The sequence below is a fragment of the Serratia sp. CY52157 genome, from assembly GCF_052168495.1.
GTDB classification, from domain to species: domain Bacteria; phylum Pseudomonadota; class Gammaproteobacteria; order Enterobacterales; family Enterobacteriaceae; genus Serratia; species Serratia ureilytica.
Genome location: NZ_JBJNMO010000010.1, coordinates 1 through 55729, shown reverse-complemented (window position 1 = coordinate 55729; position 55729 = coordinate 1). Strand labels below are relative to the sequence as shown.

Here is a 55729-nt window from a genome sequence, read left to right as displayed (position 1 = left end):
AAATCAGCACTCGCTGATTTCGCCGGAAAAAAGCATGGCGACAATCGACGCCGATACGGCATGGCAGGCGTTGCAAAAGGTTATAGCATGAAAAAACTGCACATTATCAACCTGGGTAAAATGGGCGGCGTCGAGCGCCTGTTCCTGCAGTACATCAACGATACCACCGACGGCAGCAACCAGGTCCTGTGCATCAGCGGCGACATCGGCGAGGAGATCCGCCGCCAGTTGCCGGCGCACCAGCCCGTCACCTTCGCCAACCGCCTGATCAATGCGCTGCCGCTGCGCTGCCCGCAGTTCCTGCGAAAATTTCTGTTGAAGTGGAAAATCGAGCGGGCCAACGCCGACGTGGTGATCGTCTGGGACCTGGTGCCGGGGCTGGCGGCCAAACCCAAGCGCGGCAAGCTGGTTTACTACGATCACGGCTGCTCCTGGCGCTACCCGAAAAATCAAAAGACGCTGCGTTTCTTCGCCATGCTGGACGGCGTGATTTCCGCCTCACACGCCTCGAAACGGGTGATGGAGCTGCGCTTTAATCTGCCTTGCCCAAACCACGTGGTGATCAACCGCATCAAGACGCCGGCGGGGATCGACAACACGCCGAAAACGCTGTCACAGCCGATCAGAATCGGCACCGCCTCGCGTCTGGTCAGCCTGAAAGGCATCAGCGTTTCATTATTGATGATGCAGGAACTGCTGCGACGCGGGCATGACGTCACGCTGGAAGTGGCCGGCAAAGGGCCGGATCGCGCGGCGTTCGAGACGCTGGCGGCCCGGCTCCAGCTCGGCGATCGCGTCACCTTCAGCGGTTACCAGGATGACGTCGCCGGCTTCTTCAATCGCACGCACATCTACATGAGCACGCCGATCACCGAGCCGTTCGGCTTGTCCTGCATGGAATCGCTCTATTTCGGCGTGCCGGTCATCTTCCCGCAGGTTGACGGCCAGCCGGAAGCGGTGAAAGACGGCATCTGCGGCATTGGCCTGGTTCCGTCGGTCACCATCGAACAACACCGGCAGCTCACCGATATCGAGGTCGACTTCCCGCATGAAGTCTACGATCCGTTAACCGACAGCCTGGTGTCGCCCAAGCTGTTGTCGCATATCGACTGCGCGGATGCCGTTGAGACATTGCTGGCGGGCGAAACCTACCAGACGTTGAGCCGAAACGCGCAGCGCTATCCTGCTGAACATTTCAACTATGCTCAGTTCAAAGCTGAGTTTGACGACACGCTGCGATCCTTCATCGTTTAATCAACACGTGAGCCGGAAAACACGCCCGATGCTAAAACAAAAAACGCCGCACCCTGCCTTCAGTTATCTGATTTATCTGGGATGTGCCATCGCTTTTTGCACCATTCCTTTCGGTTCCGCGACCGGACGCAATCTGTTTTACGTTTCCAGCTACATCGCCTTTATCGCCGTTTGCCTGTATCCGCGCTACTACTTCAGCAACGTTAAAAATCTGCTGTTGCCCGCGCTGATGTTCTGCGTCGGCATGGGCACCATCCTGTGGATGCATCATTTCAAACAGCCGGGCGAATATATCAATGTTTATCGTTCCTATATGTCGACCGGCAAACTGCAGCTCGCGACCGCTTTCATTTTGCTGATTGCGCTCAATGAACGGCTGTGCGTGCAGCGCCTGCTGATCGTCGTGGCCCTCGTTACCGGTTTGGCGGTCAACGGCTATTCCCTCTATCAAGGATTGCGGCTGGATATTCCTCGTGTGGAGCTCAACTTCGATCGCGCCACGGTCGTTGCCTACCTGATGACGGCCATCGATCTGGTGATGATGCAAGCCATCCTGATGCTGCGCACCCGCTACCGTCTGATGCTGTACATTGCGGCGTTCCTGCTTTCCTTCTCCGCGCTGGTGCTGACCGGCACGCGTGCGGCGATGCTGGTTTACCCGGTGGCGGTTTGTCTGTCGCTGCTGGCGACCAAACATCTGGTATCCAGAAAACACAAGTTTGTGCTGGTCTCCTCGGTACCGTTGTTGCTGCTCATCTGCGGATTCGTCTTTAAGACGCAGATTGAACAACGCATTGCCGACTTCAAAACCAACATGCAACTGATCGATAAACCCGAGATAGATAACTCCATCATTTCCCGTCTATCGATGCAGGTGATTGCATGGCGTACAGGAACGGATGCCCCATGGGGTCAATCCGCCGAGCAGCGCGGTGAAGAGATCCGCGCCATCGTTGCGCAGCAACCGCACCTGTCTGGCGTCATGCCTTACATCAACGTGCATCTGCATAACGAGCTGCTGGAGACCTATTCGCTCAAGGGGGTCTGGGGGGCGTTGCTGTTGCTGGCGCTGTATATCGGCCTGTTCTTCTCTTCATTCCGGCCGCAGCGCAACGCGCTGCTGCTGAGCGTGAGCGCCAGCCTCTTCGTTTACGGTCTTAGCGACGTCATCTTCTTCAGCACGGAAGGCACCGTCATATTCTGTCTGGCGCTGATCGCCGCCGTGCTCTCCGTGGCGAAACCGCCTTTCGCCCAGGAGCAGACCGCGTGAAAACTCATCAGCCACCGCTGCTCAGCGTTATCGTGCCGTTTTACAATAACGAAGCGTTTGTCATCGCTGCGCTGGATTCGTTATTTACGCAGATTTCTGATGAGATTGAGGTGGTCATCATCGACGATGGCTCTACCGATGCGTCAGGGGCGCTGGTCAGCCGGTATCTGGCGCAGCGGCAGCATCCGCACGTGGCTTTTATTTCACAGGCCAACGGCGGCATTGCGCACGCCCGCAATGTCGGCCTGCAGCTAGCCACCGGGCGCTACGTCACCTTTCTCGACGGCGACGATCTGCTGAGCGACGACTATCTGGCGATCCTGCGGCCCCTGCTGATCGCCGATGAATATGACCTGATCGATTTTAATTATCAGAAGTTCACCGAACAACCGCCGAAACCCGAGAACCGCGCGACACAGCCCGCAGCCTACGACTTTTCCTCGTTGGGGCTGGGCAGCCTGCAACCGCTGTTCGCACGCTCGATGTGGCATCTCTGGAGCCGGGTATATAAGCGCACGCTGCTGGCAGGGGAAACGTTCGAAGACGGCAGGCGTTATGAAGACGTGATTTTCACGCCTTTTCAGTATTTCAAAACTCGCCGCATCGCCCATCTTGACTGCGAACTCTATTTCTACCGGGATAACAGCCAGGGCATCACCCGCAATATCAAACCCAAAGATATTGAAGATTTGCTGTTCGCCATGGAGAAGATGCTGCGCTTTGTGGCGCAGCATCTTGGGGATGAGCCGCTGCGCCGGTTGGCCGCCCTGATGCTGGCCAACTGCTTTTCCGAGGTGAAAAGCATGTCGAAGGCGGTGTACGGTTATTATCATTACGCGCCGGCAACGCTGCAAATTCTGCGCCGCGCCGCCGCTGTCTGCCGCAACAGCGACGTGCCGGGCAAAAAAGTCCGCCAGATGCGCTATGCGCGAGTGGATACCTTTCTTTCGAAGCTGCGCGGGCGCAAACCACGCTAACCGCATCGGCCTGGCGGCCGATGCGTCGCCGCACCTCTAGCGCGCTAAAGGCACGTGCGCGACCAGTTCGTCATAAATCCGCTGCGGCTGAATGACCCCCATCGGGCTTTCCGCCTCCAGCGGCATCGTATAGCCGGTGCGCGACACCTGAATGATGCGGTGCAGTTCAGGATCCTGAATCGGCCCGGTGGAGCGTGAATCGGCGGTCACGAACAGGCTGATGGTTTTCACCTTCAACGCCACCGCCAGATGCAGCGGCCCGGTGTCGCCGGTGACCAGAACATGGAAACTGTCGAGCAACGTCAGCAAGCCTTGCAGCCCCGTTTTACCGATCTGATTATCCACGCAGGGCTGCGTTTGCGGGCCGATCAGGCTCATAAACTGCTGGGCCTTGCCGTCGTCAAGCGGTGCGCCAATCAGCACGATGCGCACATTGGGGTGCTTCGCCACCAGCTCATCGGCCAGGCGCGCATAGTGCGACACCGGCCAGCAACGCGACTCCGTCGATGCCCCCAGTTGAAAACCGATGGTGGGATGGTCGCTGCTTTTGACGCCGCGCTGATAGTCCACGGGAATTTCCATCGTCGGATCGTCGCTGCGGCAGCCCAAAATGGAAATCAGCTCCAGTTTGCGGCGCACGAAATGGCCGTAATAATGGAAGATATAGTTGGTTAACCAAGGTTCCAGCCCGCAAATGCCCGAGCTGTAGTTATCCCTGATGATGTACTTTGCCCCCGCCATGATGGCGCTGATGATGTCATAAGGCAGGTGAGAGTGCAGGATCAGCGCCAAATCCGGCTGATGTTCGCGCAGCGATTTCAGCAATGGGCGTATCGTCTTGATCTTGCTGTCCCAATACACCACGCGATCGTAATAGCGGCCGTTTTCCACCAGTTCGCGGTTTTTCTTGTGCACCACCAGCGTGATGTGCGCGTTGGGATAGCGTTCCCTCATCGCCCTCAATGCCGGCGTGTTGAACATGAAGTCGCCCAACGCCGTGGTGGAATAGATGACGATATTGTCAAACTGCTGGGCGCCGTCGAACGTCGCCTTGTCCTGAAAACGGCCGTACTTCGCCGTATAGCGCCGCAAGAACCAGTCGGCAACCTTAATTTTCCATTTCTTCGACATGTGCGTGCTTAGTTCGCTTTAAGTTGATAATACTCGGCCAGCGTCATGCCCACCGTGCGCTGCTGCAGCCAGTCAAACAGCTGCTCCAGATCGCGGTACAGCACTTCGATATCCTGCTCGGTTTTGAACGTCGGGCTGCCGCCCGGCATAAACTCGGAGGAGTGCAGCATAAACTCGACGTAGTCATGCCCCTGCGCCAACGACGTCTCGGCCACGCTTATCATCTTGGCCACGTTGCCGCCACTCGGCCGCAGCCAGTTGACGGACGGCGAACGCCGCTTGCCGCGCAGCCGATCATAGCCCTGCTTGAACGCATTCATCAGCGCCGAATGCTTGTACTGGATGCTCATCGGCACTTCCAGCAGCGACGAAGCGCCCGGCTTGGCGATGTTCTGCGGATCGATGAAATAGGCGTGCGACGGGAACCGGCTGTAATCGGTACCGCCGTTGCCCTGCGGGTTGCCCGGCGAAAACTGCCAGTTGACCCGCGGCGTAACCGAACAATCCACCTGATAGCCGTATTCCAGCAGCAGTGAGGCATAGTATTCGTTGAACGCCCAACGGCCGGCGCGATGGCTGAGCATTTTGGTCTGGAAGGCGTCCTCCAGCAGTTTGGTCATGTGGTCGACTTTGGCGCGTATCTGATCGGCGGGATACTCGATCAAATAAGGCTTGTGGCGCCAGTCGTCATCGGTGAGCGGCGTCAGCGGCGGGCTGTTCCAGGCGTGCAGATGCATGCCGACTTCACCGGCGCCGCGGGCGATCACGTCACGCGCGAACTCGACGTAAGCCGGATCCATCGCCATTTCATAGTTGGTGAGATAAACCGGCTTGAAGGCATATTTCTCGCACAGCGCCTGAAAGCGCGGCAAGAAACGCGTGTTTTCGGTCGCGATGCGATCGTGGTTTTGCCACAGATTATCGCCTTCGGTATCAATGGTGATGAGAAACGCCGGTTTAGTCATGAATATCGAACCTGATATCAACAGAATACGCTATGTTACGCAGGCCGTTTCGCCAGGGCAAACGACTTTGCTGCCTGGTTTGGACAACGTTGAAGCGCATTCGTCCCTGCTCCGGCGATTTTTTTGCGGCTCGGCAAGAAAACCGAGCAACAGTAGCCACATGCGATCGGGTCATTTAGAATCAAAGATTGGTTTCCCAGAAAGCGACTCATGATGAACGACGCGCCAACCCTAACTTCCGCCCCATCCGTACAGCGTATTCTGATCATAAAACTGCGCCACCACGGCGATATGCTGCTGGTCACGCCGGTCATCAGCAGCCTGCGGCAAAACTACCCGCAGGCCCGGATCGATGTGCTGCTGTATCAGGAAACGCAGGAGATGCTGGCCAGTAATCCGGAACTGTCGACCCTGTTCGCCATCGATCGCCAATGGAAAAAACAGGGCGCCCGCGCTCACCTCGGACATGAGCTGGCGCTGCTGCGCCGCCTGAAGGCGCAGCGCTACGATCTGGTGGTCAATCTGGCCGATCAGTGGCGCAGCGCCATCATCACACGCCTGACCGGCGCGCGCATCCGTTTGGGCTTCGATTTCCCCAAACGCCGCGGCTTCCTGTGGCGCCACTGCCACACGCAGCTGGTGCCGGTAGACAATCACGCCCACTTGCATACCGTCGAACAAAATCTCTCGTTGCTGGCGCCGCTGAACCTGCCCGCGCTCAATGAGCATGTCACCATGAGTTATGATCCGCAGGATTGGCAGACCTGTGAGCAACTGTTGCAGAAACAGGGCGTCGCCGGCAGTTATATTGTGGTGCAGCCCACCTCGCGCTGGTTCTTCAAATGCTGGAGCGAAGAGAAAATGGCCGCCACCCTCACCGCCTTGCAGGCCGACGGCCACCAGTTGGTGATCACCTCCGGCCCCGACGCCAGAGAAAAAGCCATGGTCGAGCGCATTTTGGCGCTCTGCCCGCCGCAGGGCGTAATCTCGCTGGCCGGCCAGCTGACGCTGCGCCAACTGGCCGCCCTGATTGACCACGCCAAGCTGTTTATCGGCGTGGACTCGGTGCCGATGCATATGGCCGCCGCGCTGCAAACGCCGTGCGTGGCGTTATTCGGCCCTTCCAAGCTGACTTTCTGGCGGCCATGGCAGGCTACCGGCGCCGTGATCTGGGCCGGCGACTTTGGCGAACTGCCCGACCCGGACGCCATCGATACCGGCACCGATGAACGATATCTCGACCTCATTCCTACAGACGCGGTGATTGCAGCCGCGCGGAGCACGCTGGCATGAAAGCATTTCGTTTGGCGATCGTTCGCCAAAAATACCGCCCGGACGGCGGAGCCGAACGTTTCGTTTCCCGCGCCCTGGAGGCGCTGGAGCAACAGGATCTCGATCTGAACGTCATCACTCGCGAATGGCAGGGTGACGCCAATCCAAACTGGCATATTCACCTGTGTAACCCGTTGAAACTCGGCCGCATCAGCCGCGAACGGGGCTTCGCCGTGGCGGCCAGGGCGCTGTGGCAGAAAGAGCGCTTCGATCTGGTGCAAAGCCATGAGCGCATTCCCGGCTGCGATATCTACCGCGCCGGCGACGGCGTACACCGCCGCTGGCTGCTGCAACGCGCGCGGCTGCTGCCGGAGTGGCGCCGCAAATGGCTGTTTTCCAACCGTTATCATCGCTATGTGATGTGCGCTGAGCGCGCCATGTACGCCGCACCGGAGTTGAAAGCCGTCATCTGCAACGCCGAGATGATCAAACGGGAAATCATCGCCGACTTTGGCGTGCCCGCCGACAAAATCACGGTGATCTATAACGCCATCGACAATCAAAAGTTCCCGCCCGCCGACGAGGCCCAGCGCCGACGCCTGCGTGAACAATATCAGATCCCGCAACAGGCGCACTGCCTGATCTTCGTCGGCTCCGGTTTCGAGCGCAAAGGGCTGGCCGCCGCCATCCGCGCCGTGGCGGCGACCGACAGCCACCTCTTGGTGATCGGTAAAGACAAAGCCGAAAAGCGTTACCGGGCGCTGGCGCAGTCGCTGGGCTGCGGCGATCGCATTCACTTTATGGGCGTGCAGAAGCAGACTCTGCCGTTCTATCAGGCCGCGGATGCGCTGCTGCTGCCGACGCTGTACGATCCGTTCCCGAATGTGATTCTGGAAGCGATGTCCTGCGGCCTGCCGGTTGTCACCAGCACCACCTGCGGCGGCGCCGAGTTTATCACCCCGGGCCAGAACGGCTTTGTGACCGACGCGCTCGACGTGCCGGCCATCACAGAAGCCATTCGGGCGCTGCCGCGCCAGGCGCTGGGATCCTCCATGGGCGAAGCGGCAAGATTGCGCATTATGACGGCTACGCCGGCGCATCTCTCCGAACAGCTCATTTCCCTCTATAACCGGTTACTGGATTAGCTATGCGTATTCTGATGATCATCGATGGCCTGCCGGGAGGCGGCGCGGAAAAAGTGGTGCTGACCCTGTGTCAGGGCATGCAGCAACAGGGGCATGACGTCAGTCTGATCTCGCTGCGTGACGTCTGCAATTACCCTATCCCGTCAGGCATTGATTATCAGGTGGTGGCCGATCGCAGCCGTGCCCCCTGGCGCAAGCTGACCGAGCTGTCGCGCCGCGCCGCCGCGCTGGATCGGGCGATAGCCGAACACGAGCGCCAACACGGCGCGTTCGATCTGGTGTTCTCCAACCTGCACAAAACCGATCGCATCGTCAGCCGCAGTAAGCGGCTGGCTTCGGATCGCCTGTGGTTCTGCATTCACGGCATTCTCTCCACCTCCTACCTCGGCCACCGCAAAGGCCTGGATCGCTGGCTCAAGCAACGTAAAATCGCCAACGTTTACCAGGGGAGAAATATCGTCGCCGTTTCACAGGCGGTCGGTGGCGATCTGCAGCAGAATTTGCCGATCCGCCCGCGTCGGCTGGCGGTCATCAATAACCCGTTCGACATCGACGCCATCCGGCAACAGGCAGCGGCGCCTTGCGAACTGGCCGGTCAGGACTATCTGGTGCACGTCGGCCGCTTTCACGCCACCAAGCGGCATGACCGCCTGCTGAAAGCCTATGCGCAATCCGGCATTCAGGCGCCGCTGGCTTTGATCGGCACCGGGGATGACGCCCGCGTCGCCGAGGTCAAGCGTCTGGCGGCAGACTTGGGTATCGCAGAGCGCGTGCTGTTCCTCGGCTTCCAGGCCAATCCCTATCCGTTTATCCGTCATGCCTCGCTGTTGGTGCTCAGCTCCGATAGCGAAGGGTTTGGCAATGTGCTGGTAGAATCGCTGTTGTGCGGCACGCCGGTGGTCAGCACCCGCTGTCCGGGCGGCCCTGCGGAAATTCTGGAAAAAGCCGGCATGGCTAACGCGTTGGCGGAATTAAACGAAGCGTCGCTGGCAGAAAAAATGGCGGAAATTTACGCCAATCCGCCGCAGATAAATCAACAGCAATTGCTGAGCTATGGGCTGGAGCCTATTTGCCGTCAATATATTGAGCTAAAAGAAAAATAATAAAGTAATAAATAAGGCAGGTGATACCTGCCTTATTTTCTTCGCTAGCTTAGCGCCTGCATTTTCTGCCAAACCTCATCGACAGAAACATCTTCACAGTGCCCCGACTCACTCTGCAAAATATGATGACGGCCGGTCCATGGATGCCAGGACGTTTTATCGGTATCGCCAAAGAACACCACCATATCCTTATTCAGCGCGGCGGCAAGATGCATCTGCCCGCCGTCGCTGCACAGCACCCGGTCGCATAAATCGAACCCGCCTAACAGCTCGCGCACCGAGGCCGTCGGATAAAGCGCGACGCGTTCGTTTTGGCACAGCGCCAACAGCTGTTCTGCGCGCTGCTGATCGCCGATGTCGTCCGGCGCCAGCGTGCCCTGCGGCGACCAGAAGATCAGCACGCCGGTGCGGGGATCGGCGGTCAGGCGGTTGATGATTTCGGCATAGCGTTCAACCGGCCAGCGCCTTTTCGGGCTGCGGCTGCTGATATGCACGGCGCAAACCCGTTCGACCGACGGCAGGCGTTCCTGCAGCCGCTGCGCCGCCAGCTGCCGCTCTTCCGGCGTCAGGAATACCCGCACCGGCGGGATCGGAATGGCTTGATCGGTTATCGCCGATAAATAGCTGTAGGTGTGTTCGACCTGATGTAGACCGCGGAAATCGTCCTTGCGGAACGGGCGCTGAATATCTTTCGTGCCCAAATCGGCGCCGATGATATGGGTGGCGCCAGCCATTTTCGCTAAACGCAGGCTGTATTTGCAAGGCACCGGGTTGGCCAGAATGACCGCATCGAACTTTATTTTGCGCAGCTTCAGGAAGATCATCAGACGTTCGAAATAAACGCCCAACGTCGTTTCATTTTTCGCCTTGTGCTTGGCCTTTTTATAGACAAAGACTTTCTCGAGATGAGGGTTGTTTTTAACAACGTCCTGGCTGACTTTATTGATCAGCAGATAAACTTTTGCGTCTGGATAGGCAATTTTCACCCCTTCAATCAGAGGCGTGGTGCAAACAAGATCGCCGATGTTGTCGCGGCGAATAATTAAAATATTCTTCATTCCGAGCCTATCGGCGAAATCGCTCGCCGGTTGTCTGAAACTGACACCCAAGGTTACCAAATTAGCGCCTTTCCCTTCCAGTTATGGTACTATTCCGAATAACCCATATAAATGAAATTGATAGAATGTTGCTGCGTTTATATCAGGTACTACTCTACCTCATCCAACCCCTGATCTGGCTCCGCTTACTGCTGCGCAGCCGCAAAGCTCCAGCCTACCGTAAACGCTGGGCGGAACGCTATGGCTTCTGCGCCGGGAAAGTCGTGCCGGGCGGCATTATGCTGCATTCCGTCTCCGTCGGCGAAACGCTGGCGGCCATCCCGCTGGTGCGGGCGCTGCGCCATCGTTACCCCGCTTTGCCGATAACTGTGACCACAATGACCCCGACAGGTTCAGAACGCGTCCAGTCCGCTTTCGGCAAAGACGTGCATCATGTCTATCTGCCCTACGATCTGCCCGGTTCCATGAACCGCTTCCTCGACCAGGTGAATCCCAAGCTGGTGATCATCATGGAAACCGAGCTATGGCCTAACCTGATCAACGCACTGCATCAGCGGCAAATCCCCCTGGTGATCGCCAATGCGCGCCTGTCGGCGCGATCCGCCGCCGGCTATAAGAAAATTGGCGGATTCATGCGCGATATGCTGCGCCGCATTACGCTGATCGCCGCACAGAACCAGGAAGACGGCGATCGTTTTATCGAACTGGGCCTGAAACGCTCGCAGCTGGCCGTTACCGGCAGCCTGAAATTCGATATCTCCGTCACCCCGGAACTGGCCGCCCGCGCCGTTACGCTGCGCCGCCAATGGGCGCCGCGTCGCCCGGTGTGGATCGCCACCAGCACCCATGAAGGCGAAGAAACCATCCTGCTCGAAGCGCACCGCAAGCTGCTGGAAAAACACCCCGACCTGCTGCTGATCCTGGTGCCGCGTCACCCGGAACGCTTCCCGACCGCCAAGGAACTGGTACAGAAGGCCGGTTTCAGCTACACCCTGCGCAGCAGCGGCGAAATCCCGTCCGGCAGCACCCAGGTGGTGATCGGCGATACCATGGGCGAACTCATGCTGCTGTACGGCATCGCCGATCTGGCCTTTGTCGGCGGCAGCCTGGTGGAACGTGGCGGCCATAACCCGCTGGAAGCCGCCGCCCACGCCATCCCGGTGCTGATGGGCCCGCACACCTTCAACTTTAAAGACATCTGCGCCAAGCTTTCGCAGGCCGAAGGCCTGATCACCGTGACCGACGTGGATTCGCTGGTAAAGGAAGTGGAAACCCTGTTGACCGACGAAGACTACCGCCGTTACTACGGCCGCCATGCGGTGGAAGTGTTGTATCAGAATCAGGGAGCGTTGCAGCGCCTGCTGCAGCTGCTGGAACCGCACCTGCCGCCCCGGAGTCACTGAATGAGCAGCCGCAAAAGCCTGTCGGTGGTGATGATCGCCAAAAACGAAGCCGGGCTGTTGCCGGACTGCCTGCGCTCGGTCGCCTGGGCCGATGAAATCATCGTGCTGGACTCCGGCAGCGAGGACGACAGCGTCGCCGTCGCCGAAAGTCTGGGCGCCAAAGTCTTCACGCACACCGACTGGCAAGGATTCGGCAAGCAGCGCCAGCTGGCGCAAAGCTACGCCAGCCATGACTACGTATTGATGATCGACGCCGACGAACGCGTCACCCCCGAACTGCGGCAATCCATCGAGCGGGTGTTGAACGCGCCGGACGACGGCGCCGTTTACAGCTGCGCGCGGCGCAACCTGTTCCTTGGCCGCTTCATGCGCCACAGCGGCTGGTATCCCGACCGCGTCAACCGCCTGTACGCCAATTCACGCTATCGCTATAACGACGATCTGGTGCACGAGTCGCTGAACATCGGCGACGCCAAAGTGATCCCCCTCAGCGGCGATATGCTGCACCTGACCTGCCGCGACTTCTTCGCCTTTCAGCGCAAACAGCTGCGCTATGCCGAAGAGTGGGCCACACAGCGCCACCGGGCCGGCAAGCGTTGCGGCTATCTGTCCATCCTGACCCACACGCTCGGCGCCTTCGTCAAAACCTGGCTGCTGCGGGCCGGCTTCCTCGACGGTAAACAGGGGTTGCTGTTAGCGGTGGTCAACGCGCAATATACCTTCAATAAATATGCCGCATTATGGGCATTGGGCCGCAACTACTCAGAGAAGTGAATCATGACCAGCAAAGCCATCTATCCCGGGACGTTCGATCCCATGACCAACGGCCACCTGGATTTAGTGACGCGCGCGTCGCTGATGTTCGATCACGTGATTCTGGCCATCGCCGCCAGCCCGAGCAAAAAGCCGCTGTTCAGCCTGGATGAGCGTGTGGCGCTGGCGACGCAGGTCACCTCGCATCTGGACAATGTGGAGGTACTGGGCTTCAGCGAGCTGATGGCGCATTTCGCCGCTCACCAGAATGCCAATATCCTGGTGCGCGGCCTGCGGGCGGTGTCTGACTTTGAGTACGAACTGCAGCTGGCGAACATGAACCGCCATTTGATGCCGACGCTGGAAAGCGTGTTCCTGATGCCTTCCGAAGAGTGGTCGTTCATCTCCTCATCACTGGTGAAGGAGGTCGCCCGCCACGGCGGCGATATCGCGCCTTTCCTGCCCGATGTGGTCACTCAGGCGCTGATGGCGAAGCTCGCCGCCGCGTGATGCTCAGCGCTGGCAGCGTCGGCAAAAGAAGGTGCTGCGCTGCCCGTGCTTGGCGGATTCAATCGGCGTGCCGCATGTGCGGCACGGTTCTCCCGCCCGTCCGTAAACCTGCAGCTCCTGCGCGAAGTACCCCGGTTTCCCGTCCGACTGCAAAAAGTCGCGCAATGTGGTGCCGCCCTGCTCGATGGAGCGTTGCAACACCGCCTTGATGGTCTTCGCCAACAGCGCCGCTTCGGCTTTGGTCAAGGATCCCGCCGGACGATCGGGCAGGATCCCGGCGCTGAACAGCGATTCACTGGCGTAAATGTTACCGACCCCGACCACCAGCTTATTATCCATCAGCCACGGTTTGATCAGCGTGCGCTTATTACGTGATTTTTCATACAGGTAGTCGCCGTTGAACGCCTCACTCAGCGGTTCCGGCCCCAGATGCGCCAACACGCTGCTGGTCGCCAGGTCTTCGCACCACAGCCAGGCGCCGAAGCGGCGCGGATCGGTATAACGCAGGATCATACCGTTGTTGATCACCAGATCGACGTGGTCGTGTTTGCCGGCTTCGTCTTCGTTTTCCTCACGCAGCATGCGCAGGCTGCCCGACATGCCCAGATGCACGATAATCCAACCGCGCTCCAGCTCAATCAGCAGGTATTTGGCCCGACGCTGCACGCTGAGCACCGGCTGATCGCTCAGCGTCAGGATCTGCTCGGAAACCGGCCAGCGCAGGCGCGCGTTGCGCACCACCGCATACTGAATGCTGTGGCCGACAAGATAAGGCTCTATACCACGTCTGCTCGTCTCAACTTCCGGTAATTCAGGCATCTGGCTTCCCCTCCGATGTTTTCTACCCTTTATAAAACAAAAAACCCGGCCAAGGCCGGGTTTTTCATTAATCCACTAAAATTATTTAATTTTAGCTTCTTTGTATACTACGTGCTGACGGACAACTGGATCGAATTTCTTCAGTTCCAATTTTTCCGGCTTAGTACGCTTGTTCTTCGTGGTGGTATAGAAGTGACCAGTACCAGCAGAAGAAACCAGCTTGATCTTCTCGCGAACACCTTTAGCCATGATTCAGTTCCTTAATACTTCTCACCACGGGCACGCAGATCGGCCAGAACCGTCTCAATACCCTTCTTATCGATAACACGCATACCTTTAGCAGATACACGCAGAGTTACAAAGCGCTTCTCAGCCTCAACCCAAAAACGGTGTGAGTGCAGGTTAGGCAGAAAACGGCGTTTGGTCGCGTTCATTGCGTGGGAACGGTTGTTACCGCTCACCGGGCGCTTGCCAGTAACTTGGCAGACTCGGGACATGTCTATTCTCCAAAAATCAAATCAGCTCGAGCTTCGTATAGGGTATGGCCGCCTCGTCAGGCTTTTAGAGCCCATCTCAGCAAACTTCATACTGAGGAGACTCTCGTCATCAGGTAGAAACCACACATCAGGTCAGAAACCTGCTGAGATAGGCTCTTGCGCCAAACCCAAGATTCTCAAAGGTGGCGTAGTATACGCTCTGAAGCGTAAGTGCTCAAGTCCCGAACAGCTAAAGATCCCACAAGGATCGCGAAAAAATCGCTTAAAGCCATCCGCGCTCGGCAAAAGAGACGCATTCACCCCGACCGATCACCAAATGATCGAGCACTCGGATCTCCAATAACTGGCAGGCTTTCACTACCTGTTCAGTTATCAAACGGTCGGCATGACTGGGTTCAGCCTTACCCGAGGGGTGATTATGCGCGAGAATCAGCGCGGCGGCATTAGCCTTCAACGCTTCACGCACAATTTCTCTCGGGTAGACGACGACGCTGCTGATGGTACCAGCAAACATCTCCTGATGGCGAATAACCCGATGCTGATTGTCTAAAAACAATACCAAAAAGACCTCTCGCTCACGATGTGCCAGCAGGCTTTGCAGATAATGCTGGGTGACGCGCGGGTTAAGCATGGCGTTTTCCTGCGAGAGATGGCTGGAAAAGAAGCGAAGCGCCAGCTCGGCAATCGCCTGCAGCTGCGTATAGCTGGCGTCGCCCAAGCCTTTTTGACTGCAAAACGCCTGATGATCGGCCGACATCAGATGGTAAAGCGAGCCGAATCGGCGCAGTAGCTGCTCCGCCAGCTGCATTACGTGCACGCCGGGCAACCCGGTGCGCAAGAAAATGGCCAACAGCTCTGCGTCGGACAGCGCCGCGGCCCCCTGCATCAACAACTTTTCACGCGGCGCCAGCGCGCCCGGCCAGCACGCCACAGTCGGGTTGCTCATCGTGTTCCTCCCTGAAAGGGCTACAGCATGCCATGCGCCCCCCGGCGCGTTCGACAGGTGTTTGATAACATTGCGAAGTGTTTCGCAAAGCACAATGTAACGCCCTGCAGCCATTGCGGAATCGCTCACCTGAACGGCGGATATGCTAAAATGGCGCATCTTTCGGCTTTCAATCGGACAATGATGATGACGGGACTTTCCGGCAAACATATTGTGCTTGGCATCAGCGGCGGCATCGCCGCCTACAAATGCCCAGAGCTGGTGCGCCGCCTGCGCGACAGGGGCGCGGAAGTGCGCGTGGTGATGACCCACGCCGCCAAGGCGTTCATTACGCCGCTGACGCTGCAGGCCGTTTCCGGCCACCCGGTGTCCGACGATCTGTTGGATCCCGCCGCCGAAGCCGCCATGGGCCACATCGAACTCGGCAAATGGGCGGATCTGGTGATTCTGGCGCCGGCGACCGCCGATCTGCTGGCGCGCGTCGCCGCCGGCATGGCCAACGATCTGCTGACTACCGTCTGCCTGGCGACCGACGCCCCTATCGCCGCCGCCCCCGCCATGAACCAGCAGATGTATCGCGCCGCCGCCACGCAGGCCAACCTGCAAACGCTGCAGGCGCGCGGCATGCTGCTCTGGGGGCCGGACAGCGGCAGCCAGGCCTGCGGCGACGTCGGCCCGGGCCGCATGCTGGATCCGCTGGACATCGTCGAGCTGGCGAACGGTCATTTCTCCGCCCCGCAGGATCTGCAACATTTGCAGGTTATGATCACCGCCGGCCCGACGCGCGAAGCGCTGGATCCGGTACGCTTCATCAGCAATCACAGCTCCGGCAAAATGGGCTTCGCCATCGCCCGCGCCGCCGCCGCCCGCGGCGCGCAGGTGACGCTGATCGCCGGGCCGGTGAGCCTGCCGACGCCGCCGAAGGTCACACGCGTGGACGTCACCAGCGCGCTGGAGATGGAGCAGGCGGTGCAACAGCGCGCCGCTCAGCAGCAGATTTTCATCTCCTGCGCCGCCGTAGCCGACTACCGTCCCGAGCGGATCGCCGATGAAAAAATAAAAAAACAGGGTGATGAAATCGTCCTCAAGATGGTAAAAAACCCCGATATCGTCGCCGGCGTGGCGGCGATGACCAAAAATCGACCGTTTGTCGTGGGGTTTGCCGCCGAAACCCAGAATGTGGAAGAATACGCGCGGCAAAAACTGGCGCGTAAGAAGCTGGATTTGATTTGCGCTAACGATGTATCGCTTGCAGAGCACGGGTTCAACAGCGACACCAATGCCCTGCACCTTTTTTGGCAGGATGGAGAGAAACGCCTGGCGCTGAGCGACAAGGCACTCCTTGGCCAACGTTTAATAGACGAGATAGTCAGCCGTTATGATGAAAAAAATCGACGTTAAGATCCTCGACCCGCGCATCGGTCAGGATTTCCCGCTACCGACCTACGCCACTCCGGGCTCCGCCGGTCTCGACCTGCGCGCCTGCCTGGACAGCGCGGTGGAGCTGGCACCGGGTGAAACCACGCTGCTGCCTACCGGTCTCGCGATCCATATCGCCGACGCCGGCCTGGCGGCGGTGATCCTGCCGCGCTCAGGCCTGGGCCATAAGCACGGCGTCGTGCTGGGCAATCTGGTCGGCCTGATCGACTCCGATTATCAGGGCCAGCTGATGGTGTCCGTCTGGAACCGCGGCCAGAAGTCATTCACTATCGAACCGGGCGAACGCATCGCGCAGATGGTCTTCGTGCCGGTGGTGCAGGCCGAGTTCAACCTGGTGGAAGAGTTCGACAGCAGCGAGCGCGGCGAAGGCGGCTTCGGCCACTCGGGGCGCCACTAAGCGCCACTCAATGCACGATGGCCGGCAGGGAAACGTCGCCTGAACCTTGCCTTTCCGGGGAGAAGGATGTCTCTGCGGCAAGGTTTTACCGCGACAATTGCAGCGCACACCAGGCAGCGCGGAAAAAGGCCGTTAAGGCCGCTGACCCCAGCATCGTAAAAAAGCTATCACATAAGCCGCACAGAGCCTGCTCTGCAGCGGCCGGTGCCCGGGTTTCCGTCAGTTAAGTTTTAGCAAGGGTCTAATCAGACATGGCAGAAAAAGAAAATACGAAAAGGAATCGGCGCGAGGAAATATTGCAGGCGTTAGCCCAGATGCTGGAATCCAGCGACGGCAGCCAGCGCATTACCACCGCCAAGCTCGCCGCGAACGTGGGTGTTTCTGAAGCTGCGCTGTACCGGCATTTCCCCAGCAAGACACGGATGTTCGACAGTCTGATCGAGTTTATCGAAGACAGCCTGATCACCCGCATCAACCTGATCTTGCAGGACGAGAAAGAGACGTTTAATCGTCTGCGCCTGATTTTACTGCTGATTCTGGGCTTTGCGGAACGCAACCCGGGGCTGACGCGCATCATGACCGGCCACGCGCTGATGTTTGAACAGGATCGCCTGCAGGGCCGCATCAACCAGCTGTTCGAACGCATCGAGGCGCAGCTGCGTCAGGTGTTGAAAGAGCGCAAATTGCGCGAAGGCAAAGGCTTTATCGTCGATGAAACGCTGCTGGCCAGCCAGCTGCTGGCCTTCTGCGAAGGCATGTTGTCGCGCTATGTGCGTTCGGAATTCCGCTATCGCCCAACGCAGGAATTCGACGCCCGCTGGCCGCTGTTGGCGGCACAGCTGCAATAACGAAAACGCCGGGCATGCCCGGCGTTATTATTTATACCCCGTACTGCTCGCGGTAAGCGCGCACCGCCGCCAGGTGGTCCGCCATTTCCGGTTTCTCTTCCAGATAGGCGATCAGGTCCTTCAGCGTCACGATCGAGATCACCTTGCAGTGATAATCACGTTCCACTTCCTGAATGGCGGAGATATCCGCACGGCCGCGTTCCTGACGGTCGAGGGAGATCAGCACGCCCGCCAATGAAGCGCCGCTGGCGCCGATGATTTCCATCGACTCACGGATCGCCGTGCCGGCGGTGATCACATCATCCACCAGCATCACGCGCCCCTGCAGCGGGCTGCCCACCAGCGAACCGCCTTCGCCGTGGGTCTTGGCTTCCTTGCGGTTAAAGCAGTAAGGCACGTCGCGCTCATGATGTTCCGCCAGCGCCACCGCCGTGGTGGTGGCAATAGGAATGCCTTTATAGGCCGGGCCAAACAGCAAGTCGAAATCGATGCCGGAGTCCATCAGGGCTTCGGCGTAGAAGCGCCCCAACAGCGCAAGATCGCGCCCGGTATTAAACAGGCCGGCATTGAAGAAATACGGGCTGGTGCGGCCGGACTTCAGGGTGAACTCGCCGAATTTCAATACCTGCTTGTTAAGCGCGAACTCGATAAACTGGCGCTGATAGGCTTTCATTACTGCTTCTCCTCGTCTGAATCTGCTTGGGTCTTGTCATTACTGCCGCCCGATCGTCGGGCATAAAAAAGGCGACTTCTCAGTCGCCTTGAAAAATCAGTCCGCCAGCGCCGCTTTCTGCGCCTGGAAGATGGTTTCGATGCCCCCTCGGGCCAGCGCCAATAGCGCCAACAGCTCATCGTGGCTGAATGGCTCGCCTTCGGCGGTGCCCTGCACTTCAATCATGCGGCCGTCTTCCATCATCACCACGTTCATGTCGGTTTCCGCCGCGGAATCTTCCACATACTCCAGATCGCACAGCGCTTCGCCATTGACGATGCCGACGGAAACCGCCGCCACCATCCCCTTCATCGGGTTGGCTTTCAGCTTGCCGTTGGCCACCAGGGTGTTCAGCGCATCGGCCAGCGCCACGCAGGCGCCGGAGATGGAGGCGGTGCGGGTACCGCCGTCGGCCTGCAGTACGTCGCAGTCGAGAGTGATGGTGAATTCACCGAGCTTTTTCAGATCCACCGCGGCGCGCAACGAGCGGGCGATCAGGCGCTGGATCTCCAGCGTGCGGCCACCCTGTTTGCCTTTGGCGGCTTCACGGGCGTTGCGGCTGTGGGTCGAGCGCGGCAGCATGCCGTACTCGGCGGTGATCCAACCTTGCCCCTGGCCTTTCAGGAAGCGCGGAACGCCCTCTTCTACCGTGGCGGTGCACAAGACTTTGGTATCGCCAAACTCAACCAGCACTGAACCTTCAGCGTGTTTGGTATAGTGACGGGTCAGTGTCAGGGGGCGAACTTGCTGTGGTGCTCTGCCTGCAGGACGCATGGGCTCTCTCCGGCTTCAAATCAACTATTGGCTGCGCATTATACGGGCTTCGTGACGTAATGCCTATCCTGCCCGCGGTCGCGACGCTATAATCGCCCCATCTTTTCCTATTACGGGTACGCATCAATGATCCGCAGCATGACCGCCTACGCCCGGCGTGAAATCAAGGGTGAATGGGGCAGCGCAGCCTGGGAGCTGCGTTCCGTTAACCAGCGCTACTTAGAAACCTACATTCGCCTGCCGGAACAATTCCGCAGCCTGGAGCCGGTGATCCGTGAACGTATCCGTGGCCGCCTGACCCGCGGCAAAGTCGAATGCAACCTGCGTTTCGAACTGGATCCAAGCGCGCAAAGCTCGCTGATCCTGAACGAAAAACTGGCCAAACAGCTGGTCGAAGCCGCCAACTGGGTGAAAATGCAGAGCGACGAAGGGGAAATCAACCCGATCGACGTGCTGCGCTGGCCGGGCGTGATGTCCGCGCAGGAGCAGGATCTGGACGCCATCAGCGCCGAGCTGATGAAGGCGCTGGACGGCGCGCTGGATGACTTTATCGTCGCACGCGAAAGCGAAGGCGCCGCGCTGAAAACGCTGATCGAACAGCGCCTCGACGGCGTCAGCGCCGAAGTGGTCAAAGTGCGCGCCCAGATGCCGAACATCCTGCAATGGCAGCGCGAGCGCCTGGTCAGCAAGCTGGAAGAGGCGCAGGTGCAGCTGGAAAACACTCGCCTGGAGCAAGAGCTGGTGCTGATGGCGCAGCGCATCGATGTCGCCGAAGAGCTGGACCGCCTGGAAGCGCACGTGAAAGAGACGCACAACATCCTGAAGAAGAAAGAAGCCGTCGGCCGCCGCCTCGACTTTATGATGCAGGAATTCAACCGCGAATCGAACACCCTGGCCTCCAAGTCAATCAATGCCGACGTCACCGCCTCCGCCATCGAGCTGAAGGTGTTGATCGAGCAAATGCGCGAGCAGATCCAGAACATCGAGTGATCCGCTCCGCACGCCATCAAGCCCGCGCCACGCGGGCTTTTTTATGGCTATAGATCAGCGATAGGCGGCCGCCTGTTCCTCACCGATCAACCCCATTTTCTGCAGTTGCACCGCAATGCTCCAGGTTGAACGCTCGAACTCATCGCTCAGCGCCTCCAGCGTCGCCCCGGCCGCATGGCTCTCGCGCAGCCGCAGTTTTTCTTCTTCCGGCCAAGGGAAGTAGGCATTGGCCGGCCGGCCCTCGGCCAGATTCTTCTGCCGCTTTTCTTCCGGCGTCAGCCTGGATTTTTTCTGCAGTTCAGATTCACCGTCAAACTCGTCGGCCAACGCGAACAGCAGGCGGATAGCCTCCGGCGCGCAGGCCGCTGAAGCCGGTCTCAATAGCTCGCCGGTGTCGGGATTAACGCCGTTGGCCAGCGCCCTGAGCAACGTGCCGATATTCATCGTTCGCCTCCTTGTTCGATAAAATGCGCACCGATCGCGACCGGCGCCTTGTCCAAACATGTTTCTCTTCCTCAGCCAAGAAAGCCACACTTTGCGCCATGAAAAATCGCCCATTGCGAGCCAGATTCCAGGTGCCTGAACGTGCGGGACGGTGGTTGCATCAGGCTGCGAGCCGACAGGCATCATGGAAGACAGCCCACTAAGGAACGTCGGGGGCTTATGAAAAACTGCCGAGCAGCGCGTGCGGATGACAATCGGCAAGATATCCCGCACGCCATAAGTATTTTGTTCTAATTATCACGCAAGGTAATGAAAGGACGGCGATGCTGTGGCTAAATGTATTTTTTTCCTGCCCGTGAACCGTACGGACCGTTTATGCCACAAATTCTGCAATTTATTATGGCCCTGGTGGTGATCATCGCCCTGGCGCTGCTGGTCAGCAATAATCGCAAGAAAATCCGCCTGCGCTATATCATCCAGCTGTTGGTGATCGAAGGCGCGCTGGCCTATTTCTTCCTGCACTCCGCCAGCGGGCTCAGCGTGATCAAACACGTCGCCGGCTTCTTCGACACTCTGCTCGCCTACGCCGCCCAAGGGTCGGAGTTCGTGTTCGGCGGCATGAGCAAAGATGGCCTGGCGTTTATCTTCCTGGGCGTTTTGTGCCCTATCATCTTTATTTCCGCCCTGATCGGCATTTTGCAGCATTTCCGCATCCTGCCGCTGATCATCCGCCTGGTGGGCACCCTGCTGTCCAAGGTCAACGGCATGGGCAAGCTGGAATCGTTCAACGCCGTCAGCACGCTGGTGCTGGGGCAGTCGGAGAACTTCATCGCCTACAAGGGCATCATCGGCGACATCTCGCCGCGCCGCATGTACACCATGGCCGCGACCGCCATGTCGACGGTATCGCTCTCCATCGTCGGCGCCTACATGTCGATGATCGACGCGCAGTACGTGGTGGCGGCGTTGATCCTTAATATGTTCAGCACCTTCATCATCCTGTCGATCATCAACCCGTATCAGGTCGAAGACGAGCCGGAGCTGAAGCTGAACAAGCTGCACGAAGATCAGAGCTTCTTCGAAATGTTGGGCGAGTACATTCTGGCCGGCTTCAAAATTGCGATGATCATCGCGGCGATGCTGATCGGCTTTATCGCGCTGATCTCCGCCGTCAATGCGCTGTTCTCGGCGGTGCTCGGCATCAGCTTCCAGCAAATCCTCGGCTACGTGTTCTATCCGCTGGCCTGGCTGATCGGCATCCCGGCGGAAGAGGCCCTGAAGGCGGGCAGCATCATGGCGACCAAACTGGTGGCCAACGAATTCGTGGCGATGATTGAGCTGAAGAAAATCGCGGCGGAGCTGTCGCCGCGCGGGCTGGGCATTCTGTCGGTGTTCCTGGTGTCGTTCGCCAACTTCGCCTCCATCGGCATCGTCGCCGGCGCCATCAAGGGGCTGAACGAGCAGCAAGGCAACGTGGTTTCCCGTTTTGGCCTGAAGCTGGTTTACGGCTCGACGCTGGTGAGCCTGTTGTCGGCGGCCATCGCCGGCCTGGTGCTGTAATCCCCACTCCCGGCCGCAGGGCCGGGAGTTTGCTTTAAAACGCCACGCACACCGGCGCATCCACCCGCATTACCGAATCCTGCGCAAACTGCTGCTTATAGCCGCTGCGCAGCGCCTCGATATTCGCCTCGCTCTCTTTGCCCGGCGCATGGATCAACAGCAGCGCCTTGCTGTTCTCGCGCGCCAGCTTGCCGTCGTGACCCAGCCACTGCCCTTTGGCATCAAACACCGTCAGCCCGTCTTTAAAACGCGGCGTCACCTGGCTATCGACGAAGGTTTGCCACTCGGCGGCGGTGATCGCCGGCCCCGCCGGCCGGTTCAGGCCGAAGTAGAGCGTTGTCTGTACCAGCGGATCGCCGGTGCGACAAGTCGGGGCGGGGGGGGAAACAGCCTGGTGGCCTGGCGCCACGCAGCCGCTCAGCAGCAGGGCGGCCACCATGGCGCCGGCGGCCAGTCTCGGGGAGTTTTTCATCTGCAGTCTCGATTTTTCGGTTGAAGGATTCGCTGCAAAAGTCATAGTCAGCGATGGAAATTAGCTCGAAATTTCTAATGCTTTCATTAACAGCCAGATGTTAAAAAAGGCTGGTTATCGGCAATAAAAATGGAGTTTGGATTAGCTATATTAATCCGAAACACCATCGGTGAAAAAAACTCAGTGGCGCGCGTCCTCGGCGGCGATTACCCTGCCGGCCATCATTCTGACGCAATTACGCTGTGAACCCCTTATGTTACTGAGCATCCTTTATATCATCGGCATCACCGCCGAAGCCATGACCGGCGCGCTGGCGGCCGGCCGCCGCCAAATGGACATGTTCGGCGTGATCATCATCGCCTCTGTCACCGCAATCGGCGGCGGGTCGGTGCGCGATATGTTGCTCGGGCATTTTCCGTTGGGCTGGGTCAAACACCCGGAATACATCGTCATCGTCGCGATAGCGGCGATCGTCACCACCTGGGTGGCTCCTCTGATGCGCCATCTGCGCCGCCTGTTCCTGGTGCTCGACGCCGTCGGCCTGATCGTCTTCTCCATCATCGGCGCGCAGGTGGCCCTGGATATGGGGCACAGCGCCATTATCGCCGCCATCGCCGCGGTGATCACCGGCGTCTTCGGCGGGGTGCTGCGCGATATGTTCTGCAACCGCATCCCGCTGGTTTTCCAGAAGGAGATCTACGCCGGCATCTCCTTCAGCGCCGCCTGGCTGTATATCGGCCTGCAGCACCTCAGCCTGCCGCACAATCTGGTGGTGATCCTCACCTTGGTCGCCGGCCTGAGCGCGCGTCTTATCGCCCTGCGCTTCCGCCTCGGCCTGCCGGTGTTCAACTACCAGCATCCGGATCACTGATCTCGGGGCGGCAACGCGCCGCCGCCGAGGCCAAAACTGCAAAAATGTCGCCCTTCGACGCGCAAATTCGCCCTTTCGGCGCTTTTTCCACGCAAAGCCGCGGGCAAAATGCGAGCTAACGCTGCACCCGGCGCGTTAGCCGTGTATACTGTGCGGAGAAAATACACATCCGCTGTTTTTGGCATATCAACCGTTATCAACGAACATCATCATGGCTCAAGGCACGCTTTATATTGTCTCTGCTCCCAGTGGCGCAGGTAAATCAAGTCTGATTCAGGCTTTGTTAAAGACGCAACCGCTGTACGACACGCAGGTTTCGGTTTCGCACACCACGCGCGACAGTCGCCCGGGTGAAAATCACGGCGAGCACTATTTCTTCGTCTCGAAAGACGAATTCCGCCGGATGATCGAGCAGGACGCGTTTCTTGAGCACGCCGAAGTGTTCGGCAACTATTACGGCACCTCGCGCGCCGCCATCGAACAAGTCTTGTCGACCGGCGTGGATGTGTTTCTGGATATCGACTGGCAGGGCGCGCAGCAAATCCGCGCCAAAATGCCGCAGGCGCGCAGCATCTTCATTCTGCCGCCGTCGAAGGAAGAACTGGGCCGCCGCCTGCGTGGGCGCGGGCAGGATTCCGAAGAGGTGATCGCCAAACGCATGGCTCAGGCCGTGGCGGAAATGACGCATTACGCGGAGTACGATTACCTGATCGTGAACGATGATTTCGATCTGGCGCTGTCCGATCTGAAGACCATCATTCGCGCCGAACGCCTGCGTTTGGGCCGCCAGTTGCTGCGGCATGACGCTTTAATCAGCAAACTATTGGCAGACTGAAGGCAGTTTCAGTATCATGCCCAGTCTTTTCGTCACCTGTGGAGTAGCACAAATATGGCACGCGTAACTGTTCAAGACGCTGTAGAGAAAATTGGTAACCGTTTTGACCTGGTGTTGGTCGCTGCTCGTCGGGCGCGTCAGATCCAGACCGGCGGCAAAGATGCACTGGTTCCGGAAGAGAACGACAAGTACACCGTTATCGCCCTGCGCGAAATCGAAGAAGGCCTGATCACCAGCCAGATCCTCGACGTGCGTGAGCGCCAGGAACAGCAAGAGCAGGAAGCCGCAGAGATTCAAGCGGTTACCGCGATTGCTGAAGGTCGTCGTTAATTAGACTGCGAGTCCGCCTTGTACCTGTTTGAAAGCCTGAATCTGCTGATTCAACGTTACCTGCCCGAGGAGCAGATTAAGCGCCTCAAACAGGCATACCTCGTCGCGCGCGACGCGCACGAGGGCCAGACACGCTCCAGCGGTGAGCCCTACATTACTCACCCGGTCGCCGTGGCCTGCATCCTGGCGGAAATGCGTCTCGATCACGAGACGCTGATGGCGGCGTTGCTGCACGACGTCATCGAAGACACCCCAGCCACCTATCAAGATATGGAACAGCTGTTCGGCAAGAGCGTCGCCGAACTGGTTGAGGGCGTCTCCAAGCTCGACAAGCTGAAGTTCCAGGACAAGAAAGAAGCGCAGGCGGAAAACTTCCGCAAGATGATCATGGCGATGGTGCAGGATATCCGCGTCGTGCTGATCAAGCTGGCCGACCGTACGCACAACATGCGCACCCTCGGTTCGCTGCGCCCCGACAAACGCCGGCGCATCGCGCGTGAAACCCTGGAAATCTACAGCCCCCTCGCCCACCGTCTGGGTATTCATCACCTGAAAACCGAGCTGGAAGAGCTGGGCTTCGAGGCGCTGTACCCAAACCGTTATCGCGTGATCAAGGAAGTGGTGAAAGCCGCGCGCGGCAACCGCAAAGAGATGATTCAAAAAATCCTCTCCGAGATCGAAGGGCGGCTGACCGAGGCCGGCATCGCCTGCCGTGTCAGCGGGCGGGAAAAACACCTCTACTCCATCTACCTCAAGATGCACCTGAAAGAACAGCGTTTTCATTCCATCATGGATATCTACGCGTTCCGGGTGATCGTAAAAGAGGTCGATACCTGCTACCGCGTGCTCGGCCAGGTGCACAGCCTGTATAAACCGCGCCCGGGGCGGGTCAAAGATTACATCGCCATTCCCAAGGCCAACGGCTATCAATCGCTCCATACCTCGCTGATCGGCCCGCACGGCGTGCCGGTCGAAGTGCAGATCCGCACCGAAGACATGGATCAGATGGCTGAGATGGGGGTGGCCGCGCACTGGGCTTACAAGGAAAGAGAACAGGGCGAAACCGGCACCACGGCGCAGATCCGCGCCCAACGCTGGATGCAAAGCCTGCTGGAGCTGCAGCAAAGCGCCGGCAGTTCGTTTGAATTTATCGAGAGCGTCAAATCCGATCTGTTCCCGGATGAGATTTACGTTTTCACCCCGGAAGGCCGCATCGTCGAGCTGCCCGCCGGCGCCACGCCTGTCGACTTCGCCTATGCGGTGCATACCGATATCGGCCATGCCTGCGTCGGCGCACGCGTCGATCGTCAGCCATACCCGCTGTCGCAGTCGCTGACCAGCGGCCAGACCGTCGAGATCATCACCGCGCCGGGCGCACGGCCCAACGCCGCCTGGCTGAACTTCGTGGTCAGCTCGAAAGCGCGCGCCAAGATTCGCCAGATGCTGAAGAACCTCAAGCGCGACGACTCCGTCGGCCTCGGCCGCCGTCTGCTCAACCATGCGTTGGGCGGCAGCCGCAAGCTGGCCGAAATCCCGCAGGAAAACATTCAGCACGAGCTGGACCGCATGAAGCTGGCGACGCTGGACGATCTGCTGGCGGAAATCGGCCTCGGCAACGCCATGAGCGTAGTGGTGGCGAAGAACCTGCAGGGCGATCAGTCCAGCCTGGGCACCACCTCCGGCGTGCGCAACCTGGCCATCAAGGGCGCCGACGGCGTGTTGATCACCTTCGCCAAGTGCTGCCGTCCGATTCCGGGCGACCCGATTATCGCTCACGTCAGCCCGGGCAAAGGGCTGGTGATCCACCATGAATCCTGCCGCAATATTCGCGGCTATCAGAAAGAGCCTGAGAAGTTCATGGCGGTCGAGTGGGATAAAGAGACCGAGCAGGAGTTCATCGCCGAGATCAAGGTGGATATGTTTAACCACCAGGGCGCGCTGGCCAACCTGACGGCGGCGATCAACGCGGCCGAATCCAATATTCAGAGCCTGAACACCGAAGAGAAAGACGGTCGGGTTTATAGCGCCTTTATCCGCTTGACCACCCGCGATCGCATCCATTTGGCAAACATTATGCGTAAAATCCGTATCATGCCGGATGTGATCAAAGTTAACCGCAACCGAAACTAGCGCTTATGAGTCCTGAACGCTATGCGCGGATTTGTGAAATGCTCGCGACCCGGCAGCCGGATCTGACGGTCTGCCTGGAGCAGGTGCACAAGCCGCATAACGTCTCCGCCATTATCCGTACCGCCGACGCCGTCGGCGTGCATCAGGTCCACGCCGTGTGGCCCACCACCCGCATGCGCACCCTGGTCTCCTCCGCCGCCGGCAGCAACAGCTGGGTCAGCGTCAAGACCCATCGCACCATCGGCGACGCGGTCGGCCACCTGAAAGCGCAGGGCATGCAAATTCTGGCCACCAACCTGTCTGCGCGCGCGGTCGATTTCCGCGAGGTGGACTACACCCGGCCAACCTGCGTGCTGCTCGGCCAGGAAAAAACCGGCATCACCGAAGAAGCGCTGGCGCTCGCCGATCAAGACATCGTCATTCCGATGATCGGCATGGTGCAATCGCTCAACGTCTCCGTGGCTTCGGCGCTGATCCTGTATGAGGCGCAGCGCCAGCGGCAAAACGCCGGCCTGTATCGCCGCGACAACAGCATGCTGGACGAAGAAGAGCAGCAGCGTCTGCTGTTCGAAGGCGGCTATCCGGTGCTGGCCAACGTGGCCAAGCGCAAGGGGCTGCCGCGTCCACAGATCGACGAACAGGGCCAGGTGGTCGCCAGCGCCGAATGGTGGGCGGCCATGCAGGCGACGGTGCGCAAATGAAAGGCCGCCTGCTGGATGCTGTCCCACTCACCACGCTTTCCGGGGTTGGCGCCAGCCAGGCGGGCAAACTGGCCAAGCTTGGCCTCGACACCATTCAGGATCTGCTGCTGCACCTGCCGCTGCGCTACGAAGACCGCACCCGCCTCTACCCGATCAACGATCTGCTGCCGGGCATCTACGCCACGGTAGAAGGGGAAGTGCTGCGCAGCGACATCAGCTTTGGCCGCCGCCGCATGCTGACCTGCCAGATCAGCGACGGCACCGGCATCCTCACCATGCGGTTCTTCAACTTCAACGCCGCAATGAAGAACAGCCTGGCCACCGGCCGCCGCGTGACCGCCTACGGCGAGATCAAACGCGGCAACCACGGCGCGGAGATCATCCATCCGGAATACCGTATTCAGGGCGAAACCAGCGAGGTTGAGCTGCAGGAGTCGCTGACGCCGGTCTACCCCACCACCGAGGGGGTGCGGCAGGCCACGCTGCGCAAGCTGACCGACCAGGCGCTGGAGCTGCTGGATACCTGCGCCATCGCCGAACTGCTGCCGCCGGAGCTGAGCGGCGGCCTGATGAGCCTGCCGCAGGCGCTGCACACCCTGCATCGCCCGCCGCCGGACATCCAGCTGGCGGATCTGGAGCTGGGCAAACACCCGGCGCAAAAGCGTCTGATCCTCGAAGAGCTGCTGGCGCATAACCTCAGCATGCTGGCGGTGCGCGCCGGCGCGCAGAGTTATCAGGCGCAGCCGCTGCTGCCGGACGATCGGCTGAAAAACCGTTTTCTCGCCCAGTTGCCGTTCTCGCCAACCGGCGCGCAAACGCGCGTGGTGGCCGACATCGAAGCCGATATGCAAAAAGACTTCCCGATGATGCGGCTGGTGCAGGGCGACGTCGGCTCCGGCAAAACGCTGGTGGCGGCGTTGGCGGCGCTGCGCGCCATCGCGCACGGTAAGCAGGTGGCGCTGATGGCGCCGACCGAGCTGCTGGCCGAACAGCATGCCAACAACTTCCGCCAGTGGTTCGAGCCGCTGGGGCTGGAGGTCGGCTGGCTGGCGGGCAAACAGAAAGGCAAGGCGCGCATCGCGCAGCAGGAAGCCATCGCCAGCGGCCAGGTGTCGATGGTGGTCGGCACCCACGCCATCTTCCAGGAGCAGGTTCAGTTCAACGGCCTGGCGCTGGTGATCATTGATGAGCAGCACCGCTTCGGGGTGCATCAGCGGCTGGCGCTGTGGGAGAAAGGCGAAGAACAGGGCTTCCACGCCCATCAGCTGATCATGACGGCCACGCCAATCCCGCGCACGCTGGCGATGACCGCCTATGCCGATCTCGATACCTCGGTCATCGACGAGCTGCCGCCGGGCCGTACGCCGGTGACCACCGTCGCCATTCCCGATACCCGCCGCGCCGACATCATTCAACGGGTGAAAAGCGCCTGTCTGGAAGAAGGACGGCAGGCTTACTGGGTGTGTACGCTGATCGAAGAGTCCGAGCTGCTGGAAGCGCAGGCGGCGGAAGCCACCTGGGAAGAATTGAAAGCCGCGCTGCCGGAGCTGAAGGTGGCGCTGGTGCACGGCCGCATGAAAGCGCAGGAAAAGCAGGCGGTGATGCAGGCGTTTAAACAGGGCGAGCTGCAGCTGTTGGTCGCCACCACGGTGATCGAAGTCGGCGTCGACGTGCCGAACGCCAGCCTGATGATCATCGAAAACCCGGAACGGCTGGGCCTGGCGCAGCTGCACCAGCTGCGCGGCCGCGTAGGGCGCGGCGCGGTGGCTTCACACTGCGTGCTGCTGTACAAAACGCCGCTTAGCAAAACCGCGCAAACGCGCCTGCAGGTGCTACGCGACAGCAACGACGGCTTTGTCATCGCGCAGCGCGATCTGGAGATCCGCGGCCCGGGCGAGCTGCTCGGCACCCGCCAGACCGGCAGCGCCGAATTCAAGGTGGCGGACCTGTTGCGCGACCAGGCGATGATCCCCGAAGTGCAGCGCGTCGCTCGCCATCTCCATCAGCACTACCCGGAACACGCCCAGGCGCTGATCGAACGCTGGCTGCCAGAGAAGGCGCGCTACTCCAACGCATAAAAAAGGGCGCCGCAGGCGCCCTTCTCATGATGACTCGCGATATCACCCCACCGCCGGGAACACCGGCAACAGCAGATACAGCTTGATGACGATGGCGTTGGCGATATCGATAAAGAACGCCCCCACCATCGGCACCACCAGAAACGCCAGGTGCGACGGGCCGAAGCGATCGGTGATCGCTTGCATGTTGGCGATCGCCGTCGGCGTGGCGCCCATGCCGAAGCCGCAGTGGCCGGCGGCCAGCACCGCCGCATCGTAGTTCTTGCCCATTACCCGGTAGGTGACGAAGATCGCGTACAGCGCCATCACCAGCGTCTGTACGGCCAGGATCGCCAGCATCGGCAGCGCCAGCGAAGCCAGCTCCCACAGGCGCAGGCTCATCAACGCCATCGCCAGGAACAGCGACAGGCTGACGTTGCCCAGCACCGATACCGCCCGCTCGAACACGGTATAGAAACCGGTGAAGGCCAGCGTGTTGCTGAGGATCACCCCGACGAACAGCACGCAAACGAAGTTAGGCAGTTCAAACACCGTACCGCTCAGCAGACCGGCAATCAGTTGCCCCAGGCTCAAACAAATGGCGATCATGGCGATGGTTTCAATCATCACCAGCGAGGTGATCAGGCGGCCACTTTCCGGCTTCTCGAAGCCGCTCGGCTGCACGCTGTCTTCCGGCGTGCCTTCCGGCGTAGAGGAGTGTTTAACCAGATAGCGCGCCACCGGGCCACCGATCAGGCCGCCCAGCACCAGGCCGAAGGTGGCGCAGGCCATGGCGACTTCCGTCGCGTTTTCAAAGCCGTAGCGCTCGATGAACAGCTTGCTCCAGGCCGCCCCGGTGCCGTGGCCGCCCGACAGGGTGATCGAACCGGCGATCAGGCCCATCAACGGATCCAGTCCCAGCATTTTCGCCATGCCGATGCCGATGGCGTTCTGCACCAGCAGCAGCCCCAACACCACGAACAGGAATACCATCAGCGCTTTGCCGCCGGCGCGCAACCGCGCCAGGTTGGCGTTCAGGCCGATAGTGGCGAAGAAGGCCAGCATCAGCGGATCCTTCAACGACATGTCAAAGCTGATTTCCCAGTTGGCGAATTTTTTCAGGACTAACAGCAGGAGGGCCACCAGCAAACCGCCGGCGACGGGAGCGGGAATGGTATATTTTCGCAGCAGAGGAATGCTTCTGACGCACTTGCCCCCAAGGAGCAAAACCAGCGTCGCCGCGACTAACGTGCCATAAGTATCAAGATGAAACATCCAGGTACTCCATGTAAGGGAAAAGATCCAAATAAAAATAATAAGTTATAGAAAACCACGTAGTTTTTAAACTTGATGAGTGCAGGATTAGAAGTAAAAAACGCTGAGATGACAAGAAAAAATGAATGAAAATGCGACATAAACGGGAAAGTCGGCAACATAATATTTAGGCGCAACCGTTTGCTTTTGCGGGGCGGCGCATTAAAATGCCTGCTTTGCCGTATCTGGAAACGCCACACCATGAGCATGTCATCCTCCGAGCTTGATGCCGCACGCCAAACCGCCTCTGAACCCCGCGCCAGCGAACTGATTTATCGCCTCGAAGACCGCCCGCCGCTGCCACAAACGCTGTTTGCCGCCGGCCAGCACCTGTTGGCGATGTTCGTTGCGGTGATCACTCCGGCGCTGTTGATCTGCCAGGCGCTGGGTCTGCCGGCGCAGGATACCCAACACATCATCAGCATGTCGCTGTTCGCTTCCGGTCTGGCTTCCATTCTGCAAATCAAAACCTGGGGGCCGGTGGGCTCCGGGCTGCTGTCGATTCAGGGCACCAGCTTCAACTTCGTTTCGCCATTGATCATGGGCGGCCTGGCGCTGAAAAACGGCGGCGCCGACGTGCCGACCATGATGGCCGCGCTGTTCGGCACCCTGATGGTCGCCTCCTGCACCGAAATTTTGCTGTCGCGCGTGCTGCATCTGGCGCGCCGCATCATCACCCCGCTGGTTTCCGGCATCGTGGTGATGATCATCGGCCTGTCGCTGATTCAGGTCGGCCTGACCTCGATCGGCGGCGGCTATGCCGCGATGAACGACCACAGCTTTGGCTCGCCGAAAAACCTGCTGCTGGCCGGCGCGGTGCTGGCGGTCATCATCCTGCTGAACCGCCAGCGCAACCCTTACCTGCGCGTCGCTTCGCTGGTGATCGCCATGGCGGTCGGCTACCTGCTGGCCTGGGCGATGGACATGCTGCCCGCCGACGCTCCGGCGGCGCCGACGGCGGCGATTACCATTCCAACGCCGCTCTATTACGGCCTGGGCTTCGACTGGAACCTGTTGCTGCCGCTGATGCTGATCTTTATGGTCACCTCGCTGGAAACCATCGGCGACATCACCGCCACCTCTGACGTCTCCGAACAACCAGTTAGCGGGCCGCTGTACATGAAGCGTCTGAAAGGTGGCGTACTGGCCAACGGCCTGAACTCGATGCTGTCGGCGGTGTTCAACACCTTCCCCAACTCCTGCTTCGGCCAGAACAACGGCGTGATCCAGCTGACCGGCGTCGCCAGCCGCTACGTCGGCTTCGTGGTGGCGCTGATGCTGATCGCGCTGGGGCTGTTCCCGGCGGTGGCCGGCTTCGTGCAGCACATCCCCGAGCCGGTACTGGGCGGCGCGACCATCGTGATGTTCGGCACCATCGCCGCCTCCGGCGTGCGCATCGTGTCGCGCGAACGCCTGAACCGGCGCGCCATCATGATCATGGCGCTGTCGCTGGCCGTCGGCATGGGCGTCTCCCAGCAGCCGCTGATCCTGCAGTTCGCGCCGGACTGGCTGAAAACCCTGCTCTCTTCCGGTATCGCCGCCGGCGGCATTACCGCCATCGTGCTGAACCTGGTGTTCCCGCAGGAACACGAGAAAAAGTAACCCGCCCATTGGCGTTCAAACGGCCGCTTGCGGCCGTTTTTTATTGTCTATCAGACCATTGCCCTTGAGATGCCCGGCCAATTGCGGCATAAACAGGGTATCTTTTTTGACCGATGCGGATGTAGACGATGAAATTTATCGGAAAGCTGTTGCTGACGTTGCTGCTGCTGATCGTGCTGGCGGTGGTGGTGCTGTATCTGGTGGGGCAAACCCGCTGGGCGGCAGGCCGTCTGAGCGCCTGGATCAGCGACAACAGCGAATACCGCCTGTCGATAGGAAAAATCACCCACTCGTGGAATCAGCCGGGCCAGATCGGTCTGGAAGACGTGCAGCTGGCGCGCAGCGGCCAACCTCAGGCGCTGGTCGCCAAACGCGTCGATCTCGGCCTCAGCCTGCGCCAAATCACCGAACCGCGCTATTTTTACAGCGTCACGCTGCGCGACGGTACGCTGAACGTGCAGCCACAGGCTGTTGCGCTGCCCGTACAGGCCGACGTGCTGCAACTGAGCAACATGGCGCTGCAGTCCAACGATAGCGAGTGGCAGCTCAACGCACAGCAGGTCAATGCCGGCATCACGCCGTGGCGCCCGCTGGCCGGCCATCTGCTGGGGGACAACAACCAGTTCCAGTTCAGCGCCGGTTCGATGACGCTGAACGGCATCCCCGCCTCGAAGGTGTTGGTGCAGGGGGAGCAAAAACAGGGCCAGTTGCTGTTGAACAACTTCGGCGCCGATCTGGCGCAGGGCGACCTGACCGGCGTGGCCAGCCGCGCCACCGACGGCAGCTGGCAGGTGGATCGCCTGCGGCTGAGCGGCGTGCGCATGCAGACCCCGATGACGTTGGCGGAATTCATGCGGCGCTTCACCGCTCTACCGCCGGTCACCCTCAAGCGTTTCGATCTGATCGATGCGCGCCTGGAAGGCAAGGCGTGGGCGGTTAACGATCTCGACCTGTCGCTGCAAAACGTCAGCGTCGAAAAAGGCGACTGGCGCAGTGAAGACGGCTCGCTCAACTTCAACGCCGGCGACGTGGTCAACGGCGGTTTCCACCTGATCGATCCGATCGCCACCCTGCGGCTCTCTTCCGCCGGCATCGCCATTCAGCAGTTCACCACCCGCTGGGAAGGCGGGCTGCTACGCACCTCCGGCAACTGGCTGCGCGCCGGCAAACGCCTGCAGCTGGATGAAGTGGCCATGGCGGCGCTGGAGTACACCCTGCCTATCGACTGGCGCGAGCTGTGGCTGAAACCGCTGCCGGACTGGCTGGCGGAGGTGTACGTCACCAAGCTGACCACCAACCGCAATCTGATTATCGATATCAACCCGGCATTCCCGTTCCAGATCACCGCGCTGGACGGTTACGGCAGCAACCTGCTGCTGGCGCGCGACCACCAGTGGGGCATTTGGTCCGGTTCGCTGAACCTGAACGGCAGCGAGGCCACCTTCAACAAAATCGACGTGCGGCGCCCTTCGCTGGCGCTGAACGCCGACGCCAACCAGATCGCCGTCACCGAGCTCAGCGCCTTTATGCCCAATGGGTTGCTTGAGGCCAAAGCGACCGTCGATCAGCTGCCGGGCAAGCCGTTCCAGCTGACGCTGCACGGCCGTTCGGTACCGATCAACACCTTGCAGCAATGGGGATGGCAGCCGGTGCCGCTGACGGGTGACGGCAACCTTGAGCTGCAGTTGAAAGGGCTGCTGAACAGCGATGGGCCGTTCAAGGCCTCATTGAAAGGCAATCTGCAGGCCACCGCCGGCGACGGCCAAGCGGTGAACCAACAACTGCCGTAGTGCACTGCGCGGCCCGCCCTCAGGGCAGGGCCGCCGCCTTACTCCTCCAGCGCTTCAGAGCCGCCCTGATCCAACGGCACATCCGGCTCGGCCGGCAACACCATATAGGTGCCTTCGAACACTGCGCCTTTGTCCTCGTCACCGAACAGATGCACTTCGGCGTGTACGCGCGCGCGGCGGCCGCGCGCCAGACGCGCCAAATCGCCGCTCAGCGAGCCGAGATCCGCCACCGCCCGCGGCCTGCCGGTAATCGGTTTGCTGTAGCGAATGTGCGCATCCGCCAGAATGATGGTGCCGCCCAGATGTCGCTCGCGCAGCAGCAGCCAAATCAGCCCCCAGGCGGTCAGCGTCGCCAGTGAGAACAGGCTGCCGGCAAACAGCGTATGGTGCGGATTCTGGTTGCCGATCTCCGGCATGGTGGTGACGAAGCGCTGGCCGGTGTATTGGCTGATGCGCACGCCCATCTTTTCGCTCAGCGGGATGTGTTCATACCAGGCCTGCTGCAATTGGCCGCACCAGTCGGGGCGATGCAGGATATCGTCCAGCGTCGCCACCGGTTTGATCATCAAAAAATGACGGATCGGGGTGGTCTGCGGCGCGGTGATCTCGCCCTGATTGACGAAGCCCAGTTTGGCGAAGAAATCCACCGCGTCTTCACGGGCGCTGCACACCACCCGCTTCACGCCTTCCTGCCGCGCGACCGACTCCAGCGTCATCGCCACCAGCGTCCCCAGCCCTTTATCCTGCAGCGTCGGATCTACCGCCAGAAAACGGATCGCCGCCTCGTTGTCGGCATTGATGTACAGCCGCCCGATGGCGACGATTTTACCGGCCTCGTCCACCACCATTTGGTGATGGGCCATGGCGTCATAGGCATCCTTTTCCGAACCCACCGGCTGGTGCAGCGGCTTGCGCAGCATTTCCCAGCGAAACTGGTAATACTCCTTCAGTTCTTGCTCTGTTACGGGTACTCGTAGGTGATACATAGACGCCTGTTCTCCGAATGCTTAGACCTGTAGCCAGAATGTCACCGGACCATCGTTGACCAGCGCCACCTGCATGTCGGCGGCGAACTCGCCGGTCTGGGTCTCTACGCCGCGTTCGCGGCACTGGCCAACAAAATATTGATACAACCGATCGGCGACCAAAGGCGCGGCGCCGCGCGAGAAGCTGGGCCGCATGCCCTTCTGGGTGTCCGCCGCCAGGGTGAACTGCGAGACGACCAGCACGCTGCCCCCGGCCTGCTGGACGTTGAGATTCATCTTGTCGTTCTCGTCGCCGAAAATGCGGTATCCCAACACGCGTTCGCACAGGCGCTGCGCTTTTTGCTCGTTATCGCCCTGCTCCACGCCCAATAACACTAACAAACCGGGGCCAATCTTGCCTACCGTCTCGCCACCTACCGTGACGCTGGCGTTTAACACCCGTTGAATCAACGCAATCATTCCTGCTGCCCTTCTGGTTTTTGTTCCTGTTGCTCCGCCTTCTGCCGGCGGTAGTCGCGGTATTCGCCGATGGTCACGGTGATTTCCGCGCCGAGTAACACGATACACCAGCTCCAGTAGACCCACAGGAATAAAATCGGGATCACCGCCAGCACGCCGTAAATCAGCTGATAGGAGGGGAACATGGTGACGTACAGCGCGAATCCCTTCTTACCCAGCTCGAACAGCAATCCGGCCACCACCGCGCCAATCAGCGCGTCTTTGGGCGGCACGCGCACCGTCGGCACGATGCAATACAGCAGCCAGAAGGAGATGCACGACAAAATCAGCGGAAAGATGCGCAGCACCTGATCCACCAGGCCGTTGACGCCGGTCTGCGCCAGCCAGTTGAGCGACAGCAGGTAGGAACTGATGGCCATGCTGGCGCCCACCAGCAGCGGCCCCAGCGTCAGCACCATCCAGTACACGGCGAAGGAGAAGACGATCGGCCGTTTGTTCTTGCTGCGCCAGATGGTGTTCAGCACGCTGTCCACCGAGGAGATCAACAGCAACGCGGTAACGATCAGCCCGCAGGTGCCGACGGCGGTCATCTTGTTGGAATTGGCGACGAACTGTTCCAGGTAGTTCTGGATCACGTTGCCGGCGGCTGGCACGAAATTGGAAAAGATGAAGCTCTTCAGCTGTTCGCTGATGTCGGAAAACATCGGGAAAGCGGCGAACAGCGCGAACACCACGGTGACCAGCGGCACCAGCGACAGCAGGGAAACGTAGGCGAGATGGCCCGCCAACATCGTCAGGCCATCGTGGTCGATGCGTTGGTACAGCAGCCGTCCGAAGGTGACGCTTGGCTTAATCGCAGAAGGCAGCTTCTTGCGGCGGAAAAACGACATGGTCACTCCTTGATGTCCGTTGATACGCCTTAAGCTTAACGCGCCCTGCGCTCATTGAGCAAAATAGGCCGGCACCACGTCGCGATCGGTGACGTGCACCGTCTTGATCCCCAGCGCCTGCGCGGCGAGGACGTTCGCCGGGTGATCGTCAAAGAACACCACGTCGGCGGCGGCGGTGTTTTCCGCAGCCAGCACATGCCGGTAGATGTCAGCTTCAGGTTTGCGCATGCCGAGATCTTGCGACAAATAGAGATGATCGGCGGCGGCGGCCACTTCAGGATAGTGCTGCGGCCAGTAATTGCAGTGCAGACGGTTGGTGTTCGACAGCACCACCACCCGGTGACCTTCGTTGCGCAGGCGCTGCATGATGTCGATCACCTCCGGGCGCAGCGCGACGAATACCGCCTGCCAACCGGTGGCGAACTGCTCAAAGCTGAGCGCGATGCCCATTTCATCGCACAGTTTGCCGGCGAAGTCTTCATCGCTGATTTCACCGCGCTCATGCTGCTGGAACACCTCACCCATGGTGAAACGATCGGACAACACCGCCAACGGCGTGCCGCTCAAATTGCTCCACACGCCCAGCACACGCTTGAAATCGATATCGACGATCACATTACCTAAATCAAAGATATACAGCATAGTCCTCTCCTGATGGGCCGGTGAGATTTCACTGTAGCGGGAAAAGGAACAGCTGAACAGGGAGCGAACGGAAAAGCGCATAGCGCGCCGCACAAACGGGGAACAACAGAGGAAAAAACTCAGGGCGCGAGAGCCGCGCCCTAAGCATGAGACACTCAATCAGCGATTAAGCGTCTTTTGGACCGCGGCTGGCACGCTTACGATCGTTTTCCGTCAGGTGACGCTTACGGATACGGATCGAGGTTGGCGTCACTTCTACCAGTTCGTCGTCATCGATGAACTCCAGAGCTTGCTCCAGGGTCATTTTGATGGCCGGAACCAGGGTAGTCGCTTCGTCGGTACCGGAAGCACGCATGTTGGTCAGCTTCTTACCGGTCAGGCAGTTTACGGTCAGGTCGTTGGAACGTGAGTGAATACCGATGATCTGGCCTTCATACACTTCCGCACCGTGGCCCAGGAACAGCTTGCCGCGATCCTGCAGGCCGAACAGCGCGAACGCGACCGCTTTGCCCTGGCCGTTGGAGATCAGCACGCCGTTCTGACGCTGGCCCACTTCGCCCGGACGCACGTCGTCGTAGTGGCTGAAGGTGGAGTACAGCAGACCGGTACCCGAAGTCATGGTCATGAATTCGTTACGGAAGCCGATCAGACCGCGGCTTGGGATCACGTAGTCGAGACGTACGCGGCCCTTACCGTCCGGATCCATGTTTTTCAGGTCGGCTTTACGCTCACCCATCGCCTGCATCACGGAACCCTGATGCTGCTCTTCGATATCCAGCGTCACGTTCTCGAATGGCTCCTGCTTACGGCCATCGATTTCGCGGAAGATAACTTTCGGACGGGAAACCGCCAGCTCGAAACCTTCACGGCGCATGTTTTCGATCAGCACCGACAGGTGCAGCTCGCCACGACCGGATACGCGGAAGGCGTCAGCATCGTCGGTTTCTTCAACGCGCAGCGCCACGTTGTGCACCAGTTCTTTGTTCAGACGGTCAAGGATCTGACGCGACGTCACGTACTTACCTTCTTTACCGCAGAACGGCGAGGTGTTGACGTTGAAGAACATGGTTACGGTCGGTTCGTCGACGGACAGCGCCGGCAGCGCTTCTACGGCGTTGGTGTCGCAGATGGTGTCGGAGATGTTCAGCTCGCCCAGGCCGGTGATGGCGATGATGTCGCCCGCTTCCGCCAGGGTGCTGTCGATACGCTCCAGACCCAGGTGACCCAGCACTTTACCCACTTTACCGTTGCGAGTTTTACCTTCGCTGTCGATGATGGTGACCTGCTGGTTCGGCTTCACTTTACCGCGCTTGATGCGGCCGATGCCGATAACGCCCAGGTAGTTGTTGTAGTCCAACTGGGAGATCTGCATCTGGAATGGCGCTTCCAGCTCAACCTGCGGCGCAGACACGTGGTCGACGATCGCCTGATACAGCGGGGTCATGTCTTCCGCCATGTCGGTGTGGTCGACGCCGGCGATGCCGTTCAGCGCAGAAGCGTAGATGATCGGGAAGTCGAGCTGCTCGTCGGTCGCGTCGAGGTTCACGAACAGGTCGAACACCTGATCCACAACCCAGTCAGGGCGCGCGCCAGGGCGGTCAACCTTGTTGATTACCACGATCGGCTTCAGACCGTTGGCGAACGCCTTTTTGGTCACGAAGCGGGTTTGCGGCATAGGGCCATCCATTGCATCCACAACCAGCAGCACCGAGTCAACCATCGACATCACGCGCTCTACCTCACCGCCGAAGTCGGCGTGTCCTGGGGTATCCACGATGTTGATGCGGTAACCATTCCAATTAATGGCGGTGTTTTTTGCGAGGATGGTAATCCCACGCTCTTTCTCCAAATCGTTGGAGTCCATTACGCGTTCGGTGGCTTCCGCACGCTCTCCGAAAGTACCGGATTGTTGCAGCAGCTTGTCAACCAGGGTGGTTTTACCATGGTCAACGTGGGCAATAATGGCGATGTTACGCAAATTTTCGATCACAGCTTTGCCTCGGGCATTAGAAATAGCGCGCTATTGTACACGTATTAAGCGAGGGACTAAACAAGATCACAACCATCTCTTATAAACAACCGCGTACCGGTCAGTTTGTGATCCCTTTCACGGTGCAAAAAGCCGCAATCGTTGCACTTTTGCACCATTTCAGTGCCCACCCCCACGCTTATTGCACCATAACAGTGCAAACTATCGCTGATGGTGCATACTGTGTCTGGGTAAAACCCGCGCAGAAAGGCGATGAAAGCCTTTTTAAAAAGTTGGCACGCTTTTCGCTTTAGTCTTTTCAAGGCGAAAAAAAGCCAGTTCCACAGATTCGTTCCACGACGACGACAATGATAAACCGGGAGAGTTAAGTATGTCCGCTGAACACGTTTTGACGATGCTGAATGAGCATGAAGTGAAATTCGTAGACCTGCGTTTCACTGACACCAAGGGTAAGGAACAGCACGTGACTATCCCGGCTCATCAGGTAAACGCCGACTTCTTCGAAGAAGGCAAAATGTTTGACGGCTCCTCTATCGGTGGTTGGAAGGGCATCAACGAATCTGACATGGTACTGATGCCGGATGCCAGCACGGCGGTTCTGGATCCGTTCTTCGAAGAACCTACGCTGATCATTCGCTGCGACATTCTCGAGCCGGGCACCATGCAAGGCTACGATCGCGACCCGCGCTCCATCTCCAAACGCGCCGAAGACTTCCTGCGCTCCTCCGGCATCGCGGACACCGTGCTGTTCGGGCCAGAGCCTGAGTTCTTCCTGTTCGACGACATCCGCTTCGGCAGCAGCATCCGCGGTTCCCACGTGGCCATCGACGACATCGAAGGCGCCTGGAACTCCGGCACCCAATACGACGGCGGCAACAAAGGCCACCGTCCGGCGGTGAAAGGCGGTTATTTCCCGGTTCCACCGGTCGACTCTTCGCAGGATCTGCGTTCCACCATGTGTCTGACCATGGAAGAGATGGGCCTGGTGGTTGAAGCGCACCACCACGAAGTGGCGACCGCCGGTCAGAACGAAGTGGCGACCCGCTTCAACACCATGACCAAGAAAGCCGACGAAATTCAGATCTACAAGTACGTGGTGCACAACGTGGCGCACGCCTTCGGTAAAACCGCGACCTTCATGCCGAAACCCATGTTCGGCGACAACGGTTCCGGCATGCACTGCCACATGTCGCTGTCCAAGAACGGCACCAACCTGTTCGCCGGCGACAAATACGGCGGCCTGTCTGAAACCGCGCTGTTCTACATCGGCGGCATCATCAAGCACGCCAAGGCGATCAACGCGTTGGCAAACCCGACCACCAACTCGTACAAACGTCTGGTGCCGGGCTACGAAGCGCCGGTGATGCTGGCCTACTCCGCCCGTAACCGCTCCGCGTCCATCCGCATCCCGGTGGTCGCCAGCCCGAAAGCGCGCCGCATCGAAGCCCGCTTCCCGGATCCGGCGGCTAACCCATACCTGTGCTTCGCCGCACTGCTGATGGCCGGCCTGGACGGCATCATCAACAAGATCCACCCTGGCGACGCCATGGACAAAAACCTGTACGACCTGCCGCCGGAAGAAGAAGCCGAGATCCCAAAAGTGGCCGGCTCGCTGGACGAGGCGATGGCCGCGCTGAACGAAGACCGCGAGTTCCTGACCCGCGGCGGCGTGTTCACCGACGATGCGATCGATGCCTACATCGAACTGCGCAAAGAAGAAATGGACCGCGTTCGCATGACGCCACACCCGGTCGAGTTCGAACTGTACTACAGCGTCTAAGCCCTACCCGCGCCGTCTGCAAAGGCGGACGGCGCCCACAATTTTTGTTATCGCTTTTTTGTTGCCGTGGAAACTTTCAGCCCATCTTCGGATGGGTTTTTTTCTCCACCGTATTTTCTGCAAAACTATTCCATACCGCGCCGATCCCGGATGGAGTAGGATAGATGCACTAAAAAGGTGCAGGAGTCTGCTGTATGGCAACTGGCAAGCTGCCCGATGCTGGGCAGATCCTCAATTCACTCATCAACAGCATCCTGCTGTTGGATGACTCACTGGCGGTTCACTACGCCAACCCTGCGGCACAGCAGCTGCTGGCGCAAAGCTCCCGCAAGCTGTTCGGCACGCCGCTGCCCGACCTGCTCGGCTATTTTTCGCTGAACGTCTCTCTGATGCGTGAAAGCCTGCGCGCTGGTCAGGGCTTCACCGACAACGAAGTGACCCTGGTGGTCGATGGCCGCGCGCATATTCTTTCCCTGACCGCTCAGGCGCTGCCGGAAGGCTATATCCTGGTCGAGCTGGCACCGATGGACAATCAGCGCCGCCTGAGCCAGGAACAGCTGCAGCATGCCCAACAGGTGGCCGCCCGCGATCTGGTACGCGGTTTGGCGCACGAGATTAAAAACCCGCTGGGCGGCCTGCGCGGCGCGGCACAGCTGCTGGCCAAAGCGCTGCCCGATCCGGCGCTGACCGAATACACCAAGGTGATCATTGAGCAGGCCGATCGGCTGCGCAATCTGGTGGATCGTCTGCTCGGGCCGCAGCGCCCCGGTCAGCACATCACCCAGAGCATCCATCAGGTCGCGGAGCGCGTCTGCCAGCTGGTGTCGCTGGAAATGCCGGATAACGTCACGCTGGTGCGCGACTACGATCCCAGCCTGCCGGAAATGGCCCACGACCCGGATCAGATAGAACAGGTGCTGCTGAACATCACCCGCAATGCGCTGCAGGCCTTGGGCGAGGCGGGCGGCACCATCACGCTGCGCACCCGCACCGCGTTTCAGATTACGTTGCACGGCACCCGCTACCGCCTGGCGGCGCGTATCGACGTCGAAGACGACGGCCCCGGCGTGCCGGCGCAGCTGCAGGACACGCTGTTCTACCCGATGGTCAGCGGCCGTGAAGGCGGTACCGGCCTGGGATTATCCATCGCCCGCAATCTGATCGATCAGCATTGCGGAAAAATTGAATTCAACAGTTGGCCAGGTCATACCGAATTCTCGGTCTACCTGCCCATTCGTCAGTGAGGTTTGCTATGCAACGAGGGATAGTCTGGATCGTCGATGACGATAGCTCCATCCGCTGGGTGCTTGAGCGCGCGCTCACCGGCGCGGGCCTGAGCTGCGCCACCTTCGAAGGCGGCAATGACGTGCTGGAAGCCTTGGCCACGCAAACTCCCGACGTGTTGCTGTCCGATATCCGCATGCCGGGCATCGATGGTCTGGCGCTGCTCAAGCAGATCAAACAGCGCCACCCGATGCTGCCGGTGATCATCATGACCGCGCATTCGGATTTGGACGCGGCCGTCAGCGCCTATCAGCAAGGGGCCTTCGACTACCTGCCGAAACCGTTCGACATCGACGAAGCGGTGGCGCTGGTCGAGCGCGCCATCAGCCATTATCAAGAGCAGCAGCAGCCGGTGCGCAGCCAGCCGGCCAGCGATCCGGCGGCGGACATCATCGGCGAAGCGCCGGCGATGCAGGACGTGTTTCGCATCATCGGCCGGCTGTCACGTTCGTCGATCAGCGTGCTGATCAACGGCGAATCCGGCACTGGCAAAGAGCTGGTGGCGCATGCGCTGCACCGCCACAGCCCGCGCGCCAAGTCGCCGTTCATCGCCCTGAACATGGCCGCTATTCCCAAGGATCTGATCGAGTCCGAGCTGTTCGGCCACGAGAAAGGCGCCTTCACCGGCGCGAACCAAATCCGTCAGGGACGCTTTGAACAGGCCGACGGCGGCACGCTGTTCCTCGACGAGATCGGCGATATGCCGCTCGACGTGCAAACGCGCCTGCTGCGGGTGCTGGCGGACGGCCAGTTTTACCGGGTCGGCGGCTATGCGCCGGTGAAGGTCGACGTGCGCATCATCGCCGCCACGCACCAGAACCTGGAATTGCGGGTACAGGAAGGCAAGTTCCGCGAGGATCTGTTCCACCGCCTGAACGTGATCCGCGTACACCTGCCGCCGCTGCGCGAGCGTCGGGAAGACATCCCGCGGCTGGCGCGCCACTTCCTGCAGATCGCCGCCAAGGAGCTGGGCGTAGAGGCCAAGAACCTGCATCCGGAAACCGAAACCGCGCTGACCCGCCTGCCTTGGCCGGGGAACGTGCGCCAGCTGGAGAATACCTGCCGCTGGCTGACGGTGATGGCCGCCGGGCAAGAGGTGCTGATTCAGGATCTGCCGAGCGAACTGTTCGAAACCGCCGCACCGGAGAGCCCCAGCCACAGCCTGCCGGACAGCTGGGCCACGCTGCTGGCGCAGTGGGCCGATCGCGCGCTGCGTTCCGGTCATCAAAATCTGCTGTCGGAAGCGCAGCCGGAGATGGAGCGTACACTGCTCACCACCGCCTTGCGTCACACCCAGGGGCACAAACAGGAAGCCGCACGCCTGCTGGGCTGGGGCCGCAATACCCTGACCCGCAAGCTCAAAGAACTGGGCATGGAATAGGCGCTGAGGTTGATGATAAAAAACGCAGCCCAGCGCACAAAAAAACGCCAACCGCAGACTTTACAGCCGGTGCGGGCGCAGTATGATCGTGTCGCACACTCTGGAGGTTGACGATGCTGGACTCATTCATCGTGTTCATTTCTCAGGGCGCGGAGCTGGGCTCCGCCGCCAGCCACACCCCGCAGGCGGCGGTCGCCGCGGTGTTGTGCGCCGCGCTGATTAACTTCTTCAGTTAAAAAAACAGCCGCATCAGCGGCTGTTTTTTCATCCTCAGATCACCCGAGAGAACTGCTGGCTGCGCGCCTGTTGCCGCAGATAGCGGTCGAAGCACATGCAGATATTGCGGATCAGCAACCGCCCGCGCGGCGTGACGCGAATGCCTTGCTCGTCGCGCTCCACCAGCCCATCGCGTTCAAACGGTGCCAGCAGCTGCAGGTCTTCGGCAAAGTAAGCGGTGAAATCGATGCCGTATTGCCGTTCAAGTGGCTGATACGCCAACCGGAAGTTGCAGATCAACGTTTTGATCAGATCGCGCCGCAGGCAATCGTCGTCCGTCAGCGCCAACCCGCGCCACAGGGCGTTGCCCTGAGCCGGTACACTCTCATAGTAACGCTTCAGCTCTTTCTGGTTCTGCGCATAGCTGTCGCCGAGCATGCTGATGGCCGACACGCCCAACCCCAGCAGATCGCTGTCGCCCTGGGTGGTGTAGCCCTGGAAATTGCGGTGCAGCTTGCCTTCGCGTTGCGCAATCGCCAGCTCATCGTCCGGGCGTGCAAAGTGATCCATGCCGATAAACTGATAGCCGGCGTCAGTCAGGAACGCGATGCTCTGCTGCAGGATATCCAGCTTCTGCTGCGCGCTGGGCAGATCGGCGTCTTTGATTTTGCGCTGGGCGGCGAATAAATTCGGCATATGCGCGTAGTTGAACACGCTGAGGCGATCGGGATTCAGTTCAGCCACCCGCTGCAGCGTGAAGGCGAAGCTTTCCGGCGTCTGTTTCGGCAGGCCGTAGATCAGATCGATATTGGTCGAGCGAAAGCCCAACACTTTGGCCCGCTCGATCAGGGCGAAGATAAAGGCTTCATCCTGCTCGCGGTTGACCAACGCCTGCACCTGCTTGTTGAAATCCTGCACCCCCATGCTCAGGCGGTTAAAGCCTTCGGCGCGTAAATGATCGAGCACATCCAGCGCTATCTCGCGCGGATCGACTTCGATCGACATCTCCGCATCGGGCAGAAAATCAAAATGTTCGCGCAGCAGCGCCACCAGCCGGCTGATTTGCGCTTTGTCCAGATAGGTTGGCGTACCGCCGCCCCAATGCATCTGACCGACATTGCGGCCGGCGAACAGTGGCGCACGGCTGGCGATCTCTTGCGCCAGGACATTCAGGTATTCATCGGCCTTGTGCGTCTGACGCGTCACCAGTTTGTTGCAGCCGCAGAAGTAGCACAGCTTATGGCAGAAAGGGATATGCACGTACAGCGACAGCGGGCGCTCAGGGTAGCGCGCCGCGGCGCGTTGAAACGCCGCTTCGTCGTAGCGCTGGTTAAACTCCAGCGCCGTGGGGTATGAGGTATAACGCGGCCCTGAGTAGTTATATTTTTGGATCAGGGCCAAATCCCAGACAATCGTCTGCTCTGACATGCTCACTCCTTCCGATATCTTTTTCTACCGGGCCGGGAGAGAGGCGGTTGTCTGCGCTGTCTGGCCACGGAAGCGCTGCGAAAACGCGCTTTGCGCTTAGACAGCCGCCATAGTTTACCGAATAACCACAGCAGATAACACATCAAGAGTAGGGCTATTGTCGGGATCAGCCACATGGCGCGTTAAAAAGCGTCCTTCGGGTTGCCGCCTTTCAGCAGCTTCAGAATATCTTCCTGCTTCTCTTCTTCTTCCTCGTCGTCTTCATCGCCCAGCTCGATGCCCAGCACGTCCATCAGCACATCGATGCGATCCAGCGTCTTGTCAACATACGCCTGCTCTTGCGCGTTCAGCGTTTCGCCATCGTCGATGCGATCCAGCAGCGCGTTCAGACGTTCGTCATTTTCCAGCTTCGCCAGCTCTTCTTCCGGCGACAGGCGCGGTTTTGCTTCAGCCTTTGGCTTCGGCTGCGGTTTGGCCTTCACTTTGGTTTCGTCGACCACCAGCGCAACCGGCACTTTACTGCCGATACGCGGATCTTTGGCTTCCGCCGCCGATTTGTTTTTCTGGCTGCCGGACTCGACCTGAGTGCGTGAACCGGAAGCGTGACCGCGGCGTTTTTTCAGGCGTTTGCGCTCACGCGCTTCCTGATCGAGCTCCATACGGCTTTTCTTTTTCGTTTTTGACTTCGCCGCGCTGCCGCGAGGTGCTTTTGATGGCTGGTTCATAGCGTGTGCTCTTAGGTATGTAGATTCAGTATAGAATTGCGGCGGAATCTAGCAGAAAGCGGACAAAGAAAAAAGGCGGCAGGTTAAACCTGCCGCCTATTTCGCACCTTCTTGCGAAGGGTATTCCTGTTACGCGCTCCTTGCGTACATGCAACATCCCGGTTTTTCCTTCTGCTATAACCGCATTCCCTGCCACTACGTCCTTCATCCTGAAAGGAAAATCGTCCGTGGCGCAATCCATTCGCATCCGCTCTTCCCGAGCGCGCTTCCTGCGGGCATCCAAACTGCCGATACTTCACCATCCGATGTGCCTGCCGCCTATTCCGGTGCGAAAGGGTCACTTCCTTTTGCGTTCATCCTGGCACTCATTGCACGCCCTGTGCATTCCCTGAGATTTGTCATCCTTCCCGGATGTTCCCTAATCCTGCGCAACCCTGCGTTAACGAGTACTTTACGTTATTGTTGCGAAGGCTCAAGGCACCGGAGGCCGATTTGACTGACATTTCCACACAACGAAAAAACAACACATTGTTTTTAAAAAAGAAACAGAAATGTCGCTTTCGAATAAAGCGACATTACCCGCGATTCGAATGGCAAATGTCTCACAACGTACGAGCAGCTTAACCGTCGTTTTATCGCGCCCCGCCGCTTAAAAACGGAGAAACACGCCATTTTTACCGCTGATGCAGTTATAATCGCCAACCAGTTAGCCATCCTCACGGAGACGAAAAATTTTGACCAGCAAGAACTACAACTATCATGTGACCCATTTCGTCACCAGCGCACCCGATATTCGCCATCTTCCGGGGGATGCAGGAATTGAAGTCGCCTTTGCCGGCCGTTCCAACGCCGGTAAATCCAGCGCGCTGAATACGCTGACCAACCAAAAAAGCCTGGCGCGCACCAGTAAGACACCGGGGCGCACCCAGCTGATTAACCTGTTCGAAGTGGAAGACGGCATTCGTCTGGTTGACCTGCCGGGTTATGGCTACGCCGAAGTGCCGGAAGAAATGAAGCGCAAATGGCAACGCGCGCTGGGCGAATACCTGCAGATGCGCAACAGCCTGAAAGGGCTGGTGGTGCTGATGGATATCCGCCATCCGCTGAAAGATCTCGACCAACAGATGATCCAGTGGGCGGTCGACGTCGGCACGCCGGTGCTGGTGTTGCTGACCAAGGCCGACAAGCTGGCCTCCGGCGCACGCAAGGCGCAGCTCAACATGGTGCGTGAAGCGGTGCTGCCGTTTATGGGGGATATCCAGGTCGAAGCCTTCTCATCGCTGAAAAAGATCGGCGTCGACAAGCTGCGCCAGAAGCTGGACACCTGGTTTAACGAGATCCCGCCGGAAGTGCTGCCGGAAGAAGACATCGGCGAATAAGCCCTGATCGCACGTTTGAGCCGATGCCTCGCCGCATCGGCTTTTTTATGCCCGCAGATCGGCCGCAGGCGGGATTTTTCGTTATCTAATTACATTTTTGAAATAAAGCCATCATAAAGACTTATCGCCAAAACGGGCTTGTTTCGCCGAATTACGCGGATTGAGGGAGCGGAAGTTGAAATGAAAGTCGGGGCCGAGCGATAGGAAAAACGTATGGTTTGCTGCTGTTTTTACAATAAAAAACGCCCCAGTCAATACTGACTGGGGCGGCTAAATATTCAGCCAAATCCGATTACGTGAAGTAAAAGGTCTGAAAGATAGAACATCTTACCTCTGTACCCTACGCCTGTAACTCTACATCATTTTTTCGCAGGGCAAAAGAATTTTTTGTAGTTTACTTACACAACTTGAGACGCAAGAACGGCGAAGTTGGGGAAACTATCACCGCATCTTGTAGCTTAATTACGAAAAGTGCTTAGCTTCTCGCCAGTTAGCGCATACGGCGATAACCCGACGATCAGTGCGCCTCATCCCAGTTCATGCCGACGCCCACATCGACCTTCAGCGGCACCGCCAGCGTCATGCTGCCTTCCATCAGTTGGCGGATACGTTGGCTGGCTTCGTCGATCACCGACTCGTGCACCTCGAACACCAATTCATCGTGCACCTGCATGATCGCGCGCACCAACGGCTTCTCCTGCCCCTGCAGCCAGGCGTCGACCTCGATCATCGCACGCTTGATGATATCGGCCGCCGTGCCCTGCATCGGGGCGTTGATGGCGGCGCGCTCGGCCGCCTTGCGGCGCATGGCGTTGCTGGAGCGGACGTCCGGCAGATACAGACGGCGGCCGTCCAGCGTGCTGACATAGCCCTGCTCGGAAGCCTGCTGACGGGTGCGCTCCATGTAATCCAGCACGCCCGGGTAACGTTCGAAGTAGAGATCCATATAGCGCTGGGCTTCCCCACGCGGGATCCCCAGCTGACGCGCCAGGCCGAAGGCGCTCATGCCGTAAATCAAACCAAAGTTAATCGCCTTGGCGCTGCGGCGCTGCTCGCCGGTCACTTTATCCAACGGCACGCCGAAAACTTCCGACGCCGTGGCGCGGTGAATGTCTTTCCCTTCGGCGAAGGCCTTCAGCAGCCCTTCATCCTGAGACAGATGCGCCATGATGCGCAGCTCGATCTGCGAGTAGTCGGCCGCGACAATGCGGTAGCCTTCCGGCGCAATAAAGGCCTGGCGAATGCGCCGCCCTTCTTCGTTGCGCACCGGGATGTTCTGCAGGTTCGGATCGCTCGAGGAGAGACGGCCGGTGGCGGTCACCGCCTGATGATACGAGGTATGCACCCGCCCGCTGACCGGATTGATCATCAGCGGCAGCTTGTCGGTATAGGTGGTCTTCAGCTTCGCCAAACCGCGGTATTCCAGAATCACCTTCGGCAGCGGGTAGTCGAGCGCCAGCTCGGCCAGCACTTCTTCGTTGGTGGATGGCGCCCCGCCCGGAGTTTTCTTCAGCACCGGCAGCTTTTGTTTTTCGTACAAGATAGCCTGCAGCTGCTTGGTCGACGCCAGGTTGAACGGCTCTTCCGCCAGCTCGTGGGCCTGCGCCTCCAGCTCAGCCAGACGCTTGGCCAGCTCCTGGGAGTGGGCCGATAAAATGGCCGGATCGATCAGCACCCCGGTGCGTTCAATATGCGACAGCACCGGCAGCAGCGGCATTTCAATCTCGTTGAACACCGTCAGCAGTTCCGCGCTCTGTTTCAGCTGCGGCCACATCGCCAGATGCAGCTGCAGCGTGACATCGGCGTCTTCGGCAGCGTATGGCGCCGCCTGCTCAAGCGCGATCTGATTGAACGTCAGCTGGTTCTTGCCCTTGCCGGCGATCTCTTCGAAGGTGATGGTTTTGTGGCCAAGATAACGATCGGCCAGGCTGTCCATATCATGACGGCCGCCGACGCTGTCCAGCACATAGGACTCCAGCATGGTGTCGTAGGCGATGCCGCGCATCTCGATGCCGTAACGCGCCAGCAGGCTCATGTCGAACTTCAGATTTTGCCCGACCTTGAGCGCTTTCTCGTCTTCCAGCAGCGGCTTGAGCGCCTCCAGCACGTAAGCGCGATCCAGCTGCGCCGGCGCATCCAGATAATCGTGTGCCACCGGCAAATAAGCCGCTTCGCCCGGCGCGATCGCAAAGGACAGGCCGATCAGATTGGCGGTCAGGGTATCCAGGCCATCGGTTTCGGTATCGAAGGCAAACACGTCGGCTTTTTTCAACCGCGCCAGCCAGTCGGTAAAGGTCGCTTCGTCCAGGATGGTGACATAACCGTCCTGAGACAGCTTGGCCTCCGCCAGCGCTTTCGGCGCTTCCGCGGCTACGGCTGGTTTGGCGGCGCCGGCAGCTTTCGCACCCGCGCCTTTCTTGTTTTCCAACCAGACGCCGGCTTCTACGTCCGCCAGCCAGCGTTTGAACTCGTACTGTTTGAACAGCTGTTGCAGCGTGTCGACATCCGGCGCGGAGACCGTCAGGTCCGCACAGGTCAGATCCAGCTCGACGTCGGTTTTGATCGTCGCCAGCTTATAGGAGAGGTACGCGACCTCTTTATTCTGTTCCAGCTTGGCCGCCATGGTTTTGGCACCGCGGAAGCTCAGCGTGGCGATGTTATCCAGATTGCCGTACAGCGCATCCAGGCCGCCGATACCCTGCAGCAACGCCTGGGCGGTTTTCTCGCCCACGCCCGGCACGCCGGGAATGTTGTCCGATGAATCGCCCATCAGCGCCAGGAAGTCGATGATCAGCTCCGGCGGAATGCCGTATTTGTCGCACACTTCCTGCGGGCCGAGGATCGTGTTGTTCATGGTGTTGATCAGGGTGACGTTCGGCGTCACCAGCTGCGCCATGTCTTTGTCGCCGGTGCTGATCAGCACCGCGTGGCCGGCCTTTTCAGCCTCCAGCGCCAGCGTACCGATGACGTCATCCGCCTCTACGCCGGGCGTCACCAACAGCGGCAGGCCCATCGCCTTGACCATGTTGTGCAGCGGCTCGATCTGCGCGCGCAGATCGTCCGGCATCGGCGGCCGGTGCGACTTGTATTCAGCGAACAGATCATCGCGGAAGGTCTTCCCTTTGGCATCAAACACCACGGCAACGTGGCTCGGTTGATACTGCAACAGCAGACTGCGCAGCATATTCAGCACGCCGTACATCGCGCCGGTCGGCTCGCCCGCCGAATTGGTCAGCGGCGGGAAGGCGTGATAAGCGCGGTAGAGGTAAGAGGAACCGTCAACCAGGATTAGTGGGTTTTCTGCAATCTGGGCCATAGCGTTTCTTTATCGTGATCGGACATAGGGGTAAGCATGCCATAGCTGGCCGCCGGAGACGAACCTTAGCGTGCATTGCGGACGAAAATGATGTGATTGTGCGCGAGGATCCGCAAGATCTTACCTGTGGATAACTTTGTGCATAGAAAAGAGACCGAATTATAACGCTGCGATTATCGTTATAACGGCGAATAAAATTCCTATTTAAATCACCGCGTTAAAAGAACGAATTCCGGCGACGCTTAATTATTGGCTTTCATTGGATTTGTGGATATAACTTTCGCCGGATTTTAATCGCACTATTAATCAAATTCGGCGCCTCAATTACCATAGCACAAGCTGGACAAGTTGCACGAAAACTCAGCAAATGGTTATCCGATGAGACGAAAAACAGTGATTTTAAGCGGCGCTTTACCCCGGCGATTTCTGTTAAAATGCGTTTTTGTTCATGCGCTTTGGCATGCAACGATGTTCCCACCAACCGTCAGCCCATAATCATGCCAAGATTGTTAACGCCTGTTATCTTTATCATTTCCGTCATACTTACCATTCTGGTGACGGTGTTATGCTCCATCCCCATCACGCTGGCCGGCATCGTGAAACTCGTGGTGCCCATTCCCGCCGTTTGGCGATATATCTCGGCTTTCGCCGATTTCATGATGTGGTGTTGGTGCCAAGGGCTGGCGCTGTTATTGCGCATTAACGGGCAATTGCGTTGGGATATTGAAGGTCTGGAAGGGTTGGATCGCAAAAACTGGTATCTGCTGATCAGCAACCACGAAAGTTGGTCAGACATTGTCGTGTTATGCGTGCTGTTCAGAAATCATATTCCAATGAATAAGTATTTCCTCAAACAGCAGCTCGCCTGGGTGCCGTTTGTCGGCCTGGCCTGCTGGGCGCTGGACATGCCATTCATGAAGCGTTACTCCCGCGCCTATTTGCTCAAGCACCCGGAAAAACGCGGCAAGGATATCGAAACGACGCGCCGTTCCTGCGAAAAATTCCGCCAGCGCCCAACCACCATCGTCAATTTCGTCGAAGGCTCACGCTTCACCGAAGCCAAGAAAATTAAAAGCAATTCACCTTATCGCAATTTGCTGGCGCCCAAAGCTGCCGGCATCGCGTTTACCCTTAGCGCGCTGGGCAATCAGTTCGACAAAGTGTTGAACGTCACCCTGCTTTATCCGGAAAATAACCAGCGGCCCTTTCTGGATATGCTGTGCGGCCGCCTGACGCGTATCGTGGTGAGAATAGAGACGCTACCGATCGATGAAACCCTGCACGGTGATTATTTCAACGATAAACAGTTCAAGCGGCGCTTCCAGCTGTGGCTGAATACGCTGTGGCAGGAAAAAGACCGGTTGCTGGATAAATTGAAGCGGCAATACGGATAAAAAAACGCCGGCGATGCCGGCGTTTTTCATGTTGAATCAGGCTTATTTCTGCTGGCTGAGGAATTTAACCACATCGGCGAACTGCTTCACGTAAGCGTCCATCGAGCTGGTGTCCAGGCCATCGTTTTTAACCATGTATTTGCCGTTGACGAATACCGCCGGCACGCCGCGCAGCTGCAGATCTTCTGCGGCTTTCTCCTGTTGAACCACCAGAGATTTCACCACGAAGCTGTTCCAGGCCGCGTCATAATCTGCGGCGGTTACGCCCGCTTTCACGAAGACGTTACGGATATCGTCCGGCGTTTGCACGGTCTGGGTTTTCTGCACCGCTTCAAACATCAGCGGGCTTACTTTGTCTTCCACGCCCAGCGCCATCGCGACCGCCCACGCCTGAGTCAGCTGTTTGCCCAACGGCCCCAGGAACTCCACGTGGTACTTGGTCATTTTGGTGCCGGCAGGCAACGCTTTTTTTACGTTCTCGGACACGTGATAGACCTGCTCAAACTGGTAGCAGTGTGGGCAGTAAAAGGAGAAGAACTCCAGCACCTGCGGCTCACCGGTCACCGGCTTGTCCAGGGTCACGTACTGAGTGCCATCGCTAAACTGTGCCGCCGAGGCGCTGAATGCCATCACCATGCCAACGAGCGCCAACCATATTTTTTTCATAAGACTAAACTCTCCATTGTGTTAAAGCTTCAATACATTGGCGTCAGCTGCAGAGGAGGCTCCTGCAACAGCTTAACCTGTTCATTAAACGCCGCAGTCTGAGATAACCAGAAATCAGACTCCGCCATCCACGGAAAACTCTTAGGGAAGGCCGGATCCTGCCAACGGCGAGCGACCCAGGCCAGGTAATACACCATACGCATCGCCCGCAGTGGCTCAATTAACGCCAGCTCGCGCTGATCGAACTCGGCAAATTCGCCGTACGCCTCCAGCAAAACGTCCAGCTGCATCAGTTGGTCGCGACGTTCGCCGTGCAACAGCATCCACAGATCCTGAACCGCAGGGCCGTTGCGCGCGTCATCAAGATCGACGAACAGCGGGCCATCGCGCCACAGAATATTGCCCGGATGGCAATCGCCGTGCAAACGCCGCGGCTGCCAGTTCAGATTCCAGTGTGGCTTGATCGCCGCAATCAGGTTATCCGTCGCCTGCAGAAAGGCATCACGCTGAGCCGCCGGCAACAGCTCGCAATTGGCCAGCGCCTGACGCGGGGCAACAAGATACTCTTCAATCCCCATGGTTGGACGCTCGGCAAACAAACGCTCGCCGCCGACCTGATGGATACGCCCCAGAAAACGGCCTACCCATTCCAACTGCTCCAGATTGTCTATCTCGTATTGCCGGCCCCCCACGCTGGGGAACAGGGCAAAGAAAAAACCGCCGTGCGTATGCAGCGTAGCACCTTGCAGCGCCAACGGCGCCACCGCCGGGATCTCCGCGCCGGCCAGATCCAGAGCGAACTGATGTTCCTCACCGATTTGTGCGGCGCTCCAGCGCTCCGGTCGGTAAAACTTCACCACGTAGCGTCGACGATCCTCGTCCATAAACTGATAGACGCGGTTCTCATAGCTGTTCAGCGCCGTCAGGCCGGAATCGACGCGCACGCCAATCCCTTCTAGCGCGTCCATGATCAAATCGGGCGACAGGGTGTCGAAATTAAAAGCTGAGTTATTCATAACGTTCGTTTGATCGCTGACAGCACGGTGCCGGGAATGAGAAATAGTAGCATTAATGGCGCATTTCACGCGCTATGCTTTCTCGCACCGCACGAGGATCAATCCTTGATAACGCCGCGAGCACGCAGCAACGCCGTTTTAAAATCTTCTTCGTAATCTTTCTTCAGGCCCGGGATCTGATCTGTGCCGGCGCTGCCGCGCATTTTCAGATGGTAAATAAGAATATCGTCGCTCAACTCGGACAACTCGCCCTGGAAGCCCGCTTCCTTCGCCAGCTTTTGCAAAAACTGCATCAAATTGAGATCGGGATCTTCCTGCCAGGCCGGGTGCAACAGCTCGATCAACTCGTTTACGCGATGCGTTTTCATCTCAATATCGTCCAATAGCATGAATAAACTCACAAAGTAACAGGCTTACCCACGCAGTGAAAGAACCGGCTTGTCAATAAAGGTAAATCCTGATGTCGCGCCGGCTTTAGCGCTACAATCAGCGCATCGACAAGGCGGGATAAACGAGATGCATAAAGAAATCAGCGGCGTCATTTTGGCCGGCGGACGGGCCACGCGCATGGGCGGTGAAGACAAAGGCCTGGTGTCGATTGGCGGGATCGCACTCTATCAACACGTATTGGCTCGGTTACGCCCGCAGGTGGCTTCCGTCGCCATCAGCGCCAATCGCAATCAGGCACGTTACCAGGCGAGCGGTTTGCCGGTGATTGGCGATCTGACGCCCGATTTCGCCGGGCCGCTGGCAGGCATGCTGGCCGGGCTCAAACAGGCTCCCAGCGAATGGGTGGTCTTCGTCCCTTGTGATGTCCCCGACTTTCCCGCCGACTTAGTCGCTCAGCTATGGCAGCAAAAAGGCGCGGCGCAGGCGGCCTTTGCCAGCGATGGTGAACGAGATCACCCCACGCTGGCGTTACTGCATAGCCAAATAGCGCCGCAGCTGGCCGACTATCTGGCGCGCGGTGAACGCAAGCTGATGCTGTTCTTGCATCAAATTGGCGCACAACGCGTAGTGTTCAACGGGCAGCAAGCGGCATTTCATAACCTGAATACGCCGGCTGACTGCCTGAATTGGCAACAAACGCGAGAGCTCAAAAAATGAATCGTTCATTGCCTCCCTTGCTGGCCATCGGCGCCTACAGCGGAACGGGGAAAACGACCCTGCTCAAACAGCTGATCCCGTTGCTGAAACAACGCCAGGTAAGGATTGGACTGATCAAACATACGCATCACGACATGGATGTGGATACGCCGGGTAAAGACAGCTATGAGCTGCGTAAAGCAGGCGCCGAGCAAACGCTGGTCGCCAGCGATCGTCGCTGGGCATTAATGACCGAAACGCCGGAGCAACAACCTTTGGATCTGCGCTATCTGGCTGGGCGCTTTGACGCCGATAAGGTCGACTTGATTCTGGTGGAAGGGTTCAAACATGAGCCGGTCAGCAAGATCCTGCTTTATCGGGCCGAGATCGGCAGGCCGTTGGAAGACATGCTGGATCAGTTTGTCGTCGCGGTAGCCAGCGATCGACCGCTATCCATTTCGGCTAAGCAGCTGGATCTCAATCAACCGGAAAGCATCGCCGACTTTATTGTCGAGTGGTTGAAAGGCGCAGCGTAGCTGCGCTTTTTTGCGTTTTACGCATAGCAAAAAGCCCTGAACGTCAGTTCAGGGCTTTCAGCTTTGTTTGATGCCTGGCAGTGTCCTACTCTCGCATGGGGAGACCCCACACTACCATCGGCGCTACGGCGTTTCACTTCTGAGTTCGGCATGGGGTCAGGTGGGACCACCGCGCTATTGCCGCC

The 55729-nt window shown here is 59.0% G+C and carries 55 protein-coding genes and 1 rRNA gene (1 of these 56 cut by a window edge); 31 read left to right on the top strand and 25 right to left on the bottom strand.

Annotation, left to right across the window (positions count from 1 at the left end):
* The 4 genes in view from rfaC to ACJ8IP_RS23305 are tightly spaced (at most 28 nt apart) and all read left to right on the top strand, a layout consistent with a single transcriptional unit that may run on beyond the window.
* Window positions 1–91: the 3' portion of a lipopolysaccharide heptosyltransferase RfaC gene (gene rfaC, locus ACJ8IP_RS23320; RefSeq protein ID WP_164107319.1), read on the top strand. Its footprint begins 875 nt before the window's first position; the window shows 91 of its 966 coding nt (coding positions 876–966); the start codon falls outside the window, past its left edge; it ends in the stop codon at window positions 89–91.
* On the top strand, window positions 88–1254 hold the full coding sequence (locus ACJ8IP_RS23315; RefSeq protein ID WP_164107317.1) for a glycosyltransferase: 1167 nt from the start codon (window positions 88–90) through the stop codon (window positions 1252–1254). The genes rfaC and ACJ8IP_RS23315 overlap by 4 nt, the downstream gene beginning before the upstream one ends.
* 28 nt (window positions 1255–1282) lie before the next feature.
* Complete coding sequence (locus ACJ8IP_RS23310; RefSeq protein ID WP_442524531.1) at window positions 1283–2524, top strand: O-antigen ligase family protein; 1242 nt, start codon at window positions 1283–1285, stop codon at window positions 2522–2524.
* On the top strand, window positions 2521–3501 hold the full coding sequence (locus ACJ8IP_RS23305) for a glycosyltransferase (RefSeq protein WP_164107315.1): 981 nt from the start codon (window positions 2521–2523) through the stop codon (window positions 3499–3501). The genes ACJ8IP_RS23310 and ACJ8IP_RS23305 overlap by 4 nt, the downstream gene beginning before the upstream one ends.
* A gap of 36 nt (window positions 3502–3537) precedes the next feature.
* Here ACJ8IP_RS23305 and ACJ8IP_RS23300 read toward each other — a convergent pair whose 3' ends face one another.
* Complete coding sequence (locus ACJ8IP_RS23300) at window positions 3538–4632, bottom strand: glycosyltransferase family 9 protein (RefSeq protein ID WP_147881332.1); 1095 nt, start codon at window positions 4630–4632, stop codon at window positions 3538–3540.
* 8 nt (window positions 4633–4640) lie between these two features.
* The gene (locus ACJ8IP_RS23295) at window positions 4641–5597 is read right to left on the bottom strand and encodes a polysaccharide deacetylase family protein (protein WP_042785585.1); all 957 of its coding nucleotides are present in this window, start codon (window positions 5595–5597) and stop codon (window positions 4641–4643) included.
* A gap of 210 nt (window positions 5598–5807) precedes the next feature.
* Between ACJ8IP_RS23295 and rfaQ the strand changes: the two genes are divergently transcribed.
* Genes rfaQ through ACJ8IP_RS23280 form a run of 3 tightly spaced genes read left to right on the top strand, consistent with a single transcriptional unit; the run spans window position 5808 to window position 9117 of the window.
* Window positions 5808–6890 (top strand): putative lipopolysaccharide heptosyltransferase III, encoded by a 1083-nt coding sequence (rfaQ, locus tag ACJ8IP_RS23290; RefSeq protein WP_442524530.1) that lies wholly within the window; start codon window positions 5808–5810, stop codon window positions 6888–6890.
* Entirely contained in the window at window positions 6887–8014 is a 1128-nt protein-coding gene (locus ACJ8IP_RS23285; protein ID WP_042785587.1) for a glycosyltransferase family 4 protein, read from the top strand. Before rfaQ ends, ACJ8IP_RS23285 begins: the two co-directional genes overlap by 4 nt.
* 2 nt (window positions 8015–8016) lie before the next feature.
* Entirely contained in the window at window positions 8017–9117 is a 1101-nt protein-coding gene (locus ACJ8IP_RS23280) for a glycosyltransferase (RefSeq protein ID WP_033652254.1), read from the top strand.
* Window positions 9118–9161: 44 nt separating this feature from the next.
* Here the strand turns inward: ACJ8IP_RS23280 and ACJ8IP_RS23275 are convergent, their stop codons facing one another.
* Entirely contained in the window at window positions 9162–10175 is a 1014-nt protein-coding gene (locus ACJ8IP_RS23275; protein WP_033645185.1) for a glycosyltransferase family 9 protein, read from the bottom strand.
* A gap of 125 nt (window positions 10176–10300) precedes the next feature.
* Between ACJ8IP_RS23275 and waaA the strand changes: the two genes are divergently transcribed.
* Genes waaA through coaD form a run of 3 tightly spaced genes read left to right on the top strand, consistent with a single transcriptional unit; the run spans window position 10301 to window position 12841 of the window.
* The gene (waaA, locus tag ACJ8IP_RS23270; RefSeq protein WP_019452200.1) at window positions 10301–11578 is read left to right on the top strand and encodes a lipid IV(A) 3-deoxy-D-manno-octulosonic acid transferase; all 1278 of its coding nucleotides are present in this window, start codon (window positions 10301–10303) and stop codon (window positions 11576–11578) included.
* Window positions 11579–12352, top strand: coding sequence for a glycosyltransferase family 2 protein (locus tag ACJ8IP_RS23265; protein WP_033645184.1), 774 nt, complete (start codon window positions 11579–11581; stop codon window positions 12350–12352). It abuts the gene before it with no gap.
* A 3-nt stretch (window positions 12353–12355) separates the two neighbouring features.
* Window positions 12356–12841: a pantetheine-phosphate adenylyltransferase gene (gene coaD, locus ACJ8IP_RS23260; protein WP_033645183.1), complete on the top strand. Its 486-nt coding sequence runs from the start codon at window positions 12356–12358 to the stop codon at window positions 12839–12841.
* Between the two features lie 3 nt (window positions 12842–12844).
* On the opposite strand, the gene mutM is transcribed toward coaD, so the two are convergent.
* From mutM to radC, 4 genes are all read right to left on the bottom strand, one after another.
* On the bottom strand, window positions 12845–13660 hold the full coding sequence (gene mutM, locus ACJ8IP_RS23255) for a bifunctional DNA-formamidopyrimidine glycosylase/DNA-(apurinic or apyrimidinic site) lyase (protein ID WP_047025862.1): 816 nt from the start codon (window positions 13658–13660) through the stop codon (window positions 12845–12847).
* An 81-nt stretch (window positions 13661–13741) separates the two neighbouring features.
* Window positions 13742–13909 carry a 50S ribosomal protein L33 gene (gene rpmG, locus ACJ8IP_RS23250; protein ID WP_002442576.1) on the bottom strand — a complete coding sequence of 56 codons (168 nt, stop codon included), beginning with the start codon at window positions 13907–13909 and terminating at the stop codon, window positions 13742–13744.
* Between the two features lie 11 nt (window positions 13910–13920).
* Window positions 13921–14157 (bottom strand): 50S ribosomal protein L28, encoded by a 237-nt coding sequence (gene rpmB / locus ACJ8IP_RS23245; RefSeq protein WP_004931195.1) that lies wholly within the window; start codon window positions 14155–14157, stop codon window positions 13921–13923.
* A 262-nt stretch (window positions 14158–14419) separates the two neighbouring features.
* On the bottom strand, window positions 14420–15103 hold the full coding sequence (gene radC, locus ACJ8IP_RS23240) for a RadC family protein (RefSeq protein ID WP_016929682.1): 684 nt from the start codon (window positions 15101–15103) through the stop codon (window positions 14420–14422).
* A 183-nt stretch (window positions 15104–15286) separates the two neighbouring features.
* Here radC and coaBC point away from each other — a divergent pair, with 183 nt between their 5' ends.
* The 3 genes from coaBC (at window position 15287) to slmA (ending at window position 17788) form a co-directional block, all read left to right on the top strand.
* The gene (gene coaBC / locus ACJ8IP_RS23235; RefSeq protein ID WP_033634306.1) at window positions 15287–16504 is read left to right on the top strand and encodes a bifunctional phosphopantothenoylcysteine decarboxylase/phosphopantothenate--cysteine ligase CoaBC; all 1218 of its coding nucleotides are present in this window, start codon (window positions 15287–15289) and stop codon (window positions 16502–16504) included.
* On the top strand, window positions 16482–16940 hold the full coding sequence (dut, locus tag ACJ8IP_RS23230; protein ID WP_033652257.1) for a dUTP diphosphatase: 459 nt from the start codon (window positions 16482–16484) through the stop codon (window positions 16938–16940). The genes coaBC and dut overlap by 23 nt, the downstream gene beginning before the upstream one ends.
* Before the next feature lie 251 nt (window positions 16941–17191).
* Window positions 17192–17788, top strand: coding sequence for a nucleoid occlusion factor SlmA (slmA, locus tag ACJ8IP_RS23225; RefSeq protein ID WP_025304700.1), 597 nt, complete (start codon window positions 17192–17194; stop codon window positions 17786–17788).
* Between the two features lie 31 nt (window positions 17789–17819).
* Here the strand turns inward: slmA and pyrE are convergent, their stop codons facing one another.
* Complete coding sequence (gene pyrE / locus ACJ8IP_RS23220) at window positions 17820–18461, bottom strand: orotate phosphoribosyltransferase (RefSeq protein ID WP_004931204.1); 642 nt, start codon at window positions 18459–18461, stop codon at window positions 17820–17822.
* Window positions 18462–18557: 96 nt separating this feature from the next.
* A complete protein-coding gene (gene rph / locus ACJ8IP_RS23215; protein ID WP_025160305.1) occupies window positions 18558–19274 on the bottom strand; it encodes a ribonuclease PH in 717 nt (238 codons plus the stop codon).
* A gap of 126 nt (window positions 19275–19400) precedes the next feature.
* Here rph and ACJ8IP_RS23210 point away from each other — a divergent pair, with 126 nt between their 5' ends.
* On the top strand, window positions 19401–20264 hold the full coding sequence (locus ACJ8IP_RS23210; protein WP_033652259.1) for a YicC/YloC family endoribonuclease: 864 nt from the start codon (window positions 19401–19403) through the stop codon (window positions 20262–20264).
* A gap of 54 nt (window positions 20265–20318) precedes the next feature.
* Here ACJ8IP_RS23210 and ACJ8IP_RS23205 read toward each other — a convergent pair whose 3' ends face one another.
* Window positions 20319–20708 carry a hypothetical protein gene (locus ACJ8IP_RS23205; protein ID WP_108682203.1) on the bottom strand — a complete coding sequence of 130 codons (390 nt, stop codon included), beginning with the start codon at window positions 20706–20708 and terminating at the stop codon, window positions 20319–20321.
* A gap of 375 nt (window positions 20709–21083) precedes the next feature.
* Here ACJ8IP_RS23205 and ACJ8IP_RS23200 point away from each other — a divergent pair, with 375 nt between their 5' ends.
* The gene (locus ACJ8IP_RS23200; RefSeq protein WP_004931212.1) at window positions 21084–22268 is read left to right on the top strand and encodes a NupC/NupG family nucleoside CNT transporter; all 1185 of its coding nucleotides are present in this window, start codon (window positions 21084–21086) and stop codon (window positions 22266–22268) included.
* A gap of 34 nt (window positions 22269–22302) precedes the next feature.
* On the opposite strand, the gene ACJ8IP_RS23195 is transcribed toward ACJ8IP_RS23200, so the two are convergent.
* The gene (locus ACJ8IP_RS23195) at window positions 22303–22740 is read right to left on the bottom strand and encodes a DUF3574 domain-containing protein (RefSeq protein ID WP_164107313.1); all 438 of its coding nucleotides are present in this window, start codon (window positions 22738–22740) and stop codon (window positions 22303–22305) included.
* 253 nt (window positions 22741–22993) lie between these two features.
* On the opposite strand from ACJ8IP_RS23195, the gene ACJ8IP_RS23190 reads away from it, so the two are divergent.
* From ACJ8IP_RS23190 to recG, 6 genes are all read left to right on the top strand, one after another.
* The gene (locus ACJ8IP_RS23190) at window positions 22994–23611 is read left to right on the top strand and encodes a trimeric intracellular cation channel family protein (protein WP_025304704.1); all 618 of its coding nucleotides are present in this window, start codon (window positions 22994–22996) and stop codon (window positions 23609–23611) included.
* Between the two features lie 211 nt (window positions 23612–23822).
* Window positions 23823–24446 carry a guanylate kinase gene (gene gmk / locus ACJ8IP_RS23185; RefSeq protein ID WP_033636481.1) on the top strand — a complete coding sequence of 208 codons (624 nt, stop codon included), beginning with the start codon at window positions 23823–23825 and terminating at the stop codon, window positions 24444–24446.
* A gap of 54 nt (window positions 24447–24500) precedes the next feature.
* Window positions 24501–24776, top strand: coding sequence for a DNA-directed RNA polymerase subunit omega (gene rpoZ / locus ACJ8IP_RS23180; protein ID WP_004931221.1), 276 nt, complete (start codon window positions 24501–24503; stop codon window positions 24774–24776).
* An 18-nt stretch (window positions 24777–24794) separates the two neighbouring features.
* Window positions 24795–26906, top strand: coding sequence for a bifunctional GTP diphosphokinase/guanosine-3',5'-bis pyrophosphate 3'-pyrophosphohydrolase (gene spoT / locus ACJ8IP_RS23175; RefSeq protein ID WP_015379445.1), 2112 nt, complete (start codon window positions 24795–24797; stop codon window positions 26904–26906).
* Between the two features lie 5 nt (window positions 26907–26911).
* A complete protein-coding gene (gene trmH / locus ACJ8IP_RS23170; RefSeq protein WP_004931227.1) occupies window positions 26912–27607 on the top strand; it encodes a tRNA (guanosine(18)-2'-O)-methyltransferase TrmH in 696 nt (231 codons plus the stop codon).
* Window positions 27604–29685 carry an ATP-dependent DNA helicase RecG gene (recG, locus tag ACJ8IP_RS23165; RefSeq protein ID WP_042785598.1) on the top strand — a complete coding sequence of 694 codons (2082 nt, stop codon included), beginning with the start codon at window positions 27604–27606 and terminating at the stop codon, window positions 29683–29685. Before trmH ends, recG begins: the two co-directional genes overlap by 4 nt.
* 42 nt (window positions 29686–29727) lie before the next feature.
* Here the strand turns inward: recG and gltS are convergent, their stop codons facing one another.
* Entirely contained in the window at window positions 29728–30939 is a 1212-nt protein-coding gene (gene gltS / locus ACJ8IP_RS23160) for a sodium/glutamate symporter (protein ID WP_033645177.1), read from the bottom strand.
* Between the two features lie 240 nt (window positions 30940–31179).
* On the opposite strand from gltS, the gene ACJ8IP_RS23155 reads away from it, so the two are divergent.
* Both ACJ8IP_RS23155 and ACJ8IP_RS23150 read left to right on the top strand, forming a co-directional pair.
* Window positions 31180–32580, top strand: a complete 1401-nt coding sequence (locus ACJ8IP_RS23155; RefSeq protein WP_033645176.1) for a nucleobase:cation symporter-2 family protein — start codon at window positions 31180–31182, stop codon at window positions 32578–32580.
* Window positions 32581–32708: 128 nt separating this feature from the next.
* A complete protein-coding gene (locus ACJ8IP_RS23150) occupies window positions 32709–34370 on the top strand; it encodes an AsmA family protein (RefSeq protein WP_096242690.1) in 1662 nt (553 codons plus the stop codon).
* 38 nt (window positions 34371–34408) lie between these two features.
* Here ACJ8IP_RS23150 and fabY read toward each other — a convergent pair whose 3' ends face one another.
* The 5 genes from fabY to typA all read right to left on the bottom strand — a co-directional run bounded on the left by fabY (window position 34409) and on the right by typA (window position 39337).
* Window positions 34409–35356, bottom strand: a complete 948-nt coding sequence (gene fabY, locus ACJ8IP_RS23145; RefSeq protein WP_004931235.1) for a fatty acid biosynthesis protein FabY — start codon at window positions 35354–35356, stop codon at window positions 34409–34411.
* A 21-nt stretch (window positions 35357–35377) separates the two neighbouring features.
* Window positions 35378–35815: a D-aminoacyl-tRNA deacylase gene (dtd, locus tag ACJ8IP_RS23140; RefSeq protein ID WP_016929644.1), complete on the bottom strand. Its 438-nt coding sequence runs from the start codon at window positions 35813–35815 to the stop codon at window positions 35378–35380.
* Window positions 35812–36705 (bottom strand): virulence factor BrkB family protein, encoded by an 894-nt coding sequence (locus tag ACJ8IP_RS23135; protein ID WP_025304713.1) that lies wholly within the window; start codon window positions 36703–36705, stop codon window positions 35812–35814. Before ACJ8IP_RS23135 ends, dtd begins: the two co-directional genes overlap by 4 nt.
* 51 nt (window positions 36706–36756) lie before the next feature.
* Window positions 36757–37347 carry a glucose-1-phosphatase gene (gene yihX, locus ACJ8IP_RS23130; protein ID WP_033652265.1) on the bottom strand — a complete coding sequence of 197 codons (591 nt, stop codon included), beginning with the start codon at window positions 37345–37347 and terminating at the stop codon, window positions 36757–36759.
* Between the two features lie 166 nt (window positions 37348–37513).
* Window positions 37514–39337 carry a ribosome-dependent GTPase TypA gene (gene typA, locus ACJ8IP_RS23125; RefSeq protein ID WP_004931243.1) on the bottom strand — a complete coding sequence of 608 codons (1824 nt, stop codon included), beginning with the start codon at window positions 39335–39337 and terminating at the stop codon, window positions 37514–37516.
* 370 nt (window positions 39338–39707) lie between these two features.
* On the opposite strand from typA, the gene glnA reads away from it, so the two are divergent.
* The 4 genes from glnA (at window position 39708) to ACJ8IP_RS23105 (ending at window position 44018) form a co-directional block, all read left to right on the top strand.
* A complete protein-coding gene (glnA, locus tag ACJ8IP_RS23120) occupies window positions 39708–41117 on the top strand; it encodes a glutamate--ammonia ligase (RefSeq protein ID WP_033645173.1) in 1410 nt (469 codons plus the stop codon).
* Window positions 41118–41311: 194 nt separating this feature from the next.
* The gene (gene glnL / locus ACJ8IP_RS23115) at window positions 41312–42361 is read left to right on the top strand and encodes a nitrogen regulation protein NR(II) (protein WP_004931246.1); all 1050 of its coding nucleotides are present in this window, start codon (window positions 41312–41314) and stop codon (window positions 42359–42361) included.
* 8 nt (window positions 42362–42369) lie between these two features.
* Window positions 42370–43782, top strand: a complete 1413-nt coding sequence (gene glnG, locus ACJ8IP_RS23110; RefSeq protein ID WP_025304716.1) for a nitrogen regulation protein NR(I) — start codon at window positions 42370–42372, stop codon at window positions 43780–43782.
* A gap of 113 nt (window positions 43783–43895) precedes the next feature.
* A complete protein-coding gene (locus ACJ8IP_RS23105) occupies window positions 43896–44018 on the top strand; it encodes a YshB family small membrane protein (RefSeq protein WP_015379453.1) in 123 nt (40 codons plus the stop codon).
* A gap of 34 nt (window positions 44019–44052) precedes the next feature.
* Here the strand turns inward: ACJ8IP_RS23105 and hemN are convergent, their stop codons facing one another.
* Window positions 44053–45426: an oxygen-independent coproporphyrinogen III oxidase gene (hemN, locus tag ACJ8IP_RS23100; protein WP_164107311.1), complete on the bottom strand. Its 1374-nt coding sequence runs from the start codon at window positions 45424–45426 to the stop codon at window positions 44053–44055.
* Between the two features lie 182 nt (window positions 45427–45608).
* Window positions 45609–46151, bottom strand: a complete 543-nt coding sequence (yihI, locus tag ACJ8IP_RS23095; protein WP_015379455.1) for a Der GTPase-activating protein YihI — start codon at window positions 46149–46151, stop codon at window positions 45609–45611.
* A 734-nt stretch (window positions 46152–46885) separates the two neighbouring features.
* Here yihI and yihA point away from each other — a divergent pair.
* A complete protein-coding gene (yihA, locus tag ACJ8IP_RS23090) occupies window positions 46886–47530 on the top strand; it encodes a ribosome biogenesis GTP-binding protein YihA/YsxC (RefSeq protein WP_004931258.1) in 645 nt (214 codons plus the stop codon).
* 278 nt (window positions 47531–47808) lie between these two features.
* On the opposite strand, the gene ACJ8IP_RS23085 is transcribed toward yihA, so the two are convergent.
* Together ACJ8IP_RS23085 and polA are read right to left on the bottom strand one after the other, a co-directional pair.
* Complete coding sequence (locus ACJ8IP_RS23085; protein WP_071892919.1) at window positions 47809–47856, bottom strand: spot 42 RNA, inhibition of DNA synthesis; 48 nt, start codon at window positions 47854–47856, stop codon at window positions 47809–47811.
* 191 nt (window positions 47857–48047) lie between these two features.
* On the bottom strand, window positions 48048–50846 hold the full coding sequence (polA, locus tag ACJ8IP_RS23080; protein ID WP_108682217.1) for a DNA polymerase I: 2799 nt from the start codon (window positions 50844–50846) through the stop codon (window positions 48048–48050).
* A gap of 497 nt (window positions 50847–51343) precedes the next feature.
* On the opposite strand from polA, the gene ACJ8IP_RS23075 reads away from it, so the two are divergent.
* Window positions 51344–52240 (top strand): acyltransferase, encoded by an 897-nt coding sequence (locus ACJ8IP_RS23075; RefSeq protein WP_033645170.1) that lies wholly within the window; start codon window positions 51344–51346, stop codon window positions 52238–52240.
* A gap of 42 nt (window positions 52241–52282) precedes the next feature.
* On the opposite strand, the gene dsbA is transcribed toward ACJ8IP_RS23075, so the two are convergent.
* From dsbA to ACJ8IP_RS23060, 3 genes are all read right to left on the bottom strand, one after another.
* Complete coding sequence (dsbA, locus tag ACJ8IP_RS23070; RefSeq protein ID WP_025304721.1) at window positions 52283–52906, bottom strand: thiol:disulfide interchange protein DsbA; 624 nt, start codon at window positions 52904–52906, stop codon at window positions 52283–52285.
* 29 nt (window positions 52907–52935) lie between these two features.
* Window positions 52936–53922, bottom strand: a complete 987-nt coding sequence (locus ACJ8IP_RS23065; RefSeq protein ID WP_147881325.1) for a serine/threonine protein kinase — start codon at window positions 53920–53922, stop codon at window positions 52936–52938.
* Window positions 53923–54020: 98 nt separating this feature from the next.
* Window positions 54021–54290: a YihD family protein gene (locus tag ACJ8IP_RS23060; RefSeq protein ID WP_004931268.1), complete on the bottom strand. Its 270-nt coding sequence runs from the start codon at window positions 54288–54290 to the stop codon at window positions 54021–54023.
* A gap of 148 nt (window positions 54291–54438) precedes the next feature.
* Between ACJ8IP_RS23060 and mobA the strand changes: the two genes are divergently transcribed.
* Both mobA and mobB read left to right on the top strand, forming a co-directional pair.
* Window positions 54439–55029 (top strand): molybdenum cofactor guanylyltransferase MobA, encoded by a 591-nt coding sequence (mobA, locus tag ACJ8IP_RS23055; RefSeq protein WP_147881324.1) that lies wholly within the window; start codon window positions 54439–54441, stop codon window positions 55027–55029.
* Window positions 55026–55544 (top strand): molybdopterin-guanine dinucleotide biosynthesis protein MobB, encoded by a 519-nt coding sequence (gene mobB / locus ACJ8IP_RS23050; RefSeq protein WP_033652270.1) that lies wholly within the window; start codon window positions 55026–55028, stop codon window positions 55542–55544. Before mobA ends, mobB begins: the two co-directional genes overlap by 4 nt.
* Window positions 55545–55616: 72 nt before the next feature.
* Here mobB and rrf read toward each other — a convergent pair.
* Window positions 55617–55729 (bottom strand): 5S ribosomal RNA (gene rrf, locus ACJ8IP_RS23045); the annotation flags it as partial.

What these genes read in the sequence shown, in the direction of transcription:
- yihI (WP_015379455.1), bottom strand. Translation starts at nt 46,151, where the DNA reads ATGAACCAGCCATCAAAAGCACCTCGCGGCAGCGCGGCGAAGTCAAAA.
- polA (WP_108682217.1), bottom strand. Translation starts at nt 50,846, where the DNA reads ATGGCCCAGATTGCAGAAAACCCACTAATCCTGGTTGACGGTTCCTCT.
- rph (WP_025160305.1), bottom strand. Translation starts at nt 19,274, where the DNA reads ATGCGTCCTGCAGGCAGAGCACCACAGCAAGTTCGCCCCCTGACACTG.
- glnA (WP_033645173.1), top strand. Translation starts at nt 39,708, where the DNA reads ATGTCCGCTGAACACGTTTTGACGATGCTGAATGAGCATGAAGTGAAA.
- ACJ8IP_RS23135 (WP_025304713.1), bottom strand. Translation starts at nt 36,705, where the DNA reads ATGTCGTTTTTCCGCCGCAAGAAGCTGCCTTCTGCGATTAAGCCAAGC.
- ACJ8IP_RS23155 (WP_033645176.1), top strand. Translation starts at nt 31,180, where the DNA reads ATGAGCATGTCATCCTCCGAGCTTGATGCCGCACGCCAAACCGCCTCT.
- rpoZ (WP_004931221.1), top strand. Translation starts at nt 24,501, where the DNA reads ATGGCACGCGTAACTGTTCAAGACGCTGTAGAGAAAATTGGTAACCGT.
- ACJ8IP_RS23315 (WP_164107317.1), top strand. Translation starts at nt 88, where the DNA reads ATGAAAAAACTGCACATTATCAACCTGGGTAAAATGGGCGGCGTCGAG.
- hemN (WP_164107311.1), bottom strand. Translation starts at nt 45,426, where the DNA reads ATGTCAGAGCAGACGATTGTCTGGGATTTGGCCCTGATCCAAAAATAT.
- ACJ8IP_RS23300 (WP_147881332.1), bottom strand. Translation starts at nt 4,632, where the DNA reads ATGTCGAAGAAATGGAAAATTAAGGTTGCCGACTGGTTCTTGCGGCGC.
- mutM (WP_047025862.1), bottom strand. Translation starts at nt 13,660, where the DNA reads ATGCCTGAATTACCGGAAGTTGAGACGAGCAGACGTGGTATAGAGCCT.
- coaBC (WP_033634306.1), top strand. Translation starts at nt 15,287, where the DNA reads ATGATGACGGGACTTTCCGGCAAACATATTGTGCTTGGCATCAGCGGC.
- mobB (WP_033652270.1), top strand. Translation starts at nt 55,026, where the DNA reads ATGAATCGTTCATTGCCTCCCTTGCTGGCCATCGGCGCCTACAGCGGA.
- waaA (WP_019452200.1), top strand. Translation starts at nt 10,301, where the DNA reads ATGTTGCTGCGTTTATATCAGGTACTACTCTACCTCATCCAACCCCTG.
- dsbA (WP_025304721.1), bottom strand. Translation starts at nt 52,906, where the DNA reads ATGAAAAAAATATGGTTGGCGCTCGTTGGCATGGTGATGGCATTCAGC.
- gltS (WP_033645177.1), bottom strand. Translation starts at nt 30,939, where the DNA reads ATGTTTCATCTTGATACTTATGGCACGTTAGTCGCGGCGACGCTGGTT.
- ACJ8IP_RS23195 (WP_164107313.1), bottom strand. Translation starts at nt 22,740, where the DNA reads ATGAAAAACTCCCCGAGACTGGCCGCCGGCGCCATGGTGGCCGCCCTG.
- pyrE (WP_004931204.1), bottom strand. Translation starts at nt 18,461, where the DNA reads ATGAAAGCCTATCAGCGCCAGTTTATCGAGTTCGCGCTTAACAAGCAG.
- ACJ8IP_RS23150 (WP_096242690.1), top strand. Translation starts at nt 32,709, where the DNA reads ATGAAATTTATCGGAAAGCTGTTGCTGACGTTGCTGCTGCTGATCGTG.
- fabY (WP_004931235.1), bottom strand. Translation starts at nt 35,356, where the DNA reads ATGTATCACCTACGAGTACCCGTAACAGAGCAAGAACTGAAGGAGTAT.
- slmA (WP_025304700.1), top strand. Translation starts at nt 17,192, where the DNA reads ATGGCAGAAAAAGAAAATACGAAAAGGAATCGGCGCGAGGAAATATTG.
- ACJ8IP_RS23065 (WP_147881325.1), bottom strand. Translation starts at nt 53,922, where the DNA reads ATGAATAACTCAGCTTTTAATTTCGACACCCTGTCGCCCGATTTGATC.
- gmk (WP_033636481.1), top strand. Translation starts at nt 23,823, where the DNA reads ATGGCTCAAGGCACGCTTTATATTGTCTCTGCTCCCAGTGGCGCAGGT.
- yihX (WP_033652265.1), bottom strand. Translation starts at nt 37,347, where the DNA reads ATGCTGTATATCTTTGATTTAGGTAATGTGATCGTCGATATCGATTTC.
- ACJ8IP_RS23275 (WP_033645185.1), bottom strand. Translation starts at nt 10,175, where the DNA reads ATGAAGAATATTTTAATTATTCGCCGCGACAACATCGGCGATCTTGTT.
- rpmG (WP_002442576.1), bottom strand. Translation starts at nt 13,909, where the DNA reads ATGGCTAAAGGTGTTCGCGAGAAGATCAAGCTGGTTTCTTCTGCTGGT.
- glnL (WP_004931246.1), top strand. Translation starts at nt 41,312, where the DNA reads ATGGCAACTGGCAAGCTGCCCGATGCTGGGCAGATCCTCAATTCACTC.
- ACJ8IP_RS23200 (WP_004931212.1), top strand. Translation starts at nt 21,084, where the DNA reads ATGCCACAAATTCTGCAATTTATTATGGCCCTGGTGGTGATCATCGCC.
- recG (WP_042785598.1), top strand. Translation starts at nt 27,604, where the DNA reads ATGAAAGGCCGCCTGCTGGATGCTGTCCCACTCACCACGCTTTCCGGG.
- rpmB (WP_004931195.1), bottom strand. Translation starts at nt 14,157, where the DNA reads ATGTCCCGAGTCTGCCAAGTTACTGGCAAGCGCCCGGTGAGCGGTAAC.
- radC (WP_016929682.1), bottom strand. Translation starts at nt 15,103, where the DNA reads ATGAGCAACCCGACTGTGGCGTGCTGGCCGGGCGCGCTGGCGCCGCGT.
- ACJ8IP_RS23075 (WP_033645170.1), top strand. Translation starts at nt 51,344, where the DNA reads ATGCCAAGATTGTTAACGCCTGTTATCTTTATCATTTCCGTCATACTT.
- rfaQ (WP_442524530.1), top strand. Translation starts at nt 5,808, where the DNA reads ATGATGAACGACGCGCCAACCCTAACTTCCGCCCCATCCGTACAGCGT.
- ACJ8IP_RS23210 (WP_033652259.1), top strand. Translation starts at nt 19,401, where the DNA reads ATGATCCGCAGCATGACCGCCTACGCCCGGCGTGAAATCAAGGGTGAA.
- ACJ8IP_RS23280 (WP_033652254.1), top strand. Translation starts at nt 8,017, where the DNA reads ATGCGTATTCTGATGATCATCGATGGCCTGCCGGGAGGCGGCGCGGAA.
- ACJ8IP_RS23285 (WP_042785587.1), top strand. Translation starts at nt 6,887, where the DNA reads ATGAAAGCATTTCGTTTGGCGATCGTTCGCCAAAAATACCGCCCGGAC.
- ACJ8IP_RS23105 (WP_015379453.1), top strand. Translation starts at nt 43,896, where the DNA reads ATGCTGGACTCATTCATCGTGTTCATTTCTCAGGGCGCGGAGCTGGGC.
- ACJ8IP_RS23295 (WP_042785585.1), bottom strand. Translation starts at nt 5,597, where the DNA reads ATGACTAAACCGGCGTTTCTCATCACCATTGATACCGAAGGCGATAAT.
- glnG (WP_025304716.1), top strand. Translation starts at nt 42,370, where the DNA reads ATGCAACGAGGGATAGTCTGGATCGTCGATGACGATAGCTCCATCCGC.
- ACJ8IP_RS23060 (WP_004931268.1), bottom strand. Translation starts at nt 54,290, where the DNA reads ATGAAAACGCATCGCGTAAACGAGTTGATCGAGCTGTTGCACCCGGCC.
- dtd (WP_016929644.1), bottom strand. Translation starts at nt 35,815, where the DNA reads ATGATTGCGTTGATTCAACGGGTGTTAAACGCCAGCGTCACGGTAGGT.
- ACJ8IP_RS23205 (WP_108682203.1), bottom strand. Translation starts at nt 20,708, where the DNA reads ATGAATATCGGCACGTTGCTCAGGGCGCTGGCCAACGGCGTTAATCCC.
- mobA (WP_147881324.1), top strand. Translation starts at nt 54,439, where the DNA reads ATGCATAAAGAAATCAGCGGCGTCATTTTGGCCGGCGGACGGGCCACG.
- dut (WP_033652257.1), top strand. Translation starts at nt 16,482, where the DNA reads ATGATGAAAAAAATCGACGTTAAGATCCTCGACCCGCGCATCGGTCAG.
- coaD (WP_033645183.1), top strand. Translation starts at nt 12,356, where the DNA reads ATGACCAGCAAAGCCATCTATCCCGGGACGTTCGATCCCATGACCAAC.
- ACJ8IP_RS23265 (WP_033645184.1), top strand. Translation starts at nt 11,579, where the DNA reads ATGAGCAGCCGCAAAAGCCTGTCGGTGGTGATGATCGCCAAAAACGAA.
- ACJ8IP_RS23310 (WP_442524531.1), top strand. Translation starts at nt 1,283, where the DNA reads ATGCTAAAACAAAAAACGCCGCACCCTGCCTTCAGTTATCTGATTTAT.
- trmH (WP_004931227.1), top strand. Translation starts at nt 26,912, where the DNA reads ATGAGTCCTGAACGCTATGCGCGGATTTGTGAAATGCTCGCGACCCGG.
- ACJ8IP_RS23190 (WP_025304704.1), top strand. Translation starts at nt 22,994, where the DNA reads ATGTTACTGAGCATCCTTTATATCATCGGCATCACCGCCGAAGCCATG.